This is a genomic window from Streptomyces sp. NPDC048353, from assembly GCF_055587165.1.
The window spans coordinates 113,120-169,535 of sequence record NZ_JBVJGU010000006.1 but is presented as its reverse complement, the minus strand read 5'-3'; the positions used below and the strand labels follow the sequence as shown (position 1 = coordinate 169,535).

The 56,416-nt window shown below is 74.0% G+C and carries 47 protein-coding genes and 1 pseudogene (1 of these 48 only partly in view); 21 read left to right on the top strand and 27 right to left on the bottom strand.

Annotated features, from left to right (window positions below; genetic code table 11):
* From ACZ6RC_RS22665 to ACZ6RC_RS22645, 5 genes are all read right to left on the bottom strand, one after another.
* A protein-coding gene (locus ACZ6RC_RS22665; RefSeq protein WP_469586097.1) for a GntR family transcriptional regulator crosses the window boundary here: on the bottom strand, positions 1-291 show its 5' end (the start). Its footprint begins 351 nt before the window's first position; the window shows 291 of its 642 coding nt (coding positions 1-291); its start codon is at positions 289-291; its stop codon lies beyond the left edge, outside the window.
* Positions 292-497: 206 nt separating this feature from the next.
* Entirely contained in the window at positions 498-1,670 is a 1,173-nt protein-coding gene (locus tag ACZ6RC_RS22660; RefSeq protein WP_391133285.1) for an aminotransferase class I/II-fold pyridoxal phosphate-dependent enzyme, read from the bottom strand.
* Between the two features lie 226 nt (positions 1,671-1,896).
* Positions 1,897-2,892 (bottom strand): universal stress protein, encoded by a 996-nt coding sequence (locus ACZ6RC_RS22655; protein ID WP_469586095.1) that lies wholly within the window; start codon positions 2,890-2,892, stop codon positions 1,897-1,899.
* Positions 2,893-2,987: 95 nt separating this feature from the next.
* Positions 2,988-5,159 carry a PI-PLC domain-containing protein gene (locus ACZ6RC_RS22650; protein ID WP_469586090.1) on the bottom strand — a complete coding sequence of 724 codons (2,172 nt, stop codon included), beginning with the start codon at positions 5,157-5,159 and terminating at the stop codon, positions 2,988-2,990.
* 283 nt (positions 5,160-5,442) lie between these two features.
* A complete protein-coding gene (locus ACZ6RC_RS22645) occupies positions 5,443-6,540 on the bottom strand; it encodes a baeRF3 domain-containing protein (RefSeq protein WP_469586087.1) in 1,098 nt (365 codons plus the stop codon).
* A 206-nt stretch (positions 6,541-6,746) separates the two neighbouring features.
* Here ACZ6RC_RS22645 and ACZ6RC_RS22640 point away from each other — a divergent pair, with 206 nt between their 5' ends.
* Both ACZ6RC_RS22640 and ACZ6RC_RS22635 read left to right on the top strand, forming a co-directional pair.
* Positions 6,747-7,670 carry a carbohydrate kinase family protein gene (locus tag ACZ6RC_RS22640; protein WP_469586084.1) on the top strand — a complete coding sequence of 308 codons (924 nt, stop codon included), beginning with the start codon at positions 6,747-6,749 and terminating at the stop codon, positions 7,668-7,670.
* 245 nt (positions 7,671-7,915) lie between these two features.
* Entirely contained in the window at positions 7,916-8,509 is a 594-nt protein-coding gene (locus ACZ6RC_RS22635; RefSeq protein WP_453617794.1) for a histidine phosphatase family protein, read from the top strand.
* A gap of 33 nt (positions 8,510-8,542) precedes the next feature.
* On the opposite strand, the gene ACZ6RC_RS22630 is transcribed toward ACZ6RC_RS22635, so the two are convergent.
* Together ACZ6RC_RS22630 and ACZ6RC_RS22625 are read right to left on the bottom strand one after the other, a co-directional pair.
* On the bottom strand, positions 8,543-9,958 hold the full coding sequence (locus ACZ6RC_RS22630) for a serine hydrolase domain-containing protein (protein WP_469586080.1): 1,416 nt from the start codon (positions 9,956-9,958) through the stop codon (positions 8,543-8,545).
* Between the two features lie 368 nt (positions 9,959-10,326).
* Positions 10,327-11,052, bottom strand: a complete 726-nt coding sequence (locus tag ACZ6RC_RS22625; RefSeq protein WP_469586077.1) for a transporter substrate-binding domain-containing protein — start codon at positions 11,050-11,052, stop codon at positions 10,327-10,329.
* A 168-nt stretch (positions 11,053-11,220) separates the two neighbouring features.
* On the opposite strand from ACZ6RC_RS22625, the gene corA reads away from it, so the two are divergent.
* From corA to ACZ6RC_RS22600, 5 genes are all read left to right on the top strand, one after another.
* Positions 11,221-12,309, top strand: coding sequence for a magnesium/cobalt transporter CorA (corA, locus tag ACZ6RC_RS22620; protein WP_391133264.1), 1,089 nt, complete (start codon positions 11,221-11,223; stop codon positions 12,307-12,309).
* Between the two features lie 194 nt (positions 12,310-12,503).
* Entirely contained in the window at positions 12,504-14,981 is a 2,478-nt protein-coding gene (locus ACZ6RC_RS22615; protein ID WP_469586073.1) for a SpoIIE family protein phosphatase, read from the top strand.
* A 144-nt stretch (positions 14,982-15,125) separates the two neighbouring features.
* On the top strand, positions 15,126-16,238 hold the full coding sequence (locus ACZ6RC_RS22610) for an enoyl-CoA hydratase/isomerase family protein (RefSeq protein ID WP_469586071.1): 1,113 nt from the start codon (positions 15,126-15,128) through the stop codon (positions 16,236-16,238).
* Positions 16,239-16,415: 177 nt separating this feature from the next.
* On the top strand, positions 16,416-16,874 hold the full coding sequence (locus tag ACZ6RC_RS22605) for a flavin reductase family protein (protein ID WP_469586743.1): 459 nt from the start codon (positions 16,416-16,418) through the stop codon (positions 16,872-16,874).
* Positions 16,875-16,961: 87 nt separating this feature from the next.
* Positions 16,962-17,807, top strand: a complete 846-nt coding sequence (locus ACZ6RC_RS22600) for an SDR family NAD(P)-dependent oxidoreductase (protein ID WP_469586068.1) — start codon at positions 16,962-16,964, stop codon at positions 17,805-17,807.
* Here the strand turns inward: ACZ6RC_RS22600 and ACZ6RC_RS22595 are convergent.
* The gene (locus ACZ6RC_RS22595; protein WP_469586066.1) at positions 17,794-19,329 is read right to left on the bottom strand and encodes a SulP family inorganic anion transporter; all 1,536 of its coding nucleotides are present in this window, start codon (positions 19,327-19,329) and stop codon (positions 17,794-17,796) included. The two genes, ACZ6RC_RS22600 and ACZ6RC_RS22595, sit on opposite strands and share 14 nt — an antisense overlap.
* Before the next feature lie 583 nt (positions 19,330-19,912).
* On the bottom strand, positions 19,913-20,617 hold the full coding sequence (locus ACZ6RC_RS22590; protein ID WP_469586063.1) for a maltokinase N-terminal cap-like domain-containing protein: 705 nt from the start codon (positions 20,615-20,617) through the stop codon (positions 19,913-19,915).
* Positions 20,618-20,982: 365 nt separating this feature from the next.
* On the opposite strand from ACZ6RC_RS22590, the gene ACZ6RC_RS22585 reads away from it, so the two are divergent.
* The gene (locus ACZ6RC_RS22585; protein ID WP_391133242.1) at positions 20,983-21,873 is read left to right on the top strand and encodes an SDR family oxidoreductase; all 891 of its coding nucleotides are present in this window, start codon (positions 20,983-20,985) and stop codon (positions 21,871-21,873) included.
* Positions 21,874-22,072: 199 nt separating this feature from the next.
* Here ACZ6RC_RS22585 and ACZ6RC_RS22580 read toward each other — a convergent pair whose 3' ends face one another.
* Complete coding sequence (locus tag ACZ6RC_RS22580; RefSeq protein WP_469586060.1) at positions 22,073-22,963, bottom strand: UbiA family prenyltransferase; 891 nt, start codon at positions 22,961-22,963, stop codon at positions 22,073-22,075.
* A 139-nt stretch (positions 22,964-23,102) separates the two neighbouring features.
* Between ACZ6RC_RS22580 and ACZ6RC_RS22575 the strand changes: the two genes are divergently transcribed.
* From ACZ6RC_RS22575 to ACZ6RC_RS22555, 5 genes are all read left to right on the top strand, one after another.
* The gene (locus ACZ6RC_RS22575; RefSeq protein ID WP_469586057.1) at positions 23,103-24,257 is read left to right on the top strand and encodes a type III polyketide synthase; all 1,155 of its coding nucleotides are present in this window, start codon (positions 23,103-23,105) and stop codon (positions 24,255-24,257) included.
* Positions 24,258-24,269: 12 nt separating this feature from the next.
* Entirely contained in the window at positions 24,270-24,824 is a 555-nt protein-coding gene (locus ACZ6RC_RS22570; RefSeq protein ID WP_469586054.1) for an isoprenylcysteine carboxyl methyltransferase family protein, read from the top strand.
* Entirely contained in the window at positions 24,821-25,834 is a 1,014-nt protein-coding gene (locus tag ACZ6RC_RS22565) for an NAD(P)/FAD-dependent oxidoreductase (protein WP_469586051.1), read from the top strand. Before ACZ6RC_RS22570 ends, ACZ6RC_RS22565 begins: the two co-directional genes overlap by 4 nt.
* Before the next feature lie 220 nt (positions 25,835-26,054).
* Positions 26,055-26,273 (top strand): DUF6296 family protein, encoded by a 219-nt coding sequence (locus ACZ6RC_RS22560; protein ID WP_391133230.1) that lies wholly within the window; start codon positions 26,055-26,057, stop codon positions 26,271-26,273.
* Positions 26,274-26,393: 120 nt separating this feature from the next.
* On the top strand, positions 26,394-28,172 hold the full coding sequence (locus tag ACZ6RC_RS22555) for an FG-GAP-like repeat-containing protein (protein WP_469586047.1): 1,779 nt from the start codon (positions 26,394-26,396) through the stop codon (positions 28,170-28,172).
* Positions 28,173-28,247: 75 nt separating this feature from the next.
* On the opposite strand, the gene ACZ6RC_RS22550 is transcribed toward ACZ6RC_RS22555, so the two are convergent.
* Positions 28,248-28,910 carry a lysophospholipid acyltransferase family protein gene (locus ACZ6RC_RS22550; protein WP_469586043.1) on the bottom strand — a complete coding sequence of 221 codons (663 nt, stop codon included), beginning with the start codon at positions 28,908-28,910 and terminating at the stop codon, positions 28,248-28,250.
* A gap of 139 nt (positions 28,911-29,049) precedes the next feature.
* Positions 29,050-29,670 carry an L-threonylcarbamoyladenylate synthase gene (locus tag ACZ6RC_RS22545; protein WP_391133220.1) on the bottom strand — a complete coding sequence of 207 codons (621 nt, stop codon included), beginning with the start codon at positions 29,668-29,670 and terminating at the stop codon, positions 29,050-29,052.
* 484 nt (positions 29,671-30,154) lie between these two features.
* Between ACZ6RC_RS22545 and ACZ6RC_RS22540 the strand changes: the two genes are divergently transcribed.
* Together ACZ6RC_RS22540 and ACZ6RC_RS22535 are read left to right on the top strand one after the other, a co-directional pair.
* Positions 30,155-31,009: an MmyB family transcriptional regulator gene (locus tag ACZ6RC_RS22540; RefSeq protein WP_453617770.1), complete on the top strand. Its 855-nt coding sequence runs from the start codon at positions 30,155-30,157 to the stop codon at positions 31,007-31,009.
* Positions 31,010-31,090: 81 nt separating this feature from the next.
* The gene (locus tag ACZ6RC_RS22535) at positions 31,091-32,161 is read left to right on the top strand and encodes a PhlD (protein ID WP_469586039.1); all 1,071 of its coding nucleotides are present in this window, start codon (positions 31,091-31,093) and stop codon (positions 32,159-32,161) included.
* On the opposite strand, the gene ACZ6RC_RS22530 is transcribed toward ACZ6RC_RS22535, so the two are convergent.
* The 8 genes and pseudogenes from ACZ6RC_RS22530 to ACZ6RC_RS22495 all read right to left on the bottom strand — a co-directional run bounded on the left by ACZ6RC_RS22530 (position 32,112) and on the right by ACZ6RC_RS22495 (position 41,484).
* Entirely contained in the window at positions 32,112-34,358 is a 2,247-nt protein-coding gene (locus ACZ6RC_RS22530) for a xanthine dehydrogenase family protein molybdopterin-binding subunit (RefSeq protein ID WP_469586036.1), read from the bottom strand. The two genes, ACZ6RC_RS22535 and ACZ6RC_RS22530, sit on opposite strands and share 50 nt — an antisense overlap.
* Positions 34,355-35,380, bottom strand: coding sequence for an FAD binding domain-containing protein (locus ACZ6RC_RS22525; protein WP_469586033.1), 1,026 nt, complete (start codon positions 35,378-35,380; stop codon positions 34,355-34,357). Before ACZ6RC_RS22525 ends, ACZ6RC_RS22530 begins: the two co-directional genes overlap by 4 nt.
* Positions 35,377-35,922: a 2Fe-2S iron-sulfur cluster-binding protein gene (locus ACZ6RC_RS22520; RefSeq protein WP_469586030.1), complete on the bottom strand. Its 546-nt coding sequence runs from the start codon at positions 35,920-35,922 to the stop codon at positions 35,377-35,379. Before ACZ6RC_RS22520 ends, ACZ6RC_RS22525 begins: the two co-directional genes overlap by 4 nt.
* Positions 35,915-36,391, bottom strand: coding sequence for a hemerythrin domain-containing protein (locus ACZ6RC_RS22515; RefSeq protein WP_469586027.1), 477 nt, complete (start codon positions 36,389-36,391; stop codon positions 35,915-35,917). The genes ACZ6RC_RS22520 and ACZ6RC_RS22515 overlap by 8 nt, the downstream gene beginning before the upstream one ends.
* 80 nt (positions 36,392-36,471) lie before the next feature.
* A complete protein-coding gene (locus ACZ6RC_RS22510; RefSeq protein ID WP_469586024.1) occupies positions 36,472-38,226 on the bottom strand; it encodes a PP2C family protein-serine/threonine phosphatase in 1,755 nt (584 codons plus the stop codon).
* A gap of 347 nt (positions 38,227-38,573) precedes the next feature.
* A pseudogene (locus tag ACZ6RC_RS22505) lies at positions 38,574-39,041 on the bottom strand (SRPBCC family protein); the annotation flags it as partial.
* Between the two features lie 162 nt (positions 39,042-39,203).
* Positions 39,204-40,748, bottom strand: coding sequence for an FAD-dependent oxidoreductase (locus tag ACZ6RC_RS22500; RefSeq protein WP_469586021.1), 1,545 nt, complete (start codon positions 40,746-40,748; stop codon positions 39,204-39,206).
* A 73-nt stretch (positions 40,749-40,821) separates the two neighbouring features.
* Positions 40,822-41,484 carry an HAD family hydrolase gene (locus ACZ6RC_RS22495; RefSeq protein ID WP_469586018.1) on the bottom strand — a complete coding sequence of 221 codons (663 nt, stop codon included), beginning with the start codon at positions 41,482-41,484 and terminating at the stop codon, positions 40,822-40,824.
* Positions 41,485-41,606: 122 nt separating this feature from the next.
* Between ACZ6RC_RS22495 and ACZ6RC_RS22490 the strand changes: the two genes are divergently transcribed.
* The 3 genes from ACZ6RC_RS22490 (at position 41,607) to ACZ6RC_RS22480 (ending at position 45,175) form a co-directional block, all read left to right on the top strand.
* Positions 41,607-42,254 carry a HemK2/MTQ2 family protein methyltransferase gene (locus ACZ6RC_RS22490; RefSeq protein WP_453617754.1) on the top strand — a complete coding sequence of 216 codons (648 nt, stop codon included), beginning with the start codon at positions 41,607-41,609 and terminating at the stop codon, positions 42,252-42,254.
* An 82-nt stretch (positions 42,255-42,336) separates the two neighbouring features.
* Positions 42,337-43,248 carry a non-homologous end-joining DNA ligase gene (gene ligD / locus ACZ6RC_RS22485; RefSeq protein ID WP_469586014.1) on the top strand — a complete coding sequence of 304 codons (912 nt, stop codon included), beginning with the start codon at positions 42,337-42,339 and terminating at the stop codon, positions 43,246-43,248.
* 124 nt (positions 43,249-43,372) lie between these two features.
* A complete protein-coding gene (locus ACZ6RC_RS22480) occupies positions 43,373-45,175 on the top strand; it encodes a thiamine pyrophosphate-requiring protein (RefSeq protein WP_469586740.1) in 1,803 nt (600 codons plus the stop codon).
* 101 nt (positions 45,176-45,276) lie between these two features.
* Here the strand turns inward: ACZ6RC_RS22480 and ACZ6RC_RS22475 are convergent, their stop codons facing one another.
* Positions 45,277-45,798, bottom strand: a complete 522-nt coding sequence (locus ACZ6RC_RS22475) for a DUF5709 domain-containing protein (protein WP_391133185.1) — start codon at positions 45,796-45,798, stop codon at positions 45,277-45,279.
* Positions 45,799-45,840: 42 nt separating this feature from the next.
* Positions 45,841-46,020: a hypothetical protein gene (locus ACZ6RC_RS22470; protein WP_391133183.1), complete on the bottom strand. Its 180-nt coding sequence runs from the start codon at positions 46,018-46,020 to the stop codon at positions 45,841-45,843.
* 134 nt (positions 46,021-46,154) lie between these two features.
* Between ACZ6RC_RS22470 and ACZ6RC_RS22465 the strand changes: the two genes are divergently transcribed.
* Positions 46,155-46,364: a hypothetical protein gene (locus tag ACZ6RC_RS22465; RefSeq protein ID WP_391133180.1), complete on the top strand. Its 210-nt coding sequence runs from the start codon at positions 46,155-46,157 to the stop codon at positions 46,362-46,364.
* Positions 46,365-46,472: 108 nt separating this feature from the next.
* Here the strand turns inward: ACZ6RC_RS22465 and ACZ6RC_RS22460 are convergent, their stop codons facing one another.
* Both ACZ6RC_RS22460 and ACZ6RC_RS22455 read right to left on the bottom strand, forming a co-directional pair.
* The gene (locus ACZ6RC_RS22460) at positions 46,473-46,883 is read right to left on the bottom strand and encodes a four-helix bundle copper-binding protein (RefSeq protein WP_391133177.1); all 411 of its coding nucleotides are present in this window, start codon (positions 46,881-46,883) and stop codon (positions 46,473-46,475) included.
* A gap of 592 nt (positions 46,884-47,475) precedes the next feature.
* Positions 47,476-48,096: a TetR/AcrR family transcriptional regulator gene (locus ACZ6RC_RS22455; protein WP_469586009.1), complete on the bottom strand. Its 621-nt coding sequence runs from the start codon at positions 48,094-48,096 to the stop codon at positions 47,476-47,478.
* Positions 48,097-48,582: 486 nt separating this feature from the next.
* Here ACZ6RC_RS22455 and ACZ6RC_RS22450 point away from each other — a divergent pair, with 486 nt between their 5' ends.
* Together ACZ6RC_RS22450 and cpt are read left to right on the top strand one after the other, a co-directional pair.
* Complete coding sequence (locus ACZ6RC_RS22450) at positions 48,583-50,178, top strand: TROVE domain-containing protein (RefSeq protein ID WP_469586006.1); 1,596 nt, start codon at positions 48,583-48,585, stop codon at positions 50,176-50,178.
* A gap of 202 nt (positions 50,179-50,380) precedes the next feature.
* The gene (cpt, locus tag ACZ6RC_RS22445; protein WP_391135844.1) at positions 50,381-50,902 is read left to right on the top strand and encodes a chloramphenicol phosphotransferase CPT; all 522 of its coding nucleotides are present in this window, start codon (positions 50,381-50,383) and stop codon (positions 50,900-50,902) included.
* Positions 50,903-51,020: 118 nt separating this feature from the next.
* Here the strand turns inward: cpt and ACZ6RC_RS22440 are convergent, their stop codons facing one another.
* The 3 genes from ACZ6RC_RS22440 to ACZ6RC_RS22430 all read right to left on the bottom strand — a co-directional run bounded on the left by ACZ6RC_RS22440 (position 51,021) and on the right by ACZ6RC_RS22430 (position 56,358).
* Complete coding sequence (locus ACZ6RC_RS22440; RefSeq protein WP_469586002.1) at positions 51,021-54,116, bottom strand: glycoside hydrolase family 3 N-terminal domain-containing protein; 3,096 nt, start codon at positions 54,114-54,116, stop codon at positions 51,021-51,023.
* A 98-nt stretch (positions 54,117-54,214) separates the two neighbouring features.
* Positions 54,215-55,216 carry a LacI family DNA-binding transcriptional regulator gene (locus tag ACZ6RC_RS22435; RefSeq protein WP_469585999.1) on the bottom strand — a complete coding sequence of 334 codons (1,002 nt, stop codon included), beginning with the start codon at positions 55,214-55,216 and terminating at the stop codon, positions 54,215-54,217.
* 215 nt (positions 55,217-55,431) lie between these two features.
* The gene (locus ACZ6RC_RS22430) at positions 55,432-56,358 is read right to left on the bottom strand and encodes a 4-hydroxy-tetrahydrodipicolinate synthase family protein (protein ID WP_469585996.1); all 927 of its coding nucleotides are present in this window, start codon (positions 56,356-56,358) and stop codon (positions 55,432-55,434) included.
* Positions 56,359-56,416 lie beyond the last annotated feature (58 nt).

Here is a 56,416-nt window from a genome sequence, read left to right as displayed (position 1 = left end):
GCGCACCGCCTCGGGCTCCAGGAGCAGCCGGACGTCGTAGACCTCGCGGGCCATGTCGGCGTCGACCATCCGGACGGTCACGCCCTTGTACTGGCTCATCACGACGAGTCCGCTGCCGGCGAGCGTCTTCAGGGCCTCCCGCACGGGGGTCTTCGACACCCCGAAACGTGCGGCGAGTTCGGTCTCCACCAGGGCCTGGCCGGGGCTCAGGCCGCCGGTGAGGATGTCGTGTTTGATCGCCTCCAGGACGAACTGGGTGCGGGACGGGATGGGGCTGGGGGCGAAGGCCATGACGCACTCTCAGATCTCATGTATCGCGTCTCATATATGACGTACGAAGTGCAATGCGTTGAAGCTAGGGGGCCGGTGAGGGTACGTCAATGCTTCGCGCAGGATCTTTAGAAAGCGCTTGCTGTGCGGGTGCCGCCCCCCCCGGGTGGAGGGGAGGGGGAGGGAGGGAGCGTTGGAGGGCCGGCCGGGCAGGCGGCTCAGCCGGCTCAGCCGGCGAGACGCGCGGCCGCGATCCGCTGGACCGCCTCGGTGAGTTGCTCGGTACTGGCGCAAACCGTCAGGCGGACGAATCCCTCTCCGCCCGGCCCGAACGCCGTACCGGGGATGGTGGACACGCCCGCGCGGTGGAGCAGTTCCTCGGAGAACCACTCGCTCGACGCGCCCCCGGGTGTGCGGACCAGGGCGTACACCGCCGCGCGGGGGCGCAGCACCTCCAGGCCGGCCGCCTCGAGACCGTCGCAGAGCAGGTTCATCCGCGCGCGGTAGACGTCCCGCAGCCGGTCCGGATAGCCCGTCGTGTCGGTGAGCGCGGTGACCGCGGCGTGCTGGACGGTGCCGAGCCTGCCCGCCTCGGCGTGCTTCTTCACCGCCCGCAGGGCCCCGACGGCGTGCGGGTTGCCGGCCACGAAACCCACCCTGCGGCCCGGCATCCGGTAGGCCGGGGACAGCGAGTGGAACTCGATCCCGCACTCCATGGCCCCGGGGGAGCCCAGGAACGACGGCGGGGGCGCGGTGTCGTAGTAAATCTCGCTGTACGCCGCGTCGGAGGCCACCAGGATGTCGTGACGGAGCGCGAAGCGGGCCAGCTCGTCGAAGAATGCCCGGGGCGCCACCGCTCCCGTGGGGTTGTTGGGATAGCAGATCCAGAACAGTTTGGCCCGGCGCGCCGTGTCCGCGGGGATGGCGTCCAGGTCCGGCAGGAACCCGTGCCCTTCCCGCAACGGCACCCGCACCACCTCCGCCCCGCAGAACCTCGCCCAGGTGGCGTACACGGGATAGGCGGGATCCGGAACGAGCACCACGTCGTCCCAGTCCAGATAGGCGAGCGCCAGATGGGCCATGGCCTCCCGGCTGCCGAGGGTCACCTGCACCTCGCTGTCCGGGTCGGCGGCGACCCCGAAGCGCCGGGACAGGAAACCGCTCGCCGCCTCCCGCAGCAGACGCGCGCCCCGGCACGGCGGCTGGCGGTGCCGCGCCGGGTCCCGGGCCGCCCTGCGCATCGCCTCGACGATGTGGGGAGGGGTCGGCAGATCACAATCGCCGACACCGAGGGGGACCGGCGGATGTCCGGTCCGCTCGGCCAGCTCCCTCTCGCGGTCGACGAACGAGAACAGATAGTCGTCCGTGGACGCCGGACGACGGGCGGGCTCGGGCGGCACGTCCACACTCCTCAAGATCGGGAACGCCGAGGACGAACGTATCGACTTCCCCGTGGTGGAACGGCGACTCCGTGCACCCGGTGACGAGTTCTCGCCATTGCCTCCCGCATCCGGCCCGCAGCCCACTAAGGTGCTGCGCAAAATGGCCTCGGGCCCAGCCGCATCACGCACCCGCACACGCGGCCGGCCGGACGCCGAGCCCACCGGGCGCCAGGCCCTCCCGTCCTCAGGGCGCGGGAGCCGGCGGGACCACCGCCACCGGACAGTGCGCGTGATGCAGCACCGCATGCGCCACCGACCCCATCAGCAGCGACTCCACCCGGTGACCGCGATGCCGCCCCACCACCACCAGACCCGCGCTCCGCGACCCCTCGACGAGCCGCCCCGCGGCGTCCGCCGGCACGACCGAAGGCACCACCTGCACCTCCGGATACCGCCCGGTGAACGGCGACAACCGCTCCCGCTGCCGCTCGACCGTCTCCCGCACCAACTCCGGGGTGTCGTCCACCGGAAGCGGCGGCGGCACCTGCAAGGCCGGAGCCGGCGGCCCGATCAGCATCACCGGAGACGGCGGCAGACGGTACGCCGTCACCACCTCCAGCCCCACACCCCGCTGCCGGGCCGCCTCGAAGGCGAAACCGATCACCTCGTCCGAGGTCTCCTCCGGGTGCACACCCACCAGGATCCGCCCCGCCTCCGCGCCGCTCTCCAACGACAGCGCACGCGCCTCGTGCGGCACCACCACCACCGGACAGGCCGACGCCGACGCCAACGCCCGGCTGGTCGACCCGAGCAGCAGAGTCGCGAAGCCACCCCGCCCCCGCGAACCGACCACCAACAGACGCGCGCCACGCGCCTCGGCCAGCAGCGCGTCCGTCACCGAACCGTCGAGCGACACGTACCGCACGGGCACACCCCCGCCCCCCGGCTCCCCGGCCTGCTTCCCACCCGCCGCCCGGCCGCCGCCGGCCCGCTCCTCGTCCACGACCACACCGCCCCGCTGCTCGATCCACGCGTGGACGCCGTCGGTGACCGCGTCGCGGATCTCGGGAGACTCGCCCAGCGACGCGATCCGGGCGGCACCGAGCTGCAACGCGTCCGAGCGCACATGGGCGACCACGAGCGGCGCGCCGAACCCCCGGGCCGCGCTCAGCGCCCACTCGAGGGCCCGCAGACTGTGCTCGGAACCGTCGAAGCCGACGATGACAGACTTCTCACTCATACCGGGATCATTTCCCGCGCGTCCGATGCGGCGCCGGACCGCCACGCCGGGGTCCGCCCACGGACCCCCGGGTCAGGAGCCGCCTGGACGTGGGATCAGGAGCCCTCGATCCGCTCGGCGTTCAGCGCGTCCACCGCGGCCCGCGCCTCGCCGATCGTCACGTAGTCGACGGCCACGAAGGTGACGGGTCTGCCGCGCGCGCGTTCGCACGCGCGCGCCCGGTCCAGGACGCTGTCGCGCGCGTTCACCCGCGCCGCGTCAAGGCGGCTGCCCCCGTCGATCGTGACGAAGTGGTTCAGCAGGAAGAGCCGCTTGTCCGTACCCCCGCGGTGCGGCACGCAGGACATCTCCGCCGGGTCGCGGAAGGCGTACGGCGTCTCCATGGCGTAGTCGTAGAAGTTGCGGTACCAGGGCGCCGGGCCGTCGCCGCGCTCGGCGAACACGACGAGTCTGCGCCCGGAGTCGATCATGTCGCCGAGCGTCGGCCAGCGCCGGTCCGGGTCCCGGTCGGGCGTGTGGAGCAGATCCTCGAGACCCGCCTCGCGGAAGGCCGCCTCGGTGTCCGCGCCGCCGACGGAGTCCTGCACGACGAGGGTGACGACCTCGGTCGGATGCGCGCGCAGCCAGTCCCCGATCCGCCGCAGGGCGGGCACCAGCTCCACCGCCCCCGCCCGGCAGACGGAGTGGCACAGCCACAGGCCCGGCCGCGGCGGATTGAACCGCGTGACGGCGTCGACGATCCGCTGCCGGGTCTCCGGCGGGAAGTCCGACTCGGCCAGCCGGGCCGTCACCTCCTCGGGCCGCTCCCAGCGGTACGTGTCGAGCTGCAGCGCCCGTACGCCCGCGTTGAGCTGGCCGGTGACGTCCGGGTCCTGGAGCGGGCCGATGAACCGGTCCGCGGTCGTCGACATGGCGTTGTGCGAGGTGAGCTGGGCGACCTCGTCGTACCGCAGGTCGCACAGCCGCGCGTCCCCCTGGCAGACCCGTGACCCGCCCCCGGCGAAGGCGAGCGGGACCAGCGCCACACCGCTGAGCGCCACCGCCGTCACCCCGGCCGCCGACCAGACCGACGCCCGGCGCGCCACCTCCAGGACCGGGCGGCGCTGGACCGCCAGCCCCAGCGCCAGGACCGTGGCTCCGGCGGCCAGTGCGACCAGCGCGGCCGTCACCGCTCCGGAGAGGACCCGGTCGAGCGCGGTGCTCTGGATGTCGTCGACGAGCCGGGAGAGCGAATCCGGCCAGGACGGCGGGGGAGTGACGACCCGTCCGCCGGCGGCCAGGCTCAGGACGGCCACCGCGAGCGCGGTCAGGATGCCGCCCGCCGCAAGCGTCCACCCCAGGTGGCGCAGGCGCCGGGCCAGGGAGTCGGGTCCGGTGAACCAGAGCGCGGCGAGCGCCGCGGCGCCCAGCAGCGCCGCCAGCGGCTCCATCACCCCGAGGGTGAGGTGGGTGGCGCCGCGGATCCGGTGCACGGTGTCGAGGGAACCGTCCCCGCGTTCGAGGTCGGCCGTGATGTTCCAGCTTCCGTTGTCGGCGGCCGTACGCACCCGCTCGACGGCCTCGCGCGTCCGGTCGGAGAAGACCGCGGGCCCTACGGACGCCAGGGCCGTCGCCACGTCACCGTCGCGCAGGGCGAGCTCGACCTCGGGACGCAGGGCCTCGCGCCGCCCCTCGGGGACGAGCCGGAGCAGGGCGTCGGAGGCGGTCGCCGCCTGAGCGGAGGTCAGCGACAGCTTCGGCAGCCCGGCCGGCGGCTCCCCGGCCGCCACCTGCGCGAGGGAGGCGTCGAGTTCGCGCAGGAAGGCGGGGAAGTCCGGAGCGGGCCTCTCCTGGAGGGAGGCGACGAGATCGCCGAAGTACGTCTGGGTGAGATGGCCGAGGTTGTCCACGACGGGCCTCAGATCGGCGGAGAGCGTCAGCGCGTCCCGGTCGCCCCGCAGATACTCGATCAGGTGCGCGATCTGCTCGTCGGTCAGCGCCCGGAGGGTCTCGGGCGGCAGGACCGTCTTCAGGTTGGATGTCAGCACGGCCTCGTTGACCGGGAGCCGCCCCAGCAGCTCACGGGTGACGGGCGTGAGGTCGGGGTCGACGAGCACCTCGTCGTACAACCGGTCGTACGCCCGCTCCCTGGCCAGGACGTCCCGGTGGAAGCCCGCGTTCAGGACGGTGCCGCGGGCCGTCGCCGTGGCGGCGACGATCACCACGCACAACACCGCGCAGACGCAGGCCACACCGCGAAGGACCGGCATCCACGGAGGCGCACGCATCCCCTCATCCTGAGCCATTCGGGCCGCCGACGCGAGGGGGAGCGGGACCCGGGCGCGTCGGAGCAGGAGGGGGCGCGGCCTGGCGGCGCCCCTCGGCGGGTGCGCCTTCGGAACCGGCGGAGGTGGAGCGGGGCGGCGCGCGGCTCGGAATCGGTGGGCGTGTGGCGGGGTGGGGTGTGGCTCGGAATCGGTGGGCGTGTGGCGGGGTGGGGTGGGGTGCGGCTCTGCGGTGCGGGGCCCGGGGGCCGGCGGCCGTCGAGCCGCCGGGCCCCGCCGTGTGGGCTCAGTAGCGCAGGACGCTCGCGATGCGCCCCGCCGCCGAGAGCGTGCCGTCGGGGACGAACCGCACCCGGGCGCCGGAGGCCAGCGCCCGCTCGACGATCTCGTCCACGATGTCCTCCCGGGCGTCCGCCTCGCCCACCCCGGCGGGTTCGAGATGGCCGGCGTGGTCCCGTACCGTCGCCCGGAAGGTGTCCTCCACGGCCAGCAGCCCCACCCGGCTCCCGGACACGCCCCGCCAGACCTCGTCGAGACCGCCCGCGAAGGTCTTCTGGCTGCGCGCCCGGTCCAGTTGGCCCAGCACCGACTCCACCTCGTGCCGCGACTGCTCCTCGACCGCCGGCGCGACCGCGTCGCGTACGGCGGCGGCCGGGCCCGCCGCGAGGCCGCCGTGCGTGACCGTGGCAAGGGCGTGCTTGGCGACGGTGCCGACCTCGGCGAGGAGCGAGAGGGCGGCGACGTCCCCGACCACGTACAGCGGCCGGGGATCGGCGTCCAGCGCCATCACCGTCGCGGAATCCGCCTCGCGCAGGAACTGACGTGTCCGCTCGTCCTGGTAGGTGCCGGGGACGTCGCCGACGCGCTCCTCGCGCTGCACGTCCGCGTCGCCGGGGCTCCGGGTCGCGGGGAAGGCGTCGTCGGACCGCTCGGTGAGCCGCTCACCCGCACCGCTCCACAGGGACACCCGGTCGGCCGCGACCACCAGGACCCAGTACGGCCGGTCGAGTGTGCGCGCGGCGACGAGGTGGCGGGTCAGAAACGTGTCCGAGAGGACGACCCGCTCCGGCACGGCGCGCGGCAGGGTCCACACATGGTGCTCGCCGGGGGCGGCGAAGAGGACCAGGGCGTCCTCGGCGTGCGCGGGGTCGACCTCGGCGAGGGCCGCGTCCAACTGCGCCTCCACGTCCAGGCGCCCTTCACGGGTGACGGCCGGGTCCGCGCGCAGACGCTCCCGCGCCTCGGCGACGAGATTGCGCAGCCGGACCGGATCCTGGGCGGCGTCGGGCTCGCGGCGGTGCGTGGGCATGACGATCGACAGCGCCGGGTACGGTCGCGGCTCGCGCAGCCGGGCCAGGACGGGGGTAGTGAGGTGGGGGTGCATCGAGTCCCTTCCGACATGAGGGGGCGGCCGCCTCGGGCTGCCCGCCCCGGGGTGCCCGGTGGGGCGGCGGCACGTCGCCGAAAAGCACCCTATGTCCGATTCTCGCGGAAGGCAGAACTTCCCCGTGCGCGCGGCGAACCCCGGCAGGGCTCGGCCCCCGGGCGCCATACTGGGCGGCGGCGGGAGCAGAGAGGCAGACGCATGTGATGCGACGGAACGCGGCGTACGACGTGCTCGTGGTCGGTGGCGGCGGCGTGGACACCATCGTCCGTGTCGACTCCCTGCCGGTCCCCCTCGCCGACTCGGTCCACGTCGGACCGATCGAGGAGTGGGCCGGACACACGGGAGGGAACGTGGCCCTCGGTGCCCGGGCGCTCGGCCTGCGCGTGGCGATGCTCGACTGCGTCGGCGACGACTGGATCGGCACGCTGGTGCGGGAGCGTCTGACCAAGGGCGGGGTGGAGTTCCATCCGCTGATCTCGCCCGCCGGCACCCGACGGGCCGTGAACCTGGTCGACGCGACGGGCCGCCGGATGTCGTTCTACGACGCGCGCGACCCCGACGACCTGCGGATGCCGAGGGACTTCTACCTCCCCCGGCTGCGCGGCACGCGCCACGTCCACCTCTCCATCATGAACTTCACGCGGTTCCTCTACGACGACATCGAGGACCTCGGTGTCCCGGTCTCCACGGACCTCCACGACTGGGACGGACTGGCCGAGCACCACCGGGAGTTCGCGCTGCGCTCCGATCTCGTCTTCCTCAGCGCGGCGGGGGCCGGCGACGGCGTCGACGCGCTGATGCGGGACATCCTCCGCGAGGGCCGGGCCGGGACGGTGATCGCCACGGCCGGCGCCGACGGCTCCTACGTCCTCACCCGGGACGGCGGCTCCACCCCCCGTCACATCCCGGCGGTGGCACCGTCGGCGCCGGTGGTGGACTCCAACGGCGCGGGCGACGCGTTCGTCGCCGGCTTCCTCTACGGCAGGCTCGCCGGCCGCGACGTCCTGGACTGCGCCCGCTTGGGAGCGGTGGCGGGCGCCCACGCGTGCACCGGCCCGGGCTCCACGGCCCTCATCGACGAGGAGTCCCTGCTCGCGAGCGACCGGACGGGGGACGGCGCTCCGTAGGGGGCGCGAGGACGCCGGGCCTCCAGCGGCTCATCCGGCCGTGGCGCCCGGCGACGACCGGGAGGAGACCGGTGCAGGCTCCGGGCCGGATGGGGCCTCGGACACGGCCGGGAAGCCGAGACCCCGTCGGCCCGCCCGGACCTGCTCATGCCGCCGGGCGCGTGTCGGAGGCACGCGCCCGGCGTCCGGGCCGCAGGATGTGCGGACCGGCCGTGTCGAGAGGGAACCGAGGAGGCCATGCCGTCATGGGCGATCTACTGCTGGTGCGCCACGGCGAGACCGAGTGGAGCGCCACCGGTCGTCACACCGGGCGCACGGACATCCCCCTCACCCCGAAGGGCGAACACCAGGCCGCCACGCTCGCCCCGTACTTCGCCGGCCGCGCCGTCGCCGTCGTCCTGACCAGCACCCTGCGCCGGGCCGCGCACACGGCCGAACTCGCCGGGCTGACCCCGGCCGTCGCCGACCCCGACCTCTGCGAGTGGGACTACGGCGCCTACGAAGGGCTCACCACCCCCGACATCCGGCGGACCCGGCCGGAGTGGTCGCTGTGGACCGACGGCGTACCCGACGGCCCTCCCGACCACCCCGGCGAGAACGCCGCGCAGGTGGGCGCGCGCGCCGACCGCGTCCTGGCCCGGGCGGCCGCGGCGACCCACGCCTCGGGCGGCGACGCCGTACTGGTCGCCCACGCCCACGTGCTGCGCGTCCTCACCGCCCGCTACCTCGGCCTGCCGCCCGAGGAAGGACGGCTGTTCCTCCTGGAGACCGGTACGGTCAGCCGCCTGTCCACGGAACACTCCCTACCCGTCGTCGCCGGCTGGAACACCCGCCCCTGAAGCCCTTCCCGGCCCGGGCGCGGCGCCGGCCGGTCAGCGCTGAGGCGTGGCCCCGCCGCGCAGGTGCTGCCAGGCGAGCGGGCCGTCGACCAGCGGGAGGTGCCGAGGTGCCCGCGCCTGTTCGCGCTGCGGCGACGCGGCGGCTCCGGCGGGCGTGCGCGGGGTCGCGAGGGCACCGTCGACGTACGCGTACAGCGCGTCGCCGATGGGGTCGGGCAACGGACGGCCCTCGGCGTCGAAGCGCTGGTACTTCATCAGGTTGTAGCCGATGGAGACCTGTCGGCGGCCGTCCTCCGTGGACAGGGCCCACGTCCCGGCGCCGAAGACGCCGCCGTCGTGGCCCCAGAACCATCCGCCGTTCGGCAGCCGCATCGTGTAGATGCCCAGGCCGTAGCGCAGCAGGGCCTCCTGCCCCGGTTCCGGTTCGTAGCCGGGGACGGTCGTCTTCATCGCGCGCAGCTCGGCCGGGCCGAGCAGCTTGCCGCCGAGCAGCTTGCGGTAGAAGTCGTTCAGATCGCTGGTCGTCGAGACCATGGCGCCTGCGGCGCCGGCCCACGACATGTCGTACACGCTGTAGTCGCGGGCGGGTTCGATGAGGCCGAACATCGACTCGTACATCCTGGAGTGCGGCCCGCGGATGTACGGCGAGCGCGGGAAGTACGTGTGGCGCAGGCCCGCCTTGCGTATGACGTGGCGGGTGATGTACGCCTCGGGCTCCTGGCCCGTGACCCGCTTCAGGAGCAGCCCGGCCAGGATGTAGTTGGTGTTGGCGTACGCGTGCGTCCCCCGCTCCGCGACGGGCTGCGCGGCGAGCCCCAGGCGGGCGAGCTCCTCCGGGGCGACGTGCCGGAAGCGGTTCGCGTCGAGGGTCCTGCCCGGGTCCTCGAGGATGCCGGGGAAGGCCGGCAGGACGTAGTCGGCGATGCCGCTGGTGTGGTTCAGGAGCATCCGTACGGTGACCAGCCGTCCGCGCTCGCCCGGAACGACATCGGGGAGATAGCGGCCGATGGGGGCGTCCAGGTCGACGCGCCCGGCGGCGACCTGCTGGAGGACCGCGACGGCGGTGAAGGTCTTGGTGACGCTGCCGATCCGGTGCTCGTGGCCGGGCCGCGTCGGCCGTCCGGTGGCCACGTCGGCGACACCGGTGGCGCCGTCCCACCGCGCGGATCCGTCACGGACCGACGTGTAGGCGCCGTACATCCCGGCCTTGTGGAACGCGTCCAACGACGCGCGCAGCGCCTTCCGGTCCAGCGCGGGACGCTGAGCGGAGGCGGCCGCGCCGAAGGCCGTGAGGCCCGGGGCGGTCGTGCCGACGGAGGCGCGGGCGTCCGCCGACGCGTGCGCGGGCAGCACACCGAGGGAGAGGGCCAGGGCGGCGAGGGGCGCCACGGTGGCCAGACGGGTGCGGGACCGGCGCGTTAAGGGCCGGGCGTGAGGGGTCGAGGTCATGAACGTTCCCCGTTCGGTCGGTGCGGTGTGGTCGATGCGGCGCACGAGCCTGTGCGCGCCGCTCACCATCCTCACGTCGGCGACGGACGCCCGGCCTCCTCCTTCGGCAGGATCTTGTGCGGGGAAACCACATGACATTTGTCAGTGCCGCGGGGCGGGCGCGGGGACGTCAGGTTCCGTGCGGGCAGGGCGTCTTGGGGCGGGGACGCGTGGGTCCGGGCGGGGCGCCTCGGGTCGCGGATCCGGGCCCATGCGCCGGGCGCCGGGTCGCCGTGCGGGGCCGGGCCGGGCGGCGTGCGTCCGGGGCCCGCACCCCGCACCCCGGGTCCCTGGGCCCCGCACCCCGCACCCCGGGACTGGGTCCTGGGTCAGCCGAGTGGAGGCGCGACCAGTGCGTCGGACTGCCCGGCCCGCCGGAGGGCGTCGGCCACGAAGCCGTCGCGCCGCAGCTCCTCCACCAGCTCCCGCAGGAACAGGACCGACTCCGGGCGGCGACCGGCGGTCGTGCCCACCGCCTGCCGGATCCGCATGAAACGCCCCTCGATCAGCCGCAGATCAGGACGCGCCGCGACGAACTCCGCCATCGGCTGCCGGATCCCGGCCGCGACTTCAAGACCTTCGGCACGGAACGCGTCCACCCCGTCCTCCCCGCGGACGACGCTCGCGTGCCGCAGCGTACGGCTGAGATGGAGGTCGTAGGCGGACCCGCCCTTCACCCCGACGCGCACCCCGGGACGGTCGACGTCGTCGACCGTGACGAGGGGGGAGTCCTGGGGGACGGCGTACACGCCCTCGATCACGACGTACGGCGCGGTGAAGGCGACCTCGGCCTCCCGCGCCGGATCCACGGCGAGGAAGCAGAGGTCGGCGCGGCCCGACACCATCGCCTCGTACGACCGGCGGGCCGCGTCGAAGCAGAGAAGCTCTACCGGCACCCCCAGCCGGGCCGCGACCTCACGGGCGAGGTCCACCGTGACGCCGCCCGGCGCCTCGGGCGTGCCGTGGGCCAGCACGGGATTGCCCAGATTGATCGAGGCCCGCAGCACCCCGGTGGGCGCCAGGTCCTCGACGACGGTGGCGGACGCGATCTCCATGGGCGGGAGTCTAGGCCGAAGGTCGCGAGTCCCGTCCGGCCGAGGTGCGGCGCCCCGCGCGCGGCCACGTGATCCGGGCACCCGTGGTGTCGTGTGGGGGAAGGACGGGCAGGTGGGAGGCTGCCGATCGATGGCACACTGGCCGCCGATCGTTCCGAGGAGTCCACCGTGCCGCTCATCCGCAACCTCCGGCGTACCGTCCGTCGGGCCTACCGGCGGACCGTCGACCTGAGCCACCCCGCGCGCTCGCCGCTGGGCAGCGCCGTGGTCAACTGCGTGCTGTACGAGGACGGCGCCCGCCAGAAGGGTGCCTGCGCTGCCCCCGAGGCGGTGCGCCGCGTCCGCAGCTCGGGTGATGGGTTCGTCTGGATCGGCCTGCACGAGCCGTCCGTGGAGGAGCTCGCCGGCCTCGCGGAGCTGTTCGGACTGCATCCGCTGGCCGTCGAGGACGCCGTCCACGCCCATCAACGGCCCAAACTCGAACGGTACGACGACACGCTGTTCGCCGTGTTCAAGACCGTCCGCTACGTCGAGCACGAGGAGCTGACCGCCACCAGCGAGGTCGTGGACACCGGCGAGCTGATGGTCTTCGCGGGCGCCGACTTCGTCATCACCGTCCGGCACGGCCGGCACGGCTCCCTCGGCCCGCTCCGGGAGGCGCTGGAAGCCGACCCCGAACAGCTCGCCAAGGGCCCCGCGGCGGTGCTGTACGCCATAGCCGACCACGTCGTGGACGACTATCTGGCGGTGGCCGACGCCGTGCAGGACGACATCGACGCCGTCGAGACCGCCGTCTTCAGCGAGCAGGCGTCCCGCGGCGACGCCGGCCGCGTCTACCAGCTCAAGCGCGAGCTCCTGGAGCTCAAGCGGGCCGTGACCCCGCTGGACCGCCCGCTGCAGATGCTGGCCGCGCGCCCGCTGCCGCTCGTGGGCCCGGACATCCAGCCGTACTTCCGCGACGTCGCCGACCACCTGTCCCGGATCACCGAGCAGATCACCTCCTTCGACGCGCTCCTGGACTCGATCCTCCAGGCCCACCTCGCGCAGGTGACCGTCGCGCAGAACGAGGACATGCGGAAGATCACGGCGTGGGCGGCCATCATCGCCGTACCCACCATGGTGTGCGGCGTGTACGGCATGAACTTCGATCACATGCCGGAACTGCGCTGGACCTACGGTTACCCCCTCGTCGTCGGGGCGATGGCCGTGGCGTGTTTCCTGCTCCACCGCAGCTTCCGGCGCAACGGCTGGCTCTGAGCGGAGGTGCCCGGTCCGGGCCCCCGGTCCGGCCCCGGTCCGGTGGCGGGACGGCCGGGCGCGTTCGGACGCGCGGAGATGGCGGCCCGTCCGAGGCGGTGGAAGAGTCGCAGGGACTGTACGCCCACCGTGGCCACGGGCGGCCCACCCTCCGGTCCCGGCGGACGCCTGTGGCGCGACGAGAGGAGGTGTCCATGCCGCCCTCCACGGAACCGCTGTTCGTCATGGACGACCGTGGCCTGGTGCTGCGCTGGAGCGCCGACGCCCGACGCCTGTTCGGGCACACGGCGGAGCAGGCCCTCGGGACGGCCGGCGTGGAGGCGCTGGCCGGAGCCGCGCCGCCGCGGAGCTGGCGCGTCGGACCCCTTCCGGAGCGGTCCGGCGGCGCGCCGGAGTGGGGGGTCTGGGCCGCCGACGAAGGCGCGTCCGCGGTCGGGGACGGCGTGTCCGTCGGCGCGGACGACCCGGTGGGCCGGGGCGACCTACCGAGCGGGCTGGACGAGGCCGTCCTGGAAGCCGTCTTCACCCAGTCGTCGGTGGGGCTGCACGTCCTCGGCCCTGATCTGCGCATCCTGCGCGTGAACGCCGTGGCCGTCGGCATGCGCGGCATCCCCGAGGAGGAGATCCTGGGCCGTCCCGTCGGCGAGGCGTACGCGCCGTACCACTTCGACGTCCCCGAGGACACCCTCCGCGACGTGCTGGCCACCGGACGCCCGCGTCAGGAGGTGCTCATCCACGGCCACCCGCCCGCCGACCCGGACAGGCTCCACGTGTTCTCGACCTCCGCCTACCGGATCCACGACCGGTCGGGCCTGCCGCTCGGGGTGGTGGCGACCGCGGTCGACGTCACCCGCCGGGAGCGCGCCCAGGCGCGGCTGCGCCTCCTGCACTCCGTCCACGAGCGGATCGGGAACAGCCTGGACGTGCTGCGCACCGCACAGGAGCTGGTCGACGTGATGGTCCCGGGGTTCGCGGACTCGGCGATCGTCGCGCTCGCGGACCCCGTCCTGCGCGGCCAGGAACCGGAACTGCTGCCGGAGGAGGGCCTGCCGCTGCTGCGCTGTGCGGCGACGGCGGGGGAGCACGCCGACTGCGGGCCGCCGGCGGCCGGCGCGGTCCTGCTCCCCGGCCTCTTCGGCTCCCCGCTCCCGGACAGGTCGGTCCTGCTGGGCGACACTGGGACCGGCCCGGGGGCCGACACCGGGACCGGCCCGGAGAACGGCACCGGGGCGGGGACCGATGCCGGGACTGCGTCCGGGACCGGGTCGGACACCGATTCCGGAACCCGGTCCGGCCCGGAGGCCGAAGCCGTCGCCCGGTCCGGCCCGAAGGCCGACGCCGTCACTCGGCCCGGCCCGGAGGCCGAAGCCGCGCCCGCCCCTGCCCCCGCGCCCGCCCCCGGCCCGTCCTGGGCCGCCAGGCGGCAGACGCTGGTGGCGCCGCTCACGGTACGCGGCCAGGTCTTCGGCGTCGCCGCCTTCGAACGGCCGGCCCGCGCCGAGGCGTTCGAGCGGGACGACCTGGCGCTCGTCGACCAGATCGCCGCCCACACCGCGACCTGCATGGAGAACGCCCTCCGCTTCACCCGGGAGCACGTCGTCATGACCGCGCTCCAGGGGTGGCCGCTGCGGCAGGAGAAGGCGACGCAGCGCGCCTTCGAGGTCGCCCAGCGGCACCGGCCGGGCGGCACCGGAGCCGGCTCCTGGTTCGACGTGATCCCCCTGCCGGGCGCGCGGGCGGGCCTCGTGGTGGGGCAGGTCGAACAGCCGGGCATGAGCGCCGTGGCGACGATGAGCCAGCTGAGGACCGCCGTCCACAGCCTCAGCACGCTCGACCTCGACCCCCACGAACTCCTCGCGCGGCTGCACGCCACCACGCTCCGGCTCGCCCGTGAACAGGGCAAGCTGCCCGGCGTCGAAGAGCCCACCGCGAGCTGCACCTTCGTGGTCCACGATCCGGTCAGCGGGCGGATCGAGGTCGCCCGGGCGGGCACGTCGCTCTTCGCCGTCGTCCGGCCGAACGGCACGGTCGACCCCGTCCCCCTGCCCAGCGGCCCCCTCCTGGGCGCCGACGGACCGCCCTTCGCCAACGCCGAGTTCACCCTCCCGGAGGGCAGCACGCTCTGTCTGGCCTCCGCCGACGCCGCGGCCGGGTCCGGCCCTCCCCTGGAGCTGTTGGTCCAGGCGCTCTCGCACCCGGACCGCGGCCCCGAGCGGATGGCCGACGAGGTCGAGAAGCTGCTCGCCCCCGACGCGGTCCTGCTCGTCGCCCGCACGCGGCACCTGCCGGATGGGGAACTGGCGCGCTGGGACGTCCCGGCCGACGCCTCCGCGATCGGCCGCACCCGCCGGGACGTCGGGCGGCGTGTGCGCGAGTGGGGGACGGACGTCGACCCGTACGCCGTGGAACTCGTGGTCAGCGAGCTGCTCACCAATGCCCTCCGTTACGGTTCCGAGCCCATCACCCTGCGTCTCATCAAGGGCGAGCACACGCTCACCTGCGAAGTCAGCGACGGCGCCCTCACCGCCCCGCACCTGCGCCACGCCAAGGCGAACGACGAGGGCGGACGGGGCCTGCACATCTCCGCCAGCCTGACCGACGGCTGGGGCGTCCGGTTCTCGGGGCGCGACAAGACGGTCTGGGCGGAGATCTCCGACGACGCCACCCTCTGACGGGGCTGCTGTTCAAGGGCGCGAGCGGAGTCGACCCCTGTGACGGACGGGCCCCAGCGGCTACGGTGGTCGGAAGATCGTTCCGGACGGAAGAGACGGGAACATGCGAGCCTTCGACGCCCACCGCCCGGTGGAGCCCCCGCGATGACGGCGACCGACGAGCCGCAGGTGCTGCTTCGCACCGAAGGCCGCGCGGCTTTCGTCACGCTGAACCGGCCGCGCGCCCTCAACGCCCTCACCCATCCCATGGTGCTCCGCATCGACGAGGCCCTGACCGCCTGGGAGGACGACCCGGCCGTCGAGACCGTCGTCATCGAAGGCGCGGGGGAGCGGGGGTTGTGCGCCGGCGGGGACATCCGGGCCATCCACGACGACGCCCGCCGGGGCGGCTCCGCGTCGGTCGGGTTCTGGCGCGACGAATACCGCCTCAACGCCCACATCGCGAGGTTCCGCAAGCCGTACGTGGCGTTCATGGACGGCATCGTGATGGGCGGCGGAGTCGGCGTCTCGGCGCACGGCTCCGTCCGCGTCGTCACCGAACGCTCCCGCGTGGCGATGCCGGAGACGGGCATCGGCTTCGTGCCCGACGTCGGCGGTACGTATCTGCTGAGCCGGGCGCCGGGCGAACTGGGCACCCACCTCGCGCTGACCGGCGCCCCGGTGGGCGCCGCGGACGCGCTGCTGACCGGTCTCGCGGACCATGTCGTACGCTCCCGTGACCTGCCCCGACTCGCGGCCGAGCTCACCCGTATCCCCGTCTCCGAAGCGTTGGCGCCGTACACGGAAGCGGCGCGGGCACCGGAAGCGGCCGGCGCGGCCGAAGCCGGCGGTCGGCTGGCTGCCCAGCGCCCCTGGATCGACGCCTGCTACGCCGCCGACACGGTGGAGGAGATCATCGACCGGCTCGTCGACAGCGGCGTGCCCGAGGCGAAGGAGACGGCGGCCACGCTGCTGGCCAAGTCGCCGACCGCGCTCAAGGTGACCCTCGCCGCCCTCCGCCGCGCGCGTCGCCTCGACTCCCTGGAAGCCGTGCTGGACATGGAGTTCAGGCTCTCCTGCGCGGCCCTCTCCTCGCCCGACCTCGTGGAGGGCATCCGGGCCCAGGTGATCGACAAGGACCGCGCGCCACGATGGTCGCCGCCCGCGCTCTCCGCGGTCACCGACGAGGACGTGGCCCGCTCCTTCACCCCGCCGAGCGCCGGCGATCTCGGCCTGGCCGGCGCCCACGGCACCGAGGCGGGCCCAGGACGCCCTTGATCCGGCGGCCGGGCCGGTGCCCCGTGTACCTTCAGCCGTCCCGGGCAGGCGCCTGTCATGGAACCCCCAGGCGACCCCGAGCGACCGGACGTACCCCATGCGGGCGTGTCCGACACGGACGCGGTCCGAGCGGACGCGGCGGATCTGGACCCCTTCACGGCGGTGCTCGACTATCCGATGTACGTGGTGACGGCGGCGGCCGCGGACGACGGGGAGCGCTCCGGCTGCCTCGTCGGATTCGCCTCGCAGTGCTCGATCGGCCCGGCGCGCTTCATGGTCTGGCTGTCGCGGGAGAACCGTACGTACCGCGTCGCGTGCCGGGCCACCCATCTCGCGGTCCACGTCCTGCGCCGCGACCAGGAGGAGACGGCGCGCCTCTTCGGCGAAGAGACCGGGGACAGCGTCGACAAGTTCGCGCGCGTCCCCTGGGAGGCCGGGCCGGGCGGGGCGCCCGTGCTCTCCGAGGCGCCCGCCTGGTTCACCGGCCGGGTGGATGACCACTTCGCGGGCGGTGACCACGTCGGCTTCCTGCTCGCACCGGTCACCACGGGCCCCTCCGCCCCTCCCGGCCACTCGCGGCCGGCCCTCCTCCGTCTCGGCGACGTCACGCACTTCTCTCCGGGCCACCCCGCCTGACCGCGCGCGGCCCGTCGCCTGGTGGTGCCGACACCAGGATCACCACCCGCTCCCCAGCCGCGCGCCCCACCGGACAGGATCGGCGCCATGAACCGACGTACCGTCCTCATCACCGGAACCACCCAGGGCCTCGGCCGCGGGATCGCCCTCGACCTCGCCTCCCGTGGCCACACCGTCCTGCTGCACGGCCGCGACTCCGCCCGTCTCGCCGCCGTCGCCGACGAGGTCCGGACCGCCCACCCGGACGCCACCGTCCGCACCTACCGCGCCGACCTCGCGGACCTGACCCAGGTCCGCGAGCTGGCCGACCGGGTCCGCGCCGCCGAGACCCGCCTCGACGCCCTCGTCCACAACGCCGTCGCGGGAGGCGGAGCCGACCCCCTGCGCCGGGAATGGAGCGCCCAGGGGTACGAGCTGCGGTTCGCCGTCAACCACCTCGCGCCGTACGCGCTGACCCGCGCCCTCCTCCCCCTCCTCACGGCCTCCTCCCCCGCCCGGGTGGTCAACATCGCCTCCCTCGGGCAGGAGCGCATCGACTTCGACGACGTCATGCTCGACGAGGGGTACGAAGGGCTCCGCGCCTACTGCCGCAGCAAGCTCGCGATGATCATGGCGACCTTCGAGCTGGCGACGGAGCTGAAGGGCACCGGCGTCACGGTGAACGCGCTCCACCCCGCGCACCTCATGGACACCGCGGGGGTGCGCGCGTACGGCCTCACGCCGCTGACCGGCGTCGAGGAAGGCGTACGCCCGACCGTGCGGCTGGTTCTCGACCCCGAACTCGCCGACACCACCGGACGCTACTTCGACCGGTTCACGGACGCCCGCGCCCACGAACAGGCGTACGATCCGGAGGCCCGCGAACGGCTGATGACCCTCACCCGCGCCCTCGTGGACGGCCCCTCGGCGTCCCGACCGGTCAGGGACTCGTGAGTTCGCCGCTGAGGCGGCCGTGGAGCACGGCGCTGCGGCCGTCGAGCCCGGTGATCTCGACGGTCTTGCCCCGGCGGCCGTAGGCGGTCTCGATGGCGTCGAGCGTCGCCACGGAGGAGGCGTCCCAGATCTGCGCGGCGCTCAGGTCGATGACGACCCTGTCGGGATCGTTCGCGTAGTCGAACTGCCCGACGAGGTCGTTGGAGGACGCGAAGAACAACTGTCCCGTGACCCGGTAGACCACCGTGGTGCCGTCGGCGTCCACGACCGAGGTGACCTCGGCGAAGTGGGCGACCCGACGGGCGAAGACGACCATCGCCGTCACGGAACCGACGACGACGCCGATGGCGAGGTTGTGCGTGCCGATGACGACCGCGACGGTCACGAACATGACGAGGAGCTCGCCCGCCGGCATCCGCCGGAGGGTCCGGGGCGCGATCGAGTGCCAGTCGAAGGTGGCGACCGACACCATGATCATGACGGCGACCAGGGCCGCCATCGGGATCTCGGAGACGACGGGGCCGAAGACGATGCACAGCACCAGCAGGAACACACCGGCCAGGAAGGTGGAGAGCCGGGTGCGGGCGCCGGAGACCTTCACGTTGATCATCGTCTGGCCGATCATGGCGCAACCGCCCATGCCGCCGAAGAAGCCGGTGACGATGTTGGCGATGCCCTGGCCGACCGACTCGCGGGTCTTGCTGGAGCGGGTGTCGGTGATCTCGTCGACCAGCTTGGCCGTCATCAACGACTCCATCAGGCCGACGAGGGCCATGGCGAAGGCGTAGGGCGCGATCGTGGTCAGGGTGTCCAGGGTGAACGGCACATCGGGCAGACCGGGCACCGGCAGCGACGACGGCAGGGCGCCCCGGTCGCCGACGGTCGGCACCGCGATCCCGGCCGCGACGGTGATCGAGGTCAGGATGACGATGGAGACCAGCGGCGCCGGGACCACGGTGGTGATCCTCGGGAAGAACACCATCATCGCCAGCCCGCCCGCGACCAGCGGATAGACCGCCCAAGGGACGTCCCGCATCTCGGGGATCTGGGTGATGAACACCAGGATCGACAGGGAGTTGACGAACCCGACCATCACCGAGCGGGGAATGAACCGCATCAGCTTCGCCACACCCAGCGCCCCGAGGGCGATCTGGAAGATCCCGGCGAGGATCACGGCGGCGACGAGGTGGCCGAGGCCGTGCTCGCGGTTCAACGGGGCGATGACCAGCGCCACCGCTCCCGTGGCGGCGGAGATCATGGCCCGGCGGCCGCCGACGACGGAGATGACCACGGCCATGGTGAAGGAGGCGAAGAGGCCGATCGCGGGGTCGACACCGGCGATGATCGAGAAGGAGATCGCCTCCGGGATCAGCGCCAGCCCGACCACCAGGCCGGCCAGCACCTCGGTGCGCCACACCTTCGGATCGTTCAGCCACGGCGGGCGCAGGACGCACGGTCGGCCGGCGGGGGGCGCGGGGGAGGGGGGCGGGGACGACGGAGCGGGCGGTGCGGAGGAGGACAACGGAGCGCAGGACCTGTCGGGCTCGGGTGCGTTCCGCTCCGGCGGGCGGGCGGTACGCAGGGGGAGGACGCGGGGGCCGGGCCGGACACCGCGAACGGCCCGCCGGGGCGGGCCGGACGTCACACCGGACGTCGCACGGGGACGGGGCGGAGGCGGTGCGGGAGCCTGAGGGGGCTCACGTCACGGCCGGGCCCGCGTCCGGGCGAGGGGTGTCACGGCGGACAGGCGGCGGTGCCGTGCGGCATGGGCTCGCGCACGCTCTCTCCCGCGGGGGTTCGGATCACGGCCGGGGACGGCTTCGGGCCCGGCGTTCGACGGAGTTCTCGGGGCGGCGGCGGACCGTGTCGGGCCGCTCTCGCCCCGGCAACTCTACCGCGCCGCCCCGTCACGCCCCGCGCCCGCCGACGGCGGACGCGGTCGCTCGGGCGGTGGTGCCGCGAGGCGGGCGGGCGGCGCGGTCGTTCGAGCGGTGGTGGCGCGAAGCGGGCGGGCGGGCGAGCGGCGCGGTCGTCCAGGCGGGGTGCCGCGAGGCGGGCGGGAGGCCTGGCGGTGGAGGGCCCGGGTGGTGAGGCGCCGCTCGTCGTCAGTGGCCCGCGCGGGCCACGACGAAGCGGCCGCGGTGCTCCGTGCCGTCCGGCAGGTGCCACCCGGCCGTGACGTCTCCGAGAGGCGACCCGTCCGCGGCGGACGAGTCGGACGGACGCAGGACGCGCGTCACCCGGAGGAGGAGCGGGGCGTCCGGCGCGCTCGGCGACGTGCCCGTGTCCCCGGTGAGCGGCACGAGGACGTCGGTCCCCTGAGGACCGTCCGTCACCGTCGAAGGACCGGCCACGTCCCCCCGCGCGGGCCCCGAGAAGGAGGGGACCACGGAGGGGTCCGGGGTGTCGGTCTCGCTCTGTGCCTGCGGCTCGGCGCGGCCCTGGAGGAGGGCCAGCACCTGGGCGACCGCGACCGGGTCGTGCGCGGCGTCGTACACGTACCGCAGTCCCAGCACGCCGTGCTCCAGCGTGCCGACGAGACCGTGCTCGGCATCCGCTGCGCCGTCGATCGGGGCCGCGCGGTAGGTGAGCGGTACGTGGTACGAGACCGGCTCGCTGCCGGACGTGTCCGTGACGACCATGAACTCCATGCCGACCTCGCCCTCGGGGTCGTCGAGCCGGAAGCCGCCCCCCTTGACGAGCCGCGGCTCGCCCTTCGCGTCGCCGACGTACCACGGCCGGTCGGGAAGCCAGGAGGTCAGCAGCTCCAGCTTGGTGGGCTTCAGGGTGGTGTGGTGGATGACAGCCATGATCCGAACCTACCGGGTGCGCGGCCGATCGCCTCCGCGGGGGTGCGGGCGGCGGGGCGTCCTCAGGCGGGGAACCGGCCACAGCGGCAGGGGAGTTGCCTGTGCGCCCGGAAGCCCACCCGGAGACGTACCGGGCGAGGCAGGCGAGGCAGGCGAGGGGGATGGCCGGGCGCTCGGCGTCCCACCCGTATCGCCGGCGTGTCCCGGGGCCCCCGGGGTAGGCGGCCTTCGCGGAGACGGAGACGGAGCCGGAGCCGGAGACGGAACCGGAGGCGGGAGCGTGCGGCACTCGGAGGATTCGAGCGGGTCGCGCCGGGAAGGGGCCCGTTATCCACTGTTATGTTCCCCCGCGGAGGTGTGTGCCGATGGAGCACCGTGACGACGCAGTACCGAACCCGGCCGACCGATACCCGCGGCCGGACTTCCCCGCCCAGGACCAGGAGCACCCCGGCTGGACCGGGCCGATGGACCCGCCGCCCGACCACGGCGAGACGACCTATCACGGCCACGCCCTGCTGTACGACCGCAAGGCCCTCATCACCGGCGCCGACTCGGGCATCGGCCGTGCCGTGGCCCTCGCCTTCGCGCGCGAGGGCGCCGACGTGGTCTTCACCCATCTCCCGGAGGAGGAGTCCGAGGCGGAGGAGACCAGGCGCCTGGTCCAGGACGCGGGCCGCAAGGCGGTGGCCGTCCCGTGCGACATCCGCGACGAAGAGCAGTGCGCCCGGCTCGTCGCCCGGGCCGTCGAGGAGCTGGGCCGGATCGACATCCTCGTCAACAACGCCGCCTATCAAATGTCCCAGCCCGCCGGCATCCAGGACATCACCACCGAACAGTTCGACCGCGTCATGCGGACGAACCTCTACGGCATGTTCTGGCTGACGAAGATGTCCCTGCCCCACATGCCCAAGGGCGGCGTCGTCATCAACTCCACGTCGGTGCAGGGGTACCAGCCGAGCCCGCACCTCCTGGACTACGCGATGACCAAGGGCGCGATCGTCACCTTCACCCAGGGGCTCGCGCAGATGCTCGCCTCCGACGGCATCCGCGTCAACGCGGTCGCTCCCGGGCCGGTCTGGACGCCGCTCATCCCGGCGACCCTGCCGGACACCGTGGAGTTCGGGAAGCAGTCGCCGCTGGGCCGCCCGGCGCAGCCCGCCGAGATGGCCCCCGCCTACGTCTTCCTCGCCTCCCCGCAGGCGAGTTACATCACCGGCGAGATCGTCAACGCGACCGGCGGCACCCCGCTGCCCTGACCCGCGCTCTGCCAGAGCTGCCTGCCCGCCGTCCCACGCGGTCTTCGCATAGGGGGGTGTGAGGTGAGGGATCCGGGGAAGGCGCTCCTCGTCCCCCCACGGGCAGCGGCCGCGAGGCTCCGGGGGCGGCCCCGCCGATCCCCTTCCGGCGGGACCGCCCCCGGAGCCCGCGATCACCCCGCTCCGTACGGGCGGAACGTCACACGATCTGCGAGCCGCGCGCCAGGAGCAGTGCCACGTCCGCCGCAGCCACGGCCACCGCCCCCGCGAACGCCGCCTTGCGCCACCACCGTCCGAGCACCGGGCCCGCGCAGCCGACGGCCGCCGCCACCGCCACGAGTGCGGCCGGGCCCCCGCCGGATTCCCCGGCAGGCGGACCCAGCGCCAGGACGGCCGTCGCCACCACGAGCGGGACCGGCAGCACGCGCCGGGTCCACGCGGACCCCAGCCGGTGCGGCAAGCCCCGCACACCGGCGGCCTCGTCGTCGGCGAGGTCCGGCAGCGCGTCCGCCAGATGGGCCGCGAGTCCGAGGAGGGCCCCGGCGGTCATCGCCCACCAGGCAGGCCAGGGGTGCCCCGGCAGACTCAGCGTGACGACCGCCGGCAGACCGCCGAAACCGATGACGTACGGCAGCCAGGAGAGTGCGGTCGCCTTCAGCCACACGTTGTACAGCCACGCCGCCGCGACCGCCGCGAGATGCGCCGTACCCGCGAGGAGACCGCAGGCCAGGGAGAGCGGCACGCACAGCGCGAGGGCGGTGAACGCCGCTGCCCACACCGCGCGCCGGGACACCGTGCCGTCGGCCACCGGCTTGCCCCGCCGCCCGGCCCCGGCGTCGCGACGGGCGTCGAAGGCGTCGTTGCACCATCCGACCGAGAGCTGGCCGGCCAGGACGGCGCCGACGACCGCCAGGCCGTCGAAGACGCCCAGACCCGCCACGGCGCACAAGGCGGCCGTCAGGGTCACGACGGCGACCACCGGCCCCGGGTGGCAGGACAGCGCCAGACCCGCCACCCGCCCGCGCGGCCGCGCCGACGCGGCGCCCGCCCGCGGCTCTTGCACGGCCTGCGCCGCCTCCACGGTGTCCATCCGGCGATCGTAATGACGCCCACCCGCCGGAAACCGCGTGAAACGCGCACCAAAGCGGCGGACGCGCGGGAGCAATGTCACCTTCGCCCCGATTCCGCGTGCAGGATGACGCCATGACGCCTCCCCCTCAGGAGACCGGATGACCCGGATCGCGGCCGTGCACGGTGTCGTCCCTCCCCATCGCCACACCCAGCGCGACGTGACCGACATGGTGGCGCGCACCTGCCTCCCGCCGGGCGCCGACCGCCGGGTCCTCGACCGGATCCACCGCAACGCCCGGGTGGACACCCGCCACATGGTGCTGCCCCTGGAGCGGTACGGCGCCATCGAAGGCTTCGGGGCGGCCAACGACGTCTTCATCGACGAGGCCGTCGAGCTCGGCGGCCGGGCGGTCCGGGGCGCGCTGCGGACCGCGGGGCTGCGGCCCACCGACGTGGACCTGCTGATGTTCACCTCCGTCACCGGCGTCGCCGCCCCCTCCGTCGACGCCCGGCTCGTCGGACGCCTGGGGCTGCGACCCGATGTGAAGCGCCTGCCCGTCTTCGGCCTGGGCTGTGTCGCCGGAGCCGCCGGAGTCGCCCGGCTCCACGACTATCTCGTCGGCCGGCCCGACCACGTGGCCGTCCTCCTCTCCGTCGAGCTCTGCACCCTCACCTTCCAGCGCCAGGACGCCGCTCCCGCCAACCTGGTGGCGACCGCGCTCTTCGGCGACGGCGCGGCGGCCGTGGTCGCCACCGGCGACCGTCACGAGCCCCGCGCCACCGCCGCCCCGCCCGGACCCGCGTCACCCGGGCCCGGAACCCCGGACCCACGCGAGGCGGACATGCGCGAGCCGGGCGGGCGAGGGCCGGGCGGGCGAGGGCCCGAGGTCGTGGACACGCGGAGCCGGATGTACCCGGACAGCGAAGGCGTCATGGGCTGGGAGATCCGCGACTCCGGCTTCAAGGTCGTGCTCGACCCCGGAGTGCCCGACGTCGTACGCCGCTACCTCGCCGACGACGTCCGCGGCTTCCTGGAGGAACACGGCCTCAAGCCGAAGGACATCGCCCACTGGGTCTGCCACCCCGGCGGCCCCAAGGTCCTCGAAGCCGTCTCCGAGGTGCTCGAACTGCCCGAGGGCGCCCTCGACATCACCTGGCGCTCCCTCGCCGAGGTGGGGAACCTCTCCTCCTCGTCGGTCCTCCACGTCCTCAGGGACACCCTGGAGCAGCGACGACCCGAGCCGGGAACGCCCGGCCTGCTCATGGCCATGGGACCGGGATTCTGCAGCGAACTGGTGCTCCTGCGCTGGTAGGACGGAGGACACGTGATCTGGTACACCGGCCTGGTGCTGGCCGTGGCGGTGGAACGCCTCGCCGAACTCGGCGTCGCCTTGCGCAACACCCGCTGGAGCAGGGCCAGAGGAGGCAGGGAGAGCGGCCGCGGCCACTATCCGGCGATGGTCGCCCTGCACACCGGCCTGCTGGCCGGCTGCCTCGCCGAAACCGCACTGGCCGGGCGCCCGTTCGTACCGTGGCTCGGCTGGACCATGGTCGTCGGCGTCATCGCCGCGCAGGCGCTGCGCTGGTGGTGCGTCGCCACGCTCGGACCACGGTGGAACACCCGTGTCATCGTCGTGCCGGGCCTCCCCCTCGTCACCGGGGGGCCGTACCGGTGGCTGCGCCACCCCAACTACGTCGCCGTCGCCGTCGAAGGGCTCGCGCTGCCGCTCGTCCACGGCGCCTGGATCACGGCCCTCGTCTTCACCCTGCTCAACACCGTGCTCATGACCGTGCGCATCCGCTGCGAGGAGACGGCGCTCGGCGCCGCCGCCACCCCGAGCCCCGCGCGTACGGCGGGCGGAGCGGACGTCCGCGCGTGATCGACCTCCTGGTGGCCGGCGGCGGACCCGCGGGCCTGGCCGCCGCGATCCAGGCCGCGCGGGCGGGCCTGGAGACCGTCGTCGTCGAACCGCGCGCCCGGCCCGTCGACAAGGCCTGCGGCGAAGGAATCATGCCCAGCGGGGTGACGGCCCTGCGCCGGCTCGGCGTACAACCGGCCGGCCGGGACCTGCGCGGCATCCGCTACACCGACGGCGGCCGCGAGGTCGAAGCCGCCTTCCACGGCGGTACGGGCCTCGGCGTCCGGCGGACCACGCTGCACGAGGCCCTGCACCGACGGGCCGTGGAACTCGGCGTCCGGATCGTCCCCGGCAAGGTGGGGCACGTCCACCAGGACGACACCCGCGTCACGGCCGCCGGCACGACGGCCCGCTGGCTGATCGCCGCCGACGGCCTGCACTCCCCGCTCCGCCGCGAACTGGGCCTCGACCTGCCCGTCGGCGCCGTCCGGCGCTACGGCCTGCGCCGCCACTACCGGATCCCGCCCTGGACGGACCTCGTGGAGGTGCACTGGTCGTCCCGGGGCGAGGCGTACGTGACACCGGTCGGGGACCGTCTGGTGGGCGTGGCCCTCCTCGGCCACGACCGCCGCCCCTACGAGGAACGGCTGGCCGCCTTCCCCGGCCTCGCCGCCTCGCTCCGGGGCCTGGAGGCGGGTCCCGTGCGCGGCGCCGGACCGCTGCGCCGACGGGCACGCGAGGTGCGGGCCGGGCGCGTGCTGCTCATCGGCGACGCCGCCGGCTACGTCGACGCCCTCACGGGGGAGGGCATCGCCCTCGCGGCGGCCACCGCCACGGCCGCCGTCGCCTGCCTCGCCGCCGGACGGCCCGAGGAGTACCCCGCGCGCTGGGCGCGGCTGACGCGGCGGCACCGCCTGCTGACCGAGGCCCTCCTGTGCGCCACCCGCCACCCCGCCGCCGCCCGCCTGGTCGTCCCCGCCGCGCGCCGCGCACCGGCGCTCTTCCGGGCGGCGGTGCGCGCCCTGCAGTGAGCCACGGCGCGCGGCCCTGCGGTGAGCCGCGGCGCGCGGCCCTGCGGTGACCGGGGCTCCGGGGGCGCAGCGCCCCGGAGCGTGACCCGTTCGGCGGCGACACCGGTCGCCGCCGACGCGCCGGGACACCCGCGCGGCTCCCCGACCGGCCCCCGAGGAGCCGGCCGCACGGTCTCCCGGCACATGCGCGGTTCCTGGCCCCGATCGGTATAAAGGGCGCATGGGAAGCGTCGAACGGTACGAGCTGACATTTCCGGTCTCGGGCGACTCCATCGTGGTCACCCGCACCGACCGCAAGGGCGCGGGCGGGCACCCCGTCTACGCCGACGACACGGGCATCGTCCAGGCCGAGATCAACGACGAGGGACAGGTGCGCATGGTGGCCAGCGGCGGACACCAGAGCCACGGCGGCCCGGTCCGCGCCGTCCCCCTGTCCTGATCCCGCCCCGGCGCCCTCCCCCGCCCTCCCCTGACCTGGCCTCTTCGCGCCTGAGATGATCTCCCGGCGTCCGGGCCCGCGTCGGGACCGGACCTCAGGGGAGGAACGACGTTGAAGAGAGTGACAACGGCAGCGCTGGGACTGGCCGTCGCCGGCGGCCTGCTGCTCGGCGCGCCGGTACAGGCGGCGCCCGCGGTCGAGACGGCGGCGGCAGCCCGGACGGCACAGGCGACCCTGCCGTACCCGGGGGAGACGCGGGTCGTCACCTGGAACATCTGTGGAGAGGCCGGCAGCCCCCGCGGCGTGGAGGGTTATTGCGCCTTCCGCAACGAGCCCGACCGCAAGGCGGAGCAGGTCGCCCAGCTGGTCACCGAGCACCAGGCGAACGTGGTGATGCTCCAGGAGGTCTGCGGCTACGACGAGGCCACGCCCGAGGCCGAGCGCCGTGCCAACTGGCGCAAGAGCCACATGGCGCTCCTGAAGGAACGTCTCGGCGACGGCTGGTCCTTCGCGCACGCGCCCGGCAACCGCGAGTCGGACCTGGACAGCCGCTGCCGCGGTGAGGCGCTCGGCGGCGACCTGGGCGTCCTGCTCGCCGTCAAGGGCACGTTCGACGGCCCCGTCGAGCGGGTCGAGACGGTGCCCGCCGACCTGTCCTCGCGCAAGCTGCCGATGGTGTGCGCCCGGGTCACCGGCCTGCCCGACACGTTCTGCAGCACGCACCTGATCCCCGGCGAGTCGGCCATCGCCAAGCGCCAGTCCGAGACCATCGCCGCCCACCTCGCGGACGACATCCCGGCCGGAGTGGTGATCGGCGGCGACTTCAACCGCAACGCCGCCTCCGCCGACCTGACCCCGATCACCTCGAAGCTGGACCGCTGCGTCGACGGCGACCACACCTACCAGTACTGGGCCCCCACCGCGGCCGCGCCCAGCCGCCACTGGCTCGACCACCTGTTCACCACCCCGCGCGCCGCCGGCGCCCGCTTCGTGGCCTGCACCGTCGACCAGTCCCGTATGGACCGGACCCGGAACGCCGGCTCCGAGGCGACCAACCCGCCGAACGGCTACTCCGACCACGCCCCCGTCATCGCCTATCTCCGCGACGCACCCGTCCCCGGCGACATGACCGGTGACGGCAAGCCGGACCTGCTGGCCGTCGACGACCTGGGCAAGCTGCGCCTCTACCACGGCAAGGGGACCGGCGGCGTGCCCGGCGCCCACGACATCGTCGGCACCGGCGGCTGGGGGAGCGCCTCCGTGGCGCACCGCGGCGACTGGACCGGAGACGGCACGGAGGACGTCGTCGCCCGGGTGGGCGGCGACCTGCGCGTCTACGCCAACCGTGGCGACGGCTCACTGGCCGCCCCCGTCACGGTCGCCGGCGGTCTGCCCGCGGACGCGAAGGTCGTCAGCCCCGGGGACGTCACCCGGGACGGCCACCCCGACGCGGTCCTCTCGTACGACGACAAGCTCTTCCTCTACGCGGGTGTGCGCGGCGCCGCCCCCGCCGTGGCCGCCCCCGTCCTCATCGGGAACGGCGGCTGGGACGCGATGACCCTCACCGCCCCCGGCGACGCCGACCGGGACGGCCGGCCCGACCTGCTGGCCCGCAACACCTCCACCGGCGACCTGTGGCTCTACCGGGGCCGCGACGGCGGAGGCTTCGACGACCGCACCCTCTACGGCCACGGCTACGGCCTCGTCAACCGCCCCCTGATCGCGGGTGCGGCCGACGCCGACGGCAACGGCGTCGCCGACCTGTGGACCACGACGAACGAGGGCGCCGGCACCCTGATGTTCTACGCCGGCGAGACCGGTTCGGCCGGCCACCCGGTGGACGGCGAGCGCACGACGGTCGGCGCGAGCGGCTGGAACACCATCCGGTCCATCGGCTGACCCCGGCTCGGACCGCGCCGCGTGGGCGTGCGCGACCGGAAGGCCCGGGACCCGAACGGGTCCCGGGCCTTCGGGTCAGGCGGCCAGGGCGACCGGCTCGCCGAGGTGGGCGGCCGCCGTGCGCCAGGCCGCCGTCACCGCCGCGCGGGCGTGCGCGGTCCGTTCCGGGCCCTCGCCCGTCAGCACCACGGGCGCACCGACGTGCACGTGCAGGCCCGGCCGGCGCAGCGGCGCCGTGACCAGCCCCGCGATCTGCTTCGTGAGGCTCCCCGAGGTGATGCGCCGGGCGCCCGCCTGACCGAGCGGCACGACGGGCGCTCCCGTGTGCGCGACGAGCCGGGACAGCCCGCTCCGGAACGCCTCCGGGGCCGCCTCGTCCGCGTCCGCGCGGCTCGGGATCCCGCCCTCGCCGTAGATCAGGACGATCCGGCCGTCCGCCAGGGCCCGCGCCGCGCCCGTCAGGGAGTCGGCGGCCCTGCGGTCGCCGCGGTGGACGGGAACGTACCCCTCACGGGCCAGCGCGCGCCCGAGCAGCGGGATCCGCCACAGGCCGGCGGTGGCCAGGACGACCGGCTCGACGCCCAGGCGCCGCAGCGCCGCCAGCACGACGGCGGGGTCGGCGAGCGAGGTGTGGTTGGCGGCGATGACGCTGCCGGGCGCGAAGGCGGTGTCGGTGTCGGTGGTGACCGTCAGGCGGCCGACGGCGGGCACCAGGACGTCGGCGATGCGGCTGAGCATGGGCGGTTCTCCCGGACTCGGACTCGGCGGTGTCGTACCCCTCCATCGTCGGCGGCGGGCCGGCCGCCGACGTGAGTACCGGTACTCAACCGCCGCGTCCGCCCTACCCAGAGGGAGGCGGGCACGTCCGGGCGCGGGACTACTCGAAGGGCGTGGTGTCTCCCGCTCCCCGGCGGACGATCTCCACGCCGTCGCCGGAGAAGTCGATCACGGTGGTCGGCTCGGTGCCGCAGTCGCCCGAGTCGAGGACGGCGTCCACCAGATGGTCCAGCCGTTCCTTGATCTCCCAGCCCTGCGTCAGCGGTTCGGCCTCGTCGGGCAGCAGCAGGGTGCTGGACAGCAGCGGTTCGCCCAGCTCGGCGAGGAGCGCCTGGACGACGGTGTGGTCGGGGATCCGGACGCCGACCGTCTTCTTCTTGGGGTGCAGCAGCTGGCGCGGCACCTCCTTCGTCGCGGGCAGGATGAAGGTGTAGCTGCCGGGCGTCGCCGCCTTGATCGCGCGGAAGACGTTGTTGTCGATGTGCACGTACTGCCCCAGCTGCGCGAAGCTCTCGCAGACGAGGGTGAAGTGGTGCCGGTCGTCGAGGTTCCGGATCGTCCGGATGCGGCTGATGCCGTCCCGGCTGCCCACCCGGCACCCCAGGGCGTAACAGGAGTCCGTCGGATAGGCGACGAGCGCGCCGGAACGGATGCTGTCGGCCACCGTGCCGATGGTGCGCGGCTGCGGGTTGTCGGGGTGGACGTCGAAGTACTTGGCCATCCGCCGAGTCTAGGGCCTCTCGTTCGGATCAGGCCGGGCCCGCGGCCCTGGTGACGCCGGCGCCGGGGCTCCGGCGAGGGCGTTCTGTGGCCGGCCCGGGGGCGGGGGTGCTGCCCGGGCCGGCCAGGTGGCCCGGGTGGCGAGGGTGCCGCCAGGGCCGGCGGACCGGCGGCGAGGGTGCCGTCGGGACGCCGCGGCCCACGGCGGCGAGGGTGCCGTCCTGGGCCGGTCGCGGGCCCAGGTGACAGGGGGATGTCGTACTGGTGTACCCGCTGCGGCCGGTACCGAGGACGCTACGCAATGGCGATTGTCGACACCGGCCGCGGTCTTACCCGTCCCGTCCGTGAAGAGGGGGGTGAGTTCCGTGGGTCAGAGTCTCGCGCCCCGGGGGCGGAGCTTTCCAGGGAGTACGGATGCAGATAATTGACGCGACAAGACCGACGCCGTCCCGTCGGCGAAGTCCGAGCGAGCGAAGGTGTGTCACGTGCGAGTCGCAAGTGTCCGCGGGCCGTTGAAGCAGCTCCTCCGGGAGCGCCGGGCCGCGATCGATCCCGTCTCGGCGGGATTCCCGCCCCGCATACCCGGGCCCGGCCGCCGGGCGGCCGGGCTGAGCCAGGAGCAGATGGACGAGCTGCTGAACCGCGCCCCCGGGACCTACAACCGGTTCGAGAACGGCCAGTTGGCCAACCCCGGCAACGAATTCCTCACCTCGGTGGCGAAGGTCCTCCGGCTGAACGAACAGGAGTGGACGTTCCTGTGGCGCCTGGCCCGCCGCGAGAACCCGCCGTTCACCCTGCACCGCGACTCGGGCATGTCCGTACCCGGCGTATGGCAGCGGGTCGTCGACCAGATCACCGGTGCCCTGGCCTACATCAACGACGCCGAGTGGAACGTCCTCGCCCACAACCGGGAGTACCGCCACCTCTTCCCCGGCGGCCGGCCGCCCGCCAACACCATGCGCTGGATGCTGCTCGACCCCGAGGCCCGCTCCGAGGTCCTCATCGACTGGGAGACCCGCTGGGCGCCCCTCGTCATGCCCCAGCTGCGCCACGCCGTGGAGATGCGGCCGCACAACCCGGCGCTCGCGCGGATGGAGGCCGAGGTGCTGAAGGACCCGGTCGCCGGCCCCCTCTACCGCGAGACCGCCACCTCCCCGGTCCCGTACCCCGACGGCTCCGAACGGCCCGTCAACCACGCGGTCCACGGCCCCGGCTGGGTCACCACCTGCGTCGCCGAGCCCGTCACCTCGCCCGGCGCCCGCGTCATGCTCCTGCTCTACACCCCCGGCGCGTCGCTGACCGAACGCGACCCCGTCCTCACCGCCCCCCTGCGCTCCTGACGCCCGCCGTACGGGACATCGGCGAGGACTCCTCGCTTACCGTTCCCGTACGCCCGCCCGACCCACCCAGGGGAGTCAGCCTTGACGTATCTCGCCCGGCCCGCCATCGCCCTGCCCGAGCACGTCGTCACCACCGACGAGCTGTGCGAGGACATCCGGCGCGCCCATCCCGACCTGCCCCGGCTCGACGCGTTCCTGCGGATCGCCCGCGCGACGACGGTCGCGACCCGCCACTTCACCCGGCCCCTGTCCGCCCCCACCGTCTCCGGCGACGCCCCCGTCGAGGAACGCAACCGGGCCGCCTACGCGGACGCCCTGCGGCTGGCGGTCCAGGCCGGCCGGCAGGCCCTGACCCACGCCGGCCTGGAGCCCGAGGACGTCGACTGCGTCGTCACCAGCCACACCACCTCCTGGACCGTGCCGTCCCTCGACATCCACCTCGTCCACGAACTGGGCCTGAGACCCGACATACGCCGCATCCCCCTGGCCACCCTGGGCTGCGCGGGCGGCGCGCAGTCCCTGGTCTACGCCCACCGGGACATCGCCCTCCACCCCGGCGCCCACGTCCTCGTCGTGGTGGCCGAGTGCCTGTCCGCGGCCACGTACAACCACGCCGACACCAGCCGCGAATCGATGATCTACAAAGCGCTGTTCGGGGACGGGGCCGCCGCCGTCGTCGCCTCCGGCGCACCGGCACGGCCGGGCCCGCGCCTCCTGCTCGACGACACCTACGAGTACGTCCTGCCCGACAGCATCGAGCGCTACCGGGGCCGGCTGTCCGCGGCGGGCCTCGCCTTCGACTCCGCACCGTCGGCCACCCGCGCCCTGAACGACTGCCTGCCCGCCCTCACGAAATGGCTCGGCGGACGCCCGCTCGACTTCGCGGTCGTCCACCCCGGCGGTCCCCGGATCCTCACCGACGCCGCCCACGGACTCGGCCTGGACCCCGACCCGGCCACCGGCGACCTGACACACTCGTGGGCCAGTCTCGCCGCCCGCGGCAACCTCGGCGGGGGGGCCGTCCTCGACGTCCTGGCCCGGACGTTCGACGCACCGCCCCCTCACGACGCCGAGGGCCTGCTCATCGGATTCGGCCCCGGTTTCACCCTCGCGGCCGCGCGGGGTCGTTTCCTGGATCCGGCCCGTCCGTGAGGTGGGGGAGGAGACGGTCCGGCGTCAGCGGCAGGTCCCGGAGCCGCACGCCCACCGCGTGGTGGACGGCGTTGGCGAGGGCGGCGGCGGTGCCGACGATGCCGATCTCGCCGATCCCCTTGCTCCCCATCGGGTTGAGGTGCGGATCGTCCTCCTCCAGCCAGTGCGCCTCGATCGCCGGCACGTCCGCGCAGGACGGCACGTGGTATGACGCCAGATCGCGCTCGGTGAAGCCGCCGAAGGCCGCGTCGAGGGAGCTGGTCTCCGTCAGGGCCATCCCGATGCCCATCGTCATCCCGCCGATGAACTGGGAGCGGGCGGTACGGGGATTGAGCACGCGGCCCGCGGCGTAGACGCCGAGGAGCCGGCGCACCCGGACCTCGCCGGTCACGGTGTCGACCTGGACCTCCGCGAAGTGCGCCCCGAACGCGTGCCGCGCGTAAGGGGTCTCGCGCCCGGCCTCCTCCGCGGTGTCGGCCGTCGCGGACAGGCCGTCAGGCGGCAGCGCCCCGGAGTGTCCGCGCAGCTTCCCGGCGAGCTCGGTGCACGCCTTGTGCACCGACCAGCCCCAGGACGCGGTGCCCGACGAACCGCCCGCGAGCGAGGCGTCGGGCAGCCCGCTGCTGCCGATCTCGACGCGCACCGACTCCACGGGCGCGCCCAGGGCGTCGGCGGCGATCTGCGCGAGCACGGTCCGCGCGCCCGTACCGATGTCGGTGGCGTTGACGCGGACGGTGTACGTGCCGTCCGGCGCGGCGTGCGCGGCGGCCGTGGAGGGGCTGACCAGCACGGGATAGGTGGCGGCGGCCACGCCGGTGCCGAGCAGCAGGTCCCCTTCACGGCGCACGCCGGGCCGGGGGTCGCGGCGGTCCCAGCCGAAGCGCCGGGCCCCCTCGCGGAGGCAGTCGACGAGGTGCCGGCTGCTGAACGGCCGCCCGCTGTCCGGCTCGGTGTCCGGTTCGTTGCGCACGCGCAGTTCCACCGGGTCGATACCGGTGGCGACGGCGAGTTCGTCCATCGCCGACTCCAGGGCGTACATCCCCGAGGCCTCGCCCGGAGCGCGCATCCAGGAGGGCGTCGGCACGTCGAGGGCGACCACCCGGTGGACGGTGCGGCCGGCCGGCGAGGTGTACATCGTCCGGGCCGGGACGGCGGCCTGCTCGACGAACTCCTTGACCGTGGACGTGTGGGTGACGATCTCGTGGGCGAGCGCCGTGATGACGCCGTCGCCGCCCGCGCCGATCCGGACGCGCTGCACGGTCGGCGCCCGGTGGCCCACGACGGCGGCGAGGTGCGGGCGGGGGAGGGCCAGCTTCACCGGCAGACCGGTGTGCCGGGCGGCCATCGCCGCGAGCACCACATGGGGGCGGGGCGTGCCCTTGCTGCCGAAGCCGCCGCCGACGTGCTCGGACACGACGGTGATCGCCTCGGAGGGCAGGCCGAACAGGCCCGCCAGGGTGTCGCGTACCGTCGTCGACCCCTGACTCGAGTCGTGCACGGTCAGCCGGCCCTCGTCGTCCCACCAGGCGGTGGCGGCGTGCGGTTCCATCGGATGGTTGTGCTGCGCCGTCATGGTGTACGTCGCGTCGACCCGGACGTCGGCGGCGTCGAAGGCCGCGTCGAAGTCGCCGCGTTCCCGCACGGCCGGGTGGCCGCCGTTGGCCTCCTCCGGGGTGTAGAGCCCCGGGTGGTCGGCCCGGAGCCGTACGTCGTGCTCCTCGGTCGCGTACTCCACGCCCAGCGCCTCGGCGGCGGCCCGGGCGTTCTCCGGGGTGTCGGCCACCACGACGGCGACGTACCACCCCCGGTGGGGGACCCGGTCGTCCTGCAGCACGGCGAGCGTCGGGTCGTCCGGGGTGCCCAGACGGGGCGCGTTCGTATGGCTGAGGACGGCCTGGACACCGGGGAGCGCCAGAGCGGCGTCACTGTGGACGGCGGTGACGCGGCCGCGGGCGACGGTCGCCGGCACGGGCCAGGCGTACGCGCAGCCGGGGGGCGTGTGTTCGGCCGCGTACCGGGCCGCGCCCGTCACCTTCAGCCGGGCCTCGCGGCGCGGCACGTCGCTGCCGAGGGCGTCGGCGGGCTTCCGGCCGGCCGCGGTCCTCGGCTCCGCGGCGGATGCCGTGGCCCGCGGGGAGGCGGCGTCCTGCCGGTCGTCGTCGGCGAGGCGATCGGTGGGGGAGAGTCGGTCGTTCATGACGGGGTCCGGTCTCCTTCGGCGCCGCCCGCTCCGTCGGAGGAGGCGGCGAGGTGGCTGAGGACGTCGACGGCGAGGTTCCGCGCCAGCGTCACCTTGAAGCCGTTGTCGCGCAGCGGCTCGGCCGCGGCGAGTTCCGCGTCGGCCGCCCGGGCGAAGGTCTCGGCGGTGGCGGGCGCCCCGCGCAGCACGTCCTCGGCGGCCCGGGCGCGCCACGGCCGGTGCGCGAGCCCGCCGAAGGCGAGCGCCGCGTCCGCGACGACCCCGTCCTCCACACGCACGACGGCGGCGACGGAGGCGAGGGCGAACGCGTACGACGCGCGGTCCCGGGCCTTGCGGTAGGCGCTGCGCGTTCCCGCCGGGCGGGGCGGCAGGGTGATGCCCGTGACGAGTTCACCCGGGCGGATGACGGTGTCCCGCTCGGGGGAGTCGCCGGGCAGCCGGTGGAAGTCCGTCACGGGGACCGAGCGCGTCCCGTCCGCGCCGCGCAGCCGCACCACGGCGTCGAGGGCGGCCAGCGCGACGGCCATGTCCGAGGGATGGGTCGCCACGCAGTGGGCCGAGTGGCCGAGGACCGCGAGATCGCGGTGGGCCCCCTCCCGGGCGGGACAGCCCGTGCCCGGCTCCCGCTTGTTGCAGGGCTTCGACGGGTCCTGGAAGTACGGGCAACGGGTGCGCTGGAGCAGGTTCCCGCCGGTGGTGGCGGTGTTGCGCAACTGCCCGGAGGCACCGGACAACAAGGCCTGCGAGAGAGCGGGGTACCGCCTCCGGACCGCCGGATGGGCGGCCAGGTCGCTGTTGCGGACGCTCGCCCCGATGTCGAGGCCCCCTTCGGGCGTCTCCTCGACCGTGTCCAGCGGCAGCCGGCTCACGTCGATGAGGAGTTCCGGGGCGGCGACCCCCAGCTTCATCAGGTCCACCAGATTGGTCCCGCCGCCGAGGAACTGGGCCTCGGGGTGGGTGCCGAACGCTTCGATGGCCTCGTCGGCCGTACCGGCGCGGAGATAGGCGAACGGCTTCATGGCGTCGCCACCTCCTGGATCGCGTCGACGATGTTCGGATAGGCGCCGCAGCGGCAGAGGTTGCCGCTCATGCGCTCCCGGATCTCCTCGGCGTCGAGCGCGGCGGGACCGCCCTCGGACGGCCGGTCCGGGGGCGTCACCAGGGAGGGGTGCCCCTCGGCGGCCTCGCCGAGCATGCCGACGGCGGAACAGATCTGCCCGGGGGTGCAGTAGCCGCACTGCAGGGCGTCCCGGGCGACGAACGACTCCTGGACCGGGTGGAGCAGGCCGTCCGCGCCGAGGCCCTCCACCGTGGTGACCTCCGAGCCGTCGCACGCCACGGCGAGCAGCAGGCAGCTGTTGGCCCGCCGCCCGTCGACGAGGACCGTGCACGCCCCGCACTGCCCGTGGTCGCAGCCCTTCTTGGCGCCGACGAGGTCCAGGTGCTCCCGCAGGGCGTCCAGCAGGGTGGTGCGGTTGTCCAGACGCAGCGTCCGCGGCGAGCCGTTCACGGCCAGCGAGACGTCACCGGTCCCGCCCGGTGCCGGGGCGGGGCTAGGCATCGGTGGCGCTGGGGACGGCGAGCGGGTCGCGCGGAGCCGACTCCTTGGCCTTCCGCATCTCGTCGCCGAGTTCGACCAGGCGGTTGCGCCCCAGGGCCTTGCGGACCTCGGGGAACCACTCCTGCTCCTCCTCCTCGACGTGGTGGCGGACGTTCTCCATCAGGACCGACATCTTCGCCTTGAAACGCTCGTCGGCGGGCTCCATGTCCTTGAGCTCGGAGAGCATCCACACCACCGCGTGGTGCTCCTCGACGCTCTCCAGGATGTGATCGGTCGTGTCGGGGGCGCCTTCGCGGGCCGCCGGATAGAAGATTTGCTCCTCGATCCAGGCGTGCACCGTCAGCTCCTCGATCACCTGGTCGACGATGCTCCGCCGCTCTGAGTGCGCGTCGTCGTCGGTCTTCTCGAACTGCTTGAACAGCTTCTCGACCGTCTTGTGGTCCTCGCGCAACAGCACGATCCCGTCCATGGAGGGCTCGCCTTTCTGTCATGGTTTGTGGTGGTGAATACCCTGGGGGGCTTCCCTTCCCCCGATCCGTCGGTCGTATGTCAGTCGACCCGGATCGCCAGCAGGCACGCGTCGTCGTCGTGCCCCGAGCGGGCGTGGTCCTCGACCAGCCGGTCGATGGTCTGGTGCGGGGTGAGCCCCGCCGCGTCCCCCACCGTCCGCACGAGCCGGTCGATGCCCTCCGTGATGTCCTCGCCGCGCCGCTCCACCATGCCGTCCGTGTACATCAGCAGCAGGTCACCGCGTTGCAGTGGGTACGCCGACGTCTCGTACGCGTACCCCGGCAACGCCCCGAGCAGCGGCCCCCGCTGCTCGGTGGCGAGCGGGAAGGCGCGGCCCTCGCGGCGCACCACCGGCGCCGGGTGCCCCGCGTCGGCCCAGTGCAGGACCCGGTCGGCGTCGAGGTGGCCGGCGATCGCCGTGGCCGTCTGGCCCGACGGATCGCTGCACACCAGCTCGTTCAGCCACGTCATGATCTCCCCGGCCGGGGCGCCGGTCTGCGCCAGACCCGCCAGCGCGTGACGCTGCTGCGCCATCCGGGCCACGGCCTCCAGCCCGTGCCCGCAGGCGTCGCCCATCGCGACCAGCACCCGCCCGTCGGGAAGGAGACGGCACTTGTACCAGTCGCCCCCGACGGCCGAGTCGGCCTCGGAGGGCTGGTACGCCGCCGCCACCGTCAGACCGACCGCGGCCAGCTGCTCCGAGTGGGTGGGCAGCAGCGCCTCCCGGAGCATCCCCGCGACCTCGCGCTCCGCCTCCGCCTGCTGCCGCAGGCGTTCCGTCTCCCGCTCCGTCTCCACCAGCCGACGGCGGCTGCGCATCTGCGGCGTGAGGTCGCGGGCGACGAGGTGCACGGCCCACGGCCGCCCGTCCGTCCCGGCGACCGGCCGGCCCAGCAGGTCGAGGGTCCGCACCTCTCCGAGGACCAGGAAGCGGATCCGGGTCCACGCGGGCTCCTCCCCGGCGAGGACGGCCGTGATGAACTCGGCGAAGGCCGTGGTGTCCGCGGGGAGCAGCGCGTCGCAGAGCTCCTCCAGCGACCACGGCATGTTCAGGTCCGTACGGAAAATCCGGCTCAGCCCCTCGGACCACGTCACCTTGCCCGACAGCAGGTCCCAGTGGCCCCAGCCCATCGACGCGAGGTGCTGGGCGTCCACGGTCAGCAGCTCCGCCTGGCTGCGGACCGGGCGCCAGGTGGCGACCAGCTGGCCGCCGCAGGAGGCGGCGCAGTAGAGCAGCTGGGCGCGGTGGAGGCGGCCGAGCCGTTCCTCGGTGTAGTCCACGACCACGCTCTCCATGGGGAGCCCGGTGGTGAGGGTCTCGCTGAGCGCCGCGAGCAGACCGCTCGCGGCGGCGCCCGGCCGTGCCTCCATGAACCGCTGGCCCACCTGATGGGCCGGCGCCTCCAGCCACTCCGCCGACCGGATGTGGTTCCCGGCCCGGATGACGAAGTCCACGACGCCGCCGTCGTCGTCGCGCACCGGCGCGAGGAGCGCCGCCGACACGGGGATCGCGGGCAGGGTGGCGCAGATGCACGACCAGGGATCGTGCTCCTCGTCGTCCACGCCGACGGGCCTGCCGTCCTCCTGCTTGCCGCACACGCAGGACGTGGAGAGCGAGGCGTCGGCCCTCCGGGGCAGGACGGCCGTGCTCTGCAGCGGGGAGGCGCGGTCCTGGGCCAGCGGCGGAGGCTGGCGCGTCCCCGTCTTGCGCCGTACGTCGGCGCGCAGGGCGGCGATCTCGCGCCCGATGACCGCCTTGAGCTCGGTCACGTCGTCGGGCAGAGGAAAGTTCATGACTACCTCGGGGGTAGTGGGGGTGGGGGTGACGCCCGTCGGCCGGACGACCCCCAGAATCCCGTGCCGGACCGGTCCCGCCGTGGTGCCGCGCCGGGCGGGTGGGACGCGGGGGAGCGGGATCCCGCCCGGCCCTGCGGCCGGCGGCGGATCCCGCCCGCGATGCCCCGTCAGCCGTGCCGCATGTCGTCCGGGTCGACCGGCAGGTCGGAGCCGGGCCCCGGCATGGGACGGCCGGGCCCGGGGTTCCCGGCGGCGGGCACGCCCATCGTCCCGGTCCCGCTGCTGGTACCGGTGGCGGAGGTTCCGGTGTCCGTGGCGGCGTGTGCGGTGCCGGTGCCCGTGCCGGTGGCGGTCTGGCCGGGGGCGATGCGCCCACGCCAGCCACCGGTCTCCCGGCCCCGCTCCTCGATGAAGCCCTTGAACCGCTTCAGATCGCCCTTGACCCGCCGGTCGAGGACGCCCATGGCGTCACCGGCCTTCTCCGCCACGCCTTCCGGCTCGAAGTCCATGGCCAGACTCACCCGGGTGTGCGCATCGTCCAGCCGCTGGAAGGTCACCACACCCTTCTGCCGGCTGTCACCGCCCACCGTCCGCCACGAGATCCGCTCGTCCGGCAACTGGTCCACGATCTCCGTGTCGAACTCCCGCCGCACCCCCGCCACCTTCGTCTTCCAGTGACACAGCCGGTCGTCCACCTGCCGGACGTCCTCGACCCCCTCCATGAAGCTCGGGAACTCCTCGAACTGGGTCCACTGGTTGTACACGTGCCGTACCGGCACATCCACCTCGATGGACTCCTTCACCATGCTCACGGAAACTCCTCCTCGACTCACACGGAAAACGGCGGTGCGCCGGGTGCCAGGACCGCACTCACAGCCTGGCAAACCCGGGCAAAATGCGCTTTCCCGTGGATGAGGGGTTCAACCCCGCGGGGCCATACGCCGTCCCGCCGCGCGGGTCTCCCGGCCGCCCGGTCACTCCTCCGGATCCCGCCGTTCCAAGGGCTTCAGGGCCGGTCCTTGCAGGACCTCTCCGTCGACGTCGAAACGGGAGCCGTGGCAGGGACACTCCCAGGTCCGTTCGGCGTCGTTGAAGGCCACCAGGCACCCCAGGTGCGTACAAACCGCCGACACGGCGTGAACGGTCCCGCCGTCCTCCCGGAACACCGCGCACGGGTGGCCTCCGAGCCGCAGCACCTCGCCCGAGCCGGGAGCCACGTCGGCCACCGTGCGCCCCGCACCGGAGCCGAGCGTGTCCAGGCGGTCCTTGACGAAGTGCTTGCCCGCGTCCCACTGGGCCTTGAGCACGGAGGGCGCCGAGCGCGCCACGGTGGCGGGCCGGCGCGGGTCGTAGAGCTCGACCCACTCCGGCTCCGCCGGGGCGTCCCCCAGCAGCGAGCCGAGCAGCAGGCCGGCGAGCACGCCGCCGGCCATGCCCCAGCCGCCGAAGCCCGTCACCACGTACACATGGCCGTCGCCGTGGTGCAGCGGGCCGATGAGCGGCACGGTGTCGGTCGCGGCGTTGTCCTGGGCCGCCCAGCGGTGACTGATCTCCACGCCGGGGAACCGCTCGCGCGTCCACCCCTCCAGCCGGCGGTAGCGCTCCTCGGTGTCCGGTTCGGTGCCCGGCGTGAAGGCCTCACCGGTCACGATCAGGAGCCTGCCGTCGCCGTACGGGGCCGTGCGTACGGAACGTTTCCCCTGTTCGCGGGTGATGTACATGCCGGCGGGATCCTGGTCCGCGGGAAGCGGCCCCGCCACCACCAGGTCCCGGTGCTGGGTGAGACGGGTGGTGAGCATCCCCCGGTCGAAGACCGGGTGGTGGGTGGCGACGACCACGTCCCGCGCGGTGACCGTGGCACCGGACTCCGTCGTCAGCCGGCAGGGCTCGCCCCGGTGCAGGCCCACGACGCGGGTCTCCTCGTGGATCCGTCCGCCGCGCGCCGTCAGGTCGTCGGCCAGCCCCCGGAGGTACTTCCGTACGTGGAACTGGGCCTGACCCTCGACGCGCACCGCGCCCGCGACGGGGTACGGCAGACCCGTCTCGGTCGTGAAGGAGGCGTCGAGGCCCGCCTCCCGGGCGGCCTCGGCCTCGGCACGCAGCTCCTCGACGCCGTCCGGGTCCTCGCAGTAGGTCAGGGCCGGCCGCTCCTCCAGCTCGCAGTCGATCCCCAGCTCGGCGGCCACGTCGCCCACGTGGCGCAGGGCGGCCATCTGGGAGCCGGCGTACGCGCGGGCCGCCTCCGCGCCTCGCGACGCGCGCAGCTCGGCATAGACGAGGGTGTGCAGGGCGGACAGCTTGCCGGTGGTGTGACCGGTGACGCCGGCCGCGATCCGGTGCGCCTCCAGGACGACCACGGACAGGCCCGCGCGGCTGAGCTCCCAGGCCACGCTGAGCCCGGCGACGCCCGCCCCGATCACCGCCACATCGGCCTCGGTGTCGGCGGTCAGCGGCGGATACGCGGGGATCGCCGCCGTCCGCATCCAGTGGGAGCCATGGGGAGCGGAGAGTTCGTTCATGCGGCGCGCTTGCCCGGAAACGCCCGGAGAATGCGTGCCGGGCGGGCCGGGGCGCGGGCGCCCGGGGCGGGGTTCACTCCGGTGCCAGCGGGCTCTCCGCCAGCCGGGCGAGCAGCTCCGCGGGGTTTGCGTACACGGCGCCGGCCCCGGCGGCCCGCAGATCGTCGGCCGGGATGCCGCCGCACAGCAGCCCGACGCAGGAGACCCCCGCGCGGGTCCCCGCCTTCATGTCCCACACGGTGTCCCCGACCAGGACGGCCCGCTCCGGCTCTCCGCCGACCAGGTCCAGGGCGTGGCGTACGGGCTCGGGCGCCGGCTTGCCGTCCTCGACGTCGTCGGAGCTCGCCGTCCGCGCGATCACGTCGTCCGCGTCGACGGCCCGGCGCAGCGCCTCCAGCTCGCGTCCGCTCGCCGAGGTGACCAGGACGACCGTCCAGCCCTGCGCGGCCACCGTCCGCAGCAGCGTCCCCGCGGAGTCCATGGCCGGCAGCCGGTCGAAGTAGGTGGCGTACAGCGTCTTGTGCGCGGCGCTGATGGCAGAATCCTCCGCCGTGTCGCGGTCGTCGCCCAGCAGCCGGGCGATGAGGTCCTCGCCGCCGAGCCCGATGGACCGGTGGATGGCGTGCATGGGGACGTCGTGGCCCGCTTGGCGGAACGCCTCCCACCATGCCGTGACGTGCAGATGGTTGGTGTCGGTCAGGGTGCCGTCGACGTCGAACAGGGCTGCACGGGTCATCCTCGGTCGCCTCCTCCGCGTGGTGTCGCGTTGCGGCGCGGCTACCCCTTCACCAGGGGAGAAATCGTCGCCGATCCGTCAGGAGTGGAAACCCGCCGTGCGGGCACTTGCGGTTCATGCGCATGATCAAGCCTCCGGGCGTGTACGCCCCCCAGGGAGACACGGAACTGCTGCTGGAGGGCCTGGCCGGCGAGGAGGTGCCGTCGGGCACCCGTTCGCTGGACCTGTGCACCGGCACCGGCGTCCTCGCCATCGCCGCCGCCCGCCGCGGTACCGCCGCCACCGCCGTCGACGTCTCGCACAAGGCCGTCGCGACGGCCTGGGTCAACGCACGACTGCACGGCTGCCGGATCCGGCTGCGCCGGGGAGACCTGGGCGAGCCGGTGGCGGGGGAGCGGTTCGACCTGGTCACCGCCAACCCGCCGTACGTACCGGCCGAGAACCCCGAGGTGCCCACGCGCGGCCTGGACCGCGCCTGGGACGCGGGCCACGACGGGCGCCTGCTCCTCGACCGCATCTGCCGGCAGGCCCCCGTGCTCCTGTCCCCGACCGGGGTCCTGCTGCTCGTCCAGTCCTCGCTCTCGGGCGTCACGGCGACGCTGGACGCGCTGCGCCGCGCCGGCCTGGGCGCCGACGTCGTCCGCAGCCGCGCGCAGCCCTTCGGTCCGGTGATGTCGGCGCGGGCCCGGTGGTTCGAGGACCGGGGCCTGGTCGCCACCGGTCTGCGCACCGAGGAACTGGTCGTCATCCGGGCGACCCCGGCGCGCTGACGGCGGGCGGACCGGGCGGACCGGGCGGACCGGGCGGACCGGGCGGGACGACGACCTTGCACCGCACCGACGGAGGAGGGCGATGACCGGCGCGAAGAAGAGCATCCGGATCGGCGGGCACGCCGTCGAGTACAGCCGTCCCGAGAAGCCGCTGTTCCCCGACGACGGCCTCACCAAGGCCGACCTCGTCGCCTACTACCGCCGGATCGCCCCGAGGATGCTGCCGCATCTGCGCGGGCGGCCGCTGATGCTGGAGCGTCACCCCGACGGGATCGACGGCGGGGCGTTCATGCAGAAGGATCTGCCCGACCACTTCCCCGACTGGGTGCACCACGCCGAGCTGCCCAAGTCCGACGGCTCGGTCGCCTATGTGCTCTGCGACGACACCGCCACCCTGGTCTATCTCGCCGGGCAGGCGTGCATCACCCCGCACCGCTTCCTGTCCAAGGCCGACCGGCCGGACCACCCCGACCGGCTGGTCTTCGACCTCGACCCCTCCGGCGACGACTTCGCCCTCGTGCGGGAAGCGGCCCGGCAGCTGCACACCCTCCTGGAGGAGGTCGACCTGCCGTCCTCCGTCATGACGACGGGCTCGCGCGGTCTGCACGTCATCGTCCCGCTGGACCGCCGCGCCCCCTTCGACGACGTCCGCGCGTTCGCCCGCGACCTCACCGGACTCCTCGCGGCCCGACACCCCGACACCCTCACCACGGAGGCCCGGAAGAAGGCACGCGGAGACCGGTTGTACCTCGACATCCAGCGCAACGCGTACGCCCAGACCGCCGTGGCGCCCTATGCCGTACGCGCCCGCCCCGGCGCCCCCGTCGCCGCCCCCGTCACCTGGGACGACGTCGAATCCGCGGAACTCACCGCGGACCACCGCCGGCTGGCCGACATCGAGGAGCTGCTCGCGGAGGACCCCTGGCGGGACGCCCCGCGCCGCGGCCGCTCCCTCGCTCCGGCCCGCCGACGCCTCGCGGCCCTCCGCCGCTGAGGGCACACCGGAACCCGGGAGCGGGGCGAGCGGCCCGGGCCGTGGGGGAGTCCGAAGCGGAACTCGGAGCAGGAGACGAAGGGGGAGGGGGACCCACCGAGTGAGGGAGAGGATTTCCGTGTCGATGAAGGTGTCCGACTACGTGCTGCGACGGCTGCGCGCCTGGGACGTGGAACAGGTCTTCGGCTACGCGGGCGACGGCATCAACGGCCTGCTCGCCGCCTGGGGCCGAGCCGACGACCACCCCAGGTTCGTCCAGGCCCGGCACGAGGAGACGGCCGCGCTCCAGGCGGTGGGCTACGCCAAGTTCTCCGGCCGCACCGGCGTCTGCGTGGCGACCTCGGGGCCCGGCGCCATCCATCTGCTCAACGGCCTCTACGACGCCAAGCTCGACCACGTCCCGGTGGTGGCGATCGTGGGGCAGACCAACCGCAGCGCCATGGGCGGCTCCTATATGCAGGAGGTCGACCTCCACAGCCTCTTCAAGGACGTCGCCGCGGACTACTGCGAGACGGTCACCGTGCCGGAGCAGCTGCCGAACGTCATCGACCGCGCGATGCGGACGGCCACCGCCAAGCGGACCGTCACCGCCGTCATCATCCCCGCCGACGTGCAGGAACTCGACTACTCCCCGCCCGAGCACGCCTTCAAGATGGTGCCCTCCAGCCTCGGGGGCGCCTCCTACGCCCCGCTGCCCGGCGACGAGGACCTGGCCCGCGCGGCCGAGATCCTGAACGCGGGGGAACGGGTCGCCGTGCTCATCGGCCAGGGAGCGCGCGGGGCGCGGCCGGAGGTCGAGATGGTGGCCGAGACGCTCGGCGCCGGAGTGGCCAAGGCCCTGCTCGGCAAAGACGCGCTGCCCGACGACCTCCCGTACGTCACCGGGGCGATCGGCCTCCTCGGGACCAGGCCCAGCTATGAACTGATGCGGGACTGCGACACCCTCCTGGTGATCGGCTCCAGCTTCCCGTACACCCAGTTCCTGCCGGAGTTCGATCAGGCGCGGTCGGTACAGATCGACATCGATCCGTTCATGATCGGACTGCGCTATCCGTTCGAGGTCAATCTGGTGGGCGACGCCAAGGCCACCCTGACCCGGCTCCTGCCGCTGCTCCACCGCAAGAAGAGCCGGAAGTGGCGCGAGAAGACCGAGAAGAACATCGCCCACTGGGCGGAGGTCATGGAGCGCCGGGCCGCCGTGGAGGCCGACCCCGTCAACCCGGAGTACGTCGTCCACGCCCTCGACCCGCTGCTCCCCGACGACGTCATCGTGACCGCGGACTCCGGCTCCTCGGCCAACTGGTACGCCCGCCACCTGACGTTCCGCGGCACGATGCGGGGCTCGCTGTCGGGCACGCTCGCCACCATGGGGTGTGCCGTGCCGTACGCGCTCGGTGCCAAGTTCGCCCACCCCGGCCGGCCCGTCGTGGCGATCGTCGGAGACGGCGCCATGCAGATGAACGGCATGGCCGAACTCGTCAGCGCCGCCAAGTACTGGCAGGAGTGGGACGATCCGCGACTGGTCGTCGCCGTCCTCAACAACCGCGACCTCAACCAGGTCACCTGGGAGATGCGGGCGATGAGCGGCGCACCGCAGTTCCTGCCCTCCCAGGCGCTGCCCGACGTGCCGTACGCCGACTTCGCCCGGTCCATCGGGCTGGGCGGCCGGCGCGTGGAGAAGCCCGATGACGTGCGGGGCGCGTGGGAGTGGGCGCTGGCCCAGGACCGGCCCTGCGTCCTCGACTTCCTCACCGACCCCGCCGTACCGCCCATCCCGCCCCACGCCTCGCCCGACCAGATCGAGGCGGCCACCCAGGCCGTTCTCCAGGGGGACAGCGACCGGGCCGCGGTCGTCAAGCAGGGAGTGAAGGCGAAGGTCCAGGAGCTGCTGGCCTTCCGCAAGTCGCCGTCCGGAAAGAAGCGTTGACGACGGACGGCCCGAGCCCCGGTCGCGGAGCCGTCGCCGGACCGGCACGGCGATACGGCGGGAAGGGCCCACCCGGCCCTTCCCGCCGTACCGTGCTGGGCCTACGCCTCGCCGTCCTCGGCCTCGATACCGGTGTCCACGTGCATCGCGGCCTCCTCGGCCGCGGCGGCTCCGCCGTCGATGCCGACATCCCGGGCCAGTACGCCGACGCTCCGGCCGGGTGCCGGCTCGACCACCGGCACCAGGCGACCCGCGCGCGTGGCGCCGGACTCCCGGTCCACGGGCTCGCCCTCGCCGCCCGGGAGATCGCCGATCCCGTCACCCGCCGGGGGCTGGGTGTCGGGCAGTTCCTGGGCCAGACGCGCGTCCAGCGACTCGCCCTCGCTCTGCTCGCGGCCGGTCGTGCCGTGACGGGTGACGGCGTGCGGCCGGTCGGGCGGGGCGTAGCCCTGGTCGAGGGTGACGTCGAGTTCCTCGGCTCCGATGGCGTTCTGCAGATCGAGGTCGTCGGTGGGACGGTTGCCGACGTCGGAGTGGGTCGGCTGGTACACGTCGTCGCCGCGCCCCTCGATGTCAGGCGACGCCGGGTCGCCGTCGGTCCGGTCGGCTTCGTCGTGGGGCATCATCCGCTCCTTCCCGCGTGGCGCCGCCCCCGCGGGGCGGAGCTACCGTGCGCGGTTGTCGTCGTGGTCGTCCGGCGGCGGCTCCTGCCCGAACCGGGCGGCTCCACGGCGCAGGCGTACCGCGGCCTCTCCCATCTCCCGGAGCAGGCGGCTCGCCACCTCGTCCATGGAGTCTCCGGAGGGGTCGCTCTGTTTGCGCTCTTCCTCGTGATCCGGTGTCACGGGGCGCGGGTACCCGGAATCCATCCCTCCAGTCCCGTGCCCCCGTCTTCCCTCCCCGGCGCCGCCGCATCCCCGCGCCGAATCAAGATCGTCCCGGAGTGCATAGCGGCGTCGCGCGGGGGCACCAGCTCACCATGAAAGCCCTGATCACGGTGCACAGGCTCTCCCCGACGGGCGGACGGCGAGTGACGACGCACGGCACCATCCTCGGTATCGCCTATGACGACTGGGATCTCATCGAGCTCGCCCGCGGCGCCGGCATCGAGGACCCGGAGTCCCTCGTCGGCGACGACCGGCAGGTCGAATGGCGTGGCGGCCACCCGCACCAGTACGAGGCCGCGTAACGCGTCCCGAAGCCCGCCGGGCGGCGCGCGCCCCCACCCGGGCACGCCCGTCGGCCGTGCCTTTCCTCCGGCCGGGAACCCTCCCGCGAGGGCTCCCGGCCCGGGCTTCTAGCCCAGGGAAGCCATGAGGTCCGCGCAGGCCTGTTCGCACGAGCGGCACGCCTCGGCGCACACGCGGCAGTGCTCGTGGAGGTCGGCGTGGGACGCGCATTCGTCGCCGCAGGCCTTGCAGGCCACGGCGCACGCCTGGAGGATCGCGGCGGTGATGTGAGCGTCGTACCCCGTGTGACGGGAGAGGACGGAGGCCGTCGCCGTGCAGATGTCGGCGCAGTCCATGTCCGTACGGATGCACTTCGTCAGGTCGCCCACCATGCCCTCGGAGAGACAGGCGTCCGCGCAGGCGGTACACGCCTGGGCGCAGGCGACGCACTCCTCGATGCAGCGGGTGAGCTTGGCCTGGTCGATGCCGCCCAGGTCGGCCGGGTACGTGGCGATCATGTCCCTCACAGTGCTGGACATCAGGATCGGCCTCCTCACCCCGGAGGGCCGGCGGAACCGGATCGGCCGCCCGTGAGCCCCCGGTACTCCCATCTCACCTCTCCCGGCCCGCGTCCGCGCGCCGAAGACGATGCCGGGAGGGCACCCCGAGGGGGTGTCCGGGGCGGCGGCCGTCCACCCGTCCGGCCCCTCGCCGGGTGTCGGCGGAGAAGCGTCGGGTAGGCGACGCTCATCACCTCGACCCCGTACAGGACGAGGGTCGACCGACCACGACGACCAGGTGGTGTCATGGGTACTCCTCCCACCGATCCCGTACCTCCGAGCCCCACGCCCTCGCCGGGGCCGGGCCCAGGACCCGAGCCGGTCCTGTCCCCGGACCGGTGCCCGGCCCCGGCGGGCCCGACCCGGTGCCTCCGACGCCGCCCCGGCCCGAGCCCGATCCCGAGCCGCCGCCGGCCCCGCGCCCCGACCCGCACCCGAGGCCCGGCCCGCTGCCCGGGCCCGTGCCGGCCCCCGGACCCGCGACCTGAAGGCGGCGGCCCGCGCGCGAGGCCGCCGTCGTCGCCGGCGGAAAGCGCGGGCGGCTGTCCCGGCGGCCGCTTCCGGCACCCCTTCAGGGCGGAGGCGGCCCGGCGGTCTCCGCGGATACGCGAACGCCCGCCAGCCAGTCGTCCAGCAGCCGGACCTGCCGCTCCGGGGGCAGCTCCGCCGGCGCGAAGAGCGCCTGGACGACCAGGCCGAGGGCGAAACTCTGCGCGGCCGCCGCCAGATCCTCTGCCGAGGACCCAGTGGGGAGTTCACCGAGCCGCTGGGCGTCCGTGACGTGCCCGGTGAGCCGGGTCCGGGAACGGCGGTAGCGCTCCGCGTGCTCGTCGGCGAGTTCGGGATCGGCGAGCGCGATGTCCCATGAGGCCACCCAGGTCCGGTTGGCGGCGGCCGCCTCAGGAGTGAGCGGCAGGATGTCGAGCAGCGCCGCGCGCAGGGCGGCGAGGCCCTGGCCCGAGGCCGTGCGGCGCGGCCGCCGCTCGGACCGCTCGGCGAGCACCTCCAGGGCGGTCCGGAGCAGGGCCCGCTTGCTCGGGAAGTAGTGGGTGAGCAGCCCGGTCGTCGCGCCCATCTCGCCGGCCACCGCCCGCAGGGTCAGCCCGCCGAAGCCCCGGTCGGCGAGGACGCGCCAGACGGCCTCGGAGACATCGCGTCGACGGGCGTCATGGTCTCCACGAGCAGGGGGCATGCCGCCATCGTACATAGCAAGCGTTTGGTACGTCCCCGTCCCCGTCCCCGTCATCGGCAAGGGCCCCGGCCTCCGCCCCCGCCCGCCCGGCCCGCCTGCGCGAAAACCCTTGGCGCGGCGGTGCGGCGCCCTCCTACAGTGATCCACGTCCGGGTGCGACACCCAGCGGCACCCCGGACGCCACGACATCACGACAGCACGCACCTCCCGGTGCGCAGGCGGCGGCTCCTTCATTCCATGAACTCAGGCCGCAGCCACTTCTGATCTCGGGAGGCACAGCAGTCGACGAGGGTGCCCGGTGCGCAGGCAACGGATACTTCATGGGGAACCGCCGGTTGCGGGTTCAAGTCCCGCCGCGCCTCCGGGCGTGTAGCTCAATCGGTAGAGCAGCAGTTATATGGACCGTTGCCGACTCCTGATCTCGGGCACCCTCGCTCACTCCCGCCGCTGTGTCCCCGGGCCCGTTCGAATTCGGGGGAATTCGCCATGGCTCGTTTCAACACCCGCGCCACCAGGACGCGCATCGTCTCGCCCGTCGTCTCCACCGCCGTTCCGGCCCGCACCCACGAGGGCGGGGCGAGCGTCCTCCGGGACGCCCGGTCCGAGCTGTTCGTGCTCGCGGTCGCCAACTTCGTGTCGCAGTCGACCTTCTACGAGACCGGCGCGCGCCGTGACGACCGCTTCGGCGCGCTCGTCCGCGCGCTGGCCGTCGACGACCCGGAGTGGACCGCGGGGCTGCTCGCCTGGCTGCGGCGCGACGGCAACATGCGGACCGCGTCCCTCGTCGGCGCGGCCGAGTACGTCAAGGCACGCCTCGACGCGGGCGCCGAGGACGGCCCCGCCAACCGGCAGGTCGTCGCATCCGTCCTGCTGCGCGCCGACGAGCCCGGCGAACTGCTCGGCTACTGGACCTCCACGTACGGACGCGCCGTCCCCAAGCCCGTCAAGCGCGGCATCGCCGACGCCGTGCGCCGGCTCTACACCGCCAGAACGCTGCTGAAGTACGACACCGCCTCCAAGGGCTACCGCTTCGGCGACGTCCTCAACCTGGTCCACGCCTCGCCCGACCCCGACAAGCCGGGCCAGGGCGAGCTGTTCCGCTACGCGCTGGACCGCCGGCACCACCCGGAGACCGCCGTGCCCCCGGCCTCCGCGAGCACCCTCGTCGCCCACCGGGCGCTGATGGAGCTGCCCGTCGAAGAACGGCGCGCGGTCGTCACGGCGCCCGACGGACCGCGCCGGCTCGCCGACGCGGGGATGACCTGGGAGGCCCTCGCGGGATGGCTGCAGGGTCCGATGGACGCCGCGGCCTGGGAGGCGGTCATCCCGTCGATGGGCGCCATGGCGCTCGTCCGCAACCTGCGCAACTTCGACCAGGCGGGAGTCGGCGACGAGGTCGCGGCCCGGGTCGCCGCGCGGATCTCCGACCCGGCCGTGGTGGCGGCCTCGCGTCAGTTCCCCTTCCGCTACCTCGCCGCCTACCAGCACGCGCCGTCGCTGCGCTGGGCCCACCCGCTGGAGAAGGCGCTCGGCCACTCCCTGGCGAACGTGCCGGAGCTGCCCGGCCGGACGCTGGTCCTGGTCGACCGCTCGGCCTCCATGTGGGACCGGCTCTCGGACCGCTCGCAGCTCAACCGGGCCGACGCGGCGGCCCTCTTCGGCGCGGCGGTCGCCCTGCGGGCCGCCGAGGCGGACCTGGTGGAGTTCGGAACCGGCAGCGCCCGCGTGCGGTACGGCGAGGGCGAGTCGCTCCTGAAGGTCCTCGGCCGCTTCGGCAGCCTGGGCGGCACCGACACCACCGCGGCCGTCCGCGCGCACTACCGGGGCCACGACCGGGTCCTGATCGTCACCGACGAACAGGCGGCGTACAGCAGGTACGGCGACCCGACCCGGCAGGTCCCGGACCACGTGCCCGTCTACACCTGGAACCTCGCCGGCTACCGGGTGGGCCACGCCCCCTCGGGCAGCGGCAACCGGCACACCTTCGCGGGCCTGAGCGACGCGGCGTTCCGCATGGTCCCGCTGCTGGAAGCGGGCCGGAACGCCGACTGGCCCTGGAAGGGAGCGGAGTCCGCCCGCTGACGGCGGGCCGCTCGCCACACCGGACGGCACCACGCCCTTGTCCGGCGGTGAGACCGCCGGACAGGCCCCGGGACCTGTTGCGAACGTCCCGTCCGGCTGGGGACGGCCGGGCGCGGTCCGCCCGCCGGTGGTGGGTGGACGCGCGCGAAATCCGCTCGACCGGTCGTCACCACGCCCCTACAGTGGCGCGGTGACGACCCGGATGATCATTCTCAACGGCGGTTCCAGCACGGGGAAGACCGGCATCGTCCGGTGCCTCCAGGCCGTCCTGCCGGACCCCTGGCTGGCCTTCGGCGTCGACGCGTTCGTCGACGCCCTGCCCGCCTCCCTCCGGAGCTCCGACGACGGAATCGCCTTCGCCCCTGGCGGCGAGGTGAGCGTCGGGCCGGAGTTCGCGGCGCTGGAGGCGGCCTGGCGGGAGGGGATCGCCGCGATGGCGCGGGCCGGTGCCCGGATCGTCGTCGACGACGTCTTCCTCGGCGGGGCGGCTTCCCAGGAGCGCTGGCTGCGGGCGCTCGGCGGGCTGCCGGCCTTGTGGGTCGGCGTCCGCTGCGACGCCGAGGTGGCCGCCGGCCGCGAGCTCGCCCGGGGCGACCGGACGGTCGGCATGGCCGCCCTCCAGTCGGAGGTGGTGCACCGGGGCGTGCGCTACGACCTGGAGGTGGACACCACCCGCGCCGAGTCGCTGGACTCCGCGCGGACCATCGCCGCCCACCTCCCCTGACCGGCCGTCAGCGGCGGCGTCCGCGCGGAGCGACGCGCCGCACACGCGGGGGGTACGAGGCCGGTCGCCCGGCCCCGCACCCCCCGCCTCCCGTGCCGCTCCCCGTCCTCCGGCCCGCTCAGGCGGCCCGGTAGGCGGCGGTCAGGCGGGCGACGGCTCCCGTCAGGTCCCCGGTGAGCAGCCGGTGGTCCGCCTCGGCGAACGGCTTGGCCGTCGCCTCCGTGATGTCCTGGCCGATCTTCTGCTGGACGATCAGCCGCGCCCTGCCGACCAGCTCCCTGCCCTGCGCCGAGCCCCCGAGGCCCGTCGCCTGCAGCACCTTGGCGGCGACACCGATGGCCCGCAGCGCGGTCTCCCCGCCCGCCGGAGCCTTGCCGAGCGTGGTCAGCCCCCACCCGTACGGGAACTGCGGGTCGTAGGCGGTGTCACCGACGTTGATCGGCATCTGGGCCTCGGACTTCGGCCAGGTGACGGGGAGCTGACCGGTGAACGGCTGCTTGCCGTACAGGACGTCGGCCACGCCGCCGCCCTCCGTGCCGGGTAGCCAGGACGCGACCAGCGCGTCGATCGCGCCCAGCCGGTCGCCGATGAGCTGCGGCCGGCCGGAGACGACCAGGACCGCGCACGTCATCGCGGCGCAGACCTTGTCGACCGCGGCCTTGTCGGCGGCGGACAGTTCGAGGTCGTGGCCGTTTCCGACGTCCCCGAAGCCCTCGGCGTAGGGCGTCTCGCCGACCACGACGACACCGATGTCGTAGCCGTCGGTCGGCTCCGACGCGTCCTTGGAGTACGAGATCCGGGCGCCGGGGGCGGCCTTCCTCATCCCTTCGAGGATCGTGGTGCCGGTGGTGGTCCGGCCCGACGAGCCCTGCCAGCTGATGGTCCAGCCACCGGCCTGATTGCCGAGGTCGTCGGCGTTCGATCCGGCGACATACACCTTCTGCGACGTCTTCAGCGGCAGCGCGGCCCCGTCGTTCTTGAGCAGCACCTGGGACGCGGCGACCGCCTCCCGCGCCACGGCACGGTGCTCGGGCGAGCCGACCGCACCGAGGTGCGTGGTGTCGGCGTACGGCTGCTCGAAGAGACCGAGCCTGAACTTCTGCGTCAGGATCCGCGAGACCGCGTCGTCGACACGGGCCTGGCTGACCCGCCCGGCCGTCACCTCCTCCCGCAGGATCCGGGTGAAGTCCTGGTAGTTGGTCGGCACCATGATCATGTCGAGCCCGGCGTTGACCGACGTGCGCACGTCGCTCGGGTAGTCACCGGGGATCTGGTCGATGGCCTGCCAGTCGCTGATGACGAAGCCCTCGAAGCCCATCCGGTCCTTGAGCACCCCGTTGATCATCTCGGCGTTGGCGTGCATCTTCACCGGGCCGCTGTCGTCGCCCAGGATGTCCAGCGAGGAGTACGACGGCATGACCGTGCCCGCGCCCCGCTCGACCGCCTCGGCGAACGGCGCGAGGTGCACCGCCTCCAGCTCCTCACGGGTGACCTTGGTGACGCCCTGGTCGATGGTGTACGAGCCGGTGGTCGAGGAGCCGAACGCGGTGCCGCCGTCACCGACGAAGTGCTTGGCGCTGGTGAGCACCTTGTCGTTCCGGTCGAGGTCCGTGCCGTTCCGGGCCCCCTGCATGCCGTTGATCACGGTCTCCATGGCCGTCACCAGGGCGGGGTCCTCGCCGAACGCCTCGTACGACCGGCCCCAGCGCTCGTCCCGGGTCACGCAGAGGCAGGGCGCGAAGTCCCAGGGGATGCCGGTGGCGCGCACCTCCTTCGCGGTGACGGCGCCCGTCCGCTCGGCGATCCGCGGGTCACGGCCGGCGCCGATGCCGATGTTGTGCGGCATGATCGTCGACCCGATGACGTTGTTGTGACCGTGCACGGCGTCGACGCCGTAGATCAGCGGGATCTGGAAGCGGGTCGCCTGGGCGCGCAGCTGGTAGGCGTCGACCATCTTCGCCCAGGCCTCGGGGGTGTTGGGCGTGGGCACGGAGCCGCCGCCGGAGAGCAGCGAACCGAGGTCGTAGGAGGCGATGTCGCCCTGCGACTTCAGCGCGTTGCGCTCGGCCTGCGTCATCTGGCCGGCCTTCTCCGCGAGGGTCATCCGCCCCAGCAGGTCGGCGACCCGCTTCTTCACCGGCAGCCGCTTGTCGAGGTACGGCAGACCATGGGCGTTCACCACGACCAGTGGCGTCTCGGCCGGGGCCTTGGCTCCGGTGACGGTCAGCCTGAGCGGGATCGTCTCGGCGGCCTCGGCCGCACCGTCCTTCGTGGTCGCCACGGCGACCGTCCGGGAGGTGCCTGAGGGGGTGCCGGCCGGGAAGGTGACGCTGCCGGCGACCGGGGTGAAGTCCCGGCCCGCCTCGGCTCCCGCGCCCTCGCCCTCCGTCGTGTACGCGACGGTGACGGGCTCGTCGATCGGTCCGGAGCCCGTGGTGGCGACCGTCAGCTTCACCCGGGCGGTGCCGCCCTCGGCGACCGGGTACACGGCGGCGTCGGTGACGACCTTGGTGTTCAGGGCCGGTTCGGCCTTCCCGTACACCTCCACACCGTCGAGGGCGAAGGAGCCGGGGGAGCCGGGCGGCAGGGTCAGGGCGTACCCCCACATCGCGTTCAGGCCGAGGATCTGGTCGATTCCGCCGACGGGCTGGTAATCCGCGCGGTACTGGAAGTCGGCGAACGGGATCTCGACGAGGTGCCAGCCCTCCCAGTCGTCGGTGAACGACGTGGTCCACAGCTCGGACGCCTCGCCGTTCGCGCCGCCGTCCTTGAGCTCGAAGTGGACGCGCTTGCCCGAACCGGGCGGCAGCGGAGCCGTGTTCTGGCCGTACCACCAGAAGCGGATGCCCTTGAACGCCGTCCAGTCGTGCGGCGGCGCGTCGAAGGCGAAGTCGTGGCTGAGGCCGCCCCAGCCGCTGATGTCGTAGTCGCCCTCCAGGACCTTGTCGCCCTCGGGGGCGTCGGCCCGCTCCGCGATCCGCAGCGTCGGCTGGTCGTCGGCATCGCTGCCCCAGGTGAAGATGCCCTCAGCGGGCGGGTTCGCGAAGGGGATCTCCCCCTCGAACCGGTCGACGGCCACCGGTACGGGCTCCTCGGCGCGCGCCCCGGTGCCGGCGGCCGCGCTCGGCAGGGCGCCGGCGAGGAGACCGCCGAGGACGGCGGTGGCCGCGACCAGCGCCGTACTCGTTCTGCTCCTGAAGCGGGATCGTGGCATTGCGGCTCCTTCTGCGGACGGACGGACTGACTGACGGACGGGTCGGCGGGTGGACGGGCGGCGGGCGGCCGAGGGCCTCGGCCGGTGGTGCGCCGCGGTCAGGGTGTGCGAGCCGGGTGGTCAGGGGCCGGGGCGGAGCGGCGCACGACGAGTTCGGTGGGCAGGACGACGGGTTCGTCAGGGAGCGTGCCTCCGGCGAGTCCGGCGAGCAGCATCCCGGCGGCCGTCTCGCCCATCCGCCGCATGGGCTGCCGGACGGTGGTCAGCGGCGGCTCGGTGTGACGGGCCATCGGGATGTCGTCGAACCCCACGACCGCGACGTCCTCCGGGACCCGCCGGCCTGCCTTCCGCAGGGCGCGCAGGGCGCCCGCGGCGATGAGGTCGTTGTGCGCGAAGACGCAGTCGAAGTCCCGGCCCCCGGCGAGGGCCCGCTCCACACCGGCCCGCCCGGTCTCCTCGGTGAACTCGCCCTCGACGACCAGGTCGGAGGGCAGGACGTCCAGGAATCCGGCCAGCCGGTCCCGGACGCACCCGAAGTCCCGGCGTCCGGTGATGACCAGGGGACGGGTCCGGCCGGAGGCGGCCAGATGGGCGGCGGCGGACGAGCCGCCGGCGTGGTTGGTGGTGGCGACGGAGGGGAACTCCGGGTGGTGGCCGCGGTCGTCGACGAGGACGACCGGCAGCCCCCGGCGGTGCATGGCGGTGATCGTGTCGAGGGTGTTCTCCGGCTCGACGACCAGCAGCCCGTCGAACGCCCGGGCGGAGACCTGCCCGGCGAAGTGGGCGACGGAGTCTGCGCCCCGGTTGCAGGTGAAGAGCAGCAGTCCGTAGCCCGCGGCTTCGACGGTGTCGGCGACCCCCTGGAGGACTTCGCCGACCCAGGGCCAGGTCAGCGACGGGATCAGCATGCCGATGGTCCGGCTGCTGCCGCGCGCCAGTCCGACCGCCCCGGAGCTGGGCACGTATCCCAGGACACCGATCACTTCACGAACGCGGGCGGCGGTCGCGGCGTCCACCTCGGCGCCGGTGTTCAGGACCCGGGAGACGGTGGTCTTGCTGACACCCGCCTCACGTGCGACGTCGGCGATGGTGACACGCATCGGGGGAGCCTCCGCGGCGGGGGACGGGCAGGGCTGACATCGGTGTCGGAACCGGTACCGGAACCGGTTCCGGCACGGTGCGGTGAGTCAACCGCCCGCCCTCCGTGCCGTCAATACTTCACGTCGACATCGGCCGAATCCCAAGTGCCGCCTCTTGGGGGCCGGTTGCGTGTTCAAGTCATGAATACTGGGTCCCCCCGGGGTCACGGGCCGTCTCAGGCCGCAATCTCCTGAGGGGCACGGCGGGTCCCGGCAGCGGCCAGCTCTGCCGCTCGCCCGACTACATCGGCGGAGGCGGCCAGCAGCGGCAGCCGGACGGCCGGGCTGGGGATACGGCCCTGGGCGTGCAGCACCCCCTTGATCACGGTCGGGTTCGGCTCGGCGAAGAGCGCGGCGGACAGCCGGGCCAGCTCGGCTCCCAGCCTGCGGGCCGGCCCGGTGGCGTCGCGCTGCCACAGCGAGATCAACTCGGCGTAATCAGCGGTGCGGACATTGGCCGACGCGAGGACGCCGCCGTGGGCGCCCGCCGCGAGCAGCGGCGAGATGACGGCGTCATCGCCGCCGAGCACCGCGAAGCCCGGGATCGACGACCCGAGCAGTTCCATCGCGGCAGCGTCGATCACCCCGGTCGCGTACTTGACCCCGACGACCTGCGGGAGTCGCCCGATCGCGTGCAGCGCGCCGGTGCCGAGGGGCTGAGCGGTGCGGTACGGGATGTCGTAGACGACCAGCGGCAGACCCCCGTGTGCGGCGAGCGCCGTGAAGTGCGCCAGCGTTCCCGCCTCGCCGGGCCGGGTGTAGGGCGGCGCGGGAACCAGCGCCGCGGCGACGTCACCGCTCCGAGCGAGCTCCCGCAGGGTCGTGACGGCGGCGGCGGTGTCGTTCGTGCCGACGCCGACGATCAGCGGAACTCCGTAGGCCCGGCAGGCGTCCGCGCAGATACGGACCACGGTCCGCTTCTCCTCGGGGGTCAGCGTGGCCGCCTCCGCGGTGGTGCCCAGGGCGACGAGTCCCCGGGCGCCGCCGGCCGACAACGCCTCGTCGGCGAGGCGGGCGAGCGCGTCCGGGGCGAGACGCAGGTCGTCGGTGAACGGGGTCACCAGGGGGACGAACAGGCCGGTGAGATGCGCTTCGGGCTTCATGCGCCCAGCCTGACCGACATCGACCCGGTAGTTCCAGCTCATGTTTCTACGCCTATGC

What these genes read in the sequence shown, in the direction of transcription:
- ACZ6RC_RS22600 (WP_469586068.1), top strand. Translation starts at nt 16,962, where the DNA reads ATGAACCGACGTACCGTCCTCATCACCGGAACCACCCAGGGCCTCGGC.
- ACZ6RC_RS22590 (WP_469586063.1), bottom strand. Translation starts at nt 20,617, where the DNA reads ATGGCTGTCATCCACCACACCACCCTGAAGCCCACCAAGCTGGAGCTG.
- ACZ6RC_RS22650 (WP_469586090.1), bottom strand. Translation starts at nt 5,159, where the DNA reads ATGCGTGCGCCTCCGTGGATGCCGGTCCTTCGCGGTGTGGCCTGCGTC.
- ACZ6RC_RS22460 (WP_391133177.1), bottom strand. Translation starts at nt 46,883, where the DNA reads ATGTCCAGCACTGTGAGGGACATGATCGCCACGTACCCGGCCGACCTG.
- ACZ6RC_RS22440 (WP_469586002.1), bottom strand. Translation starts at nt 54,116, where the DNA reads ATGCCACGATCCCGCTTCAGGAGCAGAACGAGTACGGCGCTGGTCGCG.
- ACZ6RC_RS22605 (WP_469586743.1), top strand. Translation starts at nt 16,416, where the DNA reads ATGTACGTGGTGACGGCGGCGGCCGCGGACGACGGGGAGCGCTCCGGC.
- ACZ6RC_RS22580 (WP_469586060.1), bottom strand. Translation starts at nt 22,963, where the DNA reads ATGGACACCGTGGAGGCGGCGCAGGCCGTGCAAGAGCCGCGGGCGGGC.
- ACZ6RC_RS22510 (WP_469586024.1), bottom strand. Translation starts at nt 38,226, where the DNA reads ATGAACTTTCCTCTGCCCGACGACGTGACCGAGCTCAAGGCGGTCATC.
- ACZ6RC_RS22480 (WP_469586740.1), top strand. Translation starts at nt 43,373, where the DNA reads ATGAAGGTGTCCGACTACGTGCTGCGACGGCTGCGCGCCTGGGACGTG.
- ACZ6RC_RS22545 (WP_391133220.1), bottom strand. Translation starts at nt 29,670, where the DNA reads ATGGCCAAGTACTTCGACGTCCACCCCGACAACCCGCAGCCGCGCACC.
- ACZ6RC_RS22500 (WP_469586021.1), bottom strand. Translation starts at nt 40,748, where the DNA reads ATGAACGAACTCTCCGCTCCCCATGGCTCCCACTGGATGCGGACGGCG.
- ACZ6RC_RS22575 (WP_469586057.1), top strand. Translation starts at nt 23,103, where the DNA reads ATGACCCGGATCGCGGCCGTGCACGGTGTCGTCCCTCCCCATCGCCAC.
- cpt (WP_391135844.1), top strand. Translation starts at nt 50,381, where the DNA reads ATGATCATTCTCAACGGCGGTTCCAGCACGGGGAAGACCGGCATCGTC.
- ACZ6RC_RS22450 (WP_469586006.1), top strand. Translation starts at nt 48,583, where the DNA reads ATGGCTCGTTTCAACACCCGCGCCACCAGGACGCGCATCGTCTCGCCC.
- ACZ6RC_RS22635 (WP_453617794.1), top strand. Translation starts at nt 7,916, where the DNA reads ATGGGCGATCTACTGCTGGTGCGCCACGGCGAGACCGAGTGGAGCGCC.
- ACZ6RC_RS22430 (WP_469585996.1), bottom strand. Translation starts at nt 56,358, where the DNA reads ATGAAGCCCGAAGCGCATCTCACCGGCCTGTTCGTCCCCCTGGTGACC.
- ACZ6RC_RS22435 (WP_469585999.1), bottom strand. Translation starts at nt 55,216, where the DNA reads ATGCGTGTCACCATCGCCGACGTCGCACGTGAGGCGGGTGTCAGCAAG.
- ACZ6RC_RS22610 (WP_469586071.1), top strand. Translation starts at nt 15,126, where the DNA reads ATGACGGCGACCGACGAGCCGCAGGTGCTGCTTCGCACCGAAGGCCGC.
- ACZ6RC_RS22495 (WP_469586018.1), bottom strand. Translation starts at nt 41,484, where the DNA reads ATGACCCGTGCAGCCCTGTTCGACGTCGACGGCACCCTGACCGACACC.
- ACZ6RC_RS22520 (WP_469586030.1), bottom strand. Translation starts at nt 35,922, where the DNA reads ATGCCTAGCCCCGCCCCGGCACCGGGCGGGACCGGTGACGTCTCGCTG.
- ACZ6RC_RS22585 (WP_391133242.1), top strand. Translation starts at nt 20,983, where the DNA reads ATGGAGCACCGTGACGACGCAGTACCGAACCCGGCCGACCGATACCCG.
- ACZ6RC_RS22655 (WP_469586095.1), bottom strand. Translation starts at nt 2,892, where the DNA reads ATGAGTGAGAAGTCTGTCATCGTCGGCTTCGACGGTTCCGAGCACAGT.
- ACZ6RC_RS22475 (WP_391133185.1), bottom strand. Translation starts at nt 45,798, where the DNA reads ATGCCCCACGACGAAGCCGACCGGACCGACGGCGACCCGGCGTCGCCT.
- ACZ6RC_RS22560 (WP_391133230.1), top strand. Translation starts at nt 26,055, where the DNA reads ATGGGAAGCGTCGAACGGTACGAGCTGACATTTCCGGTCTCGGGCGAC.
- ACZ6RC_RS22615 (WP_469586073.1), top strand. Translation starts at nt 12,504, where the DNA reads ATGCCGCCCTCCACGGAACCGCTGTTCGTCATGGACGACCGTGGCCTG.
- ACZ6RC_RS22515 (WP_469586027.1), bottom strand. Translation starts at nt 36,391, where the DNA reads ATGGACGGGATCGTGCTGTTGCGCGAGGACCACAAGACGGTCGAGAAG.
- ACZ6RC_RS22550 (WP_469586043.1), bottom strand. Translation starts at nt 28,910, where the DNA reads ATGCTCAGCCGCATCGCCGACGTCCTGGTGCCCGCCGTCGGCCGCCTG.
- ACZ6RC_RS22640 (WP_469586084.1), top strand. Translation starts at nt 6,747, where the DNA reads ATGCGACGGAACGCGGCGTACGACGTGCTCGTGGTCGGTGGCGGCGGC.
- ACZ6RC_RS22530 (WP_469586036.1), bottom strand. Translation starts at nt 34,358, where the DNA reads ATGAACGACCGACTCTCCCCCACCGATCGCCTCGCCGACGACGACCGG.
- ACZ6RC_RS22465 (WP_391133180.1), top strand. Translation starts at nt 46,155, where the DNA reads ATGAAAGCCCTGATCACGGTGCACAGGCTCTCCCCGACGGGCGGACGG.
- ACZ6RC_RS22625 (WP_469586077.1), bottom strand. Translation starts at nt 11,052, where the DNA reads ATGGAGATCGCGTCCGCCACCGTCGTCGAGGACCTGGCGCCCACCGGG.
- ACZ6RC_RS22645 (WP_469586087.1), bottom strand. Translation starts at nt 6,540, where the DNA reads ATGCACCCCCACCTCACTACCCCCGTCCTGGCCCGGCTGCGCGAGCCG.
- ACZ6RC_RS22490 (WP_453617754.1), top strand. Translation starts at nt 41,607, where the DNA reads ATGATCAAGCCTCCGGGCGTGTACGCCCCCCAGGGAGACACGGAACTG.
- ACZ6RC_RS22630 (WP_469586080.1), bottom strand. Translation starts at nt 9,958, where the DNA reads ATGACCTCGACCCCTCACGCCCGGCCCTTAACGCGCCGGTCCCGCACC.
- ligD (WP_469586014.1), top strand. Translation starts at nt 42,337, where the DNA reads ATGACCGGCGCGAAGAAGAGCATCCGGATCGGCGGGCACGCCGTCGAG.
- ACZ6RC_RS22525 (WP_469586033.1), bottom strand. Translation starts at nt 35,380, where the DNA reads ATGAAGCCGTTCGCCTATCTCCGCGCCGGTACGGCCGACGAGGCCATC.
- ACZ6RC_RS22455 (WP_469586009.1), bottom strand. Translation starts at nt 48,096, where the DNA reads ATGCCCCCTGCTCGTGGAGACCATGACGCCCGTCGACGCGATGTCTCC.